Here is a 54,958-nt window from a genome sequence, read left to right on the forward strand (position 1 = left end):
AGAGTTTACTGTAGCTGGTGGTGTTGTTACATACGACAATGACAATACTACTGGACCAGCGGCAGTGGCAGCCTTTGTGGGTCAGGACGGTAAAATTACTACCACTGATAAAGAAATTGTGAACTACTTTGCTCATGCAAATGGCGCAGTAACAAATGGTACAGGTTCAACTATTTACCAGACTGCTGATGGGAAGATGACGACTGAAGCGAAAACCAAATCTGTAGCGACTGAGGATCCGCTGAAAGCGCTGGATAATGCTTTGGCTAAAGTTGACGCTCTGCGTTCAGACCTGGGTGCGGTACAGAACCGTTTCGATTCTACCATCACTAACCTGGGCAACACTGTTAACAACCTGACTTCTGCTCGTAGCCGGATCGAAGATGCTGATTACGCGACCGAAGTGTCTAACATGTCTCGTGCTCAGATCCTGCAACAGGCAGGTACTTCTGTTCTGGCACAGGCTAACCAGACCACGCAGAACGTTCTGTCTCTGCTGCGTTAATTTACGCTTATCGCGCAAACCCCGCTCCGGCGGGGTTTTTTATATTTAGCTTTACCCGTAACCCCCAAATAACCCCTCATTTCACTCACTATTCACCCGATTAAAACCCCTGCAGAAACGGATAATCATGCCGATAACTCATTTAACGCAGGGCTGTTTATCGTGAATTCACTGTATACCGCTGAAGGTGTAATGGATAAACACTCGCTGTGGCAGCGTTATGTACCGTTGGTGCGTCACGAAGCATTGCGCCTTCAGGTGCGTTTGCCGGCGAGCGTAGAACTGGATGACCTGCTACAAGCGGGCGGCATCGGGTTATTGAATGCCGTTGACCGATATGACGCTTTGCAAGGAACGGCATTTACCACTTACGCAGTGCAGCGTATTCGTGGAGCGATGCTGGACGAACTACGTAGCCGGGATTGGGTGCCGCGTAGCGTTCGGCGCAATGCTCGCGAAGTGGCACAGGCGATGGGACAACTGGAGCAGGAGTTAGGGCGTAACGCGACGGAAACCGAAGTGGCGGAGCGTCTGGCTATTCCTGTGCAAGAGTATCGTCAGATGTTGCTTGATACCAATAACAGCCAACTCTTCTCCTACGATGAGTGGCGGGAAGAGCATGGCGATAGTATTGAGCTGGTGACGGAAGAACATCAGCAGGAAAACCCGTTACAACAGCTACTGGAGGGTAACCTTCGCCAGCGCGTGATGGACGCGATAGAGGCGTTGCCGGAGCGCGAAAAGCTGGTGTTAACGCTGTACTACCAGGAAGAGCTGAATCTGAAAGAGATCGGCGCGGTACTGGAAGTCGGGGAATCACGGGTCAGCCAGTTGCACAGCCAGGCCATCAAACGTCTACGCACCAAGCTGGGTAAGCTATAGGGGTAATCATTACCCCTGAACAATGCCGCATTACGAATTGACTACCAGGAGTTCTCATGACGGTGCAGCAATCAAAAAGACGGCCTCTAAGCCGCTACCTCAAAGATTTCAAACACAGCCAGACGCATTGTGCCCATTGCCTGAAGTTGCTCGACAGGATCACGCTGGTTCGTCGCGGGCAAATTGTTAATAAAATCGCCATCGCCCGCCTGGACACGTTGCTGGATGAAGCTGAGTGGGAACAGGAGAAAAAAGAGTGGGTGGCGCTGTGTCGTTTTTGCGGTGATTTGCATTGCAAAGAGCAGAGCGACTTTTTTGACATCATCGGATTTAAACAATTTTTATTTGAGCAGACCGAAATGAGCCACGGCACGGTACGTGAATACGTTGTCCGCCTGCGTCGCCTCGGGAATCACCTGACCGAACAAAATATCTCTCATGACCTGCTGCAGGAAGGGTTCCTCGACGAAAACCTTGCCCCGTGGCTGCCGGAAACCAGCACCAACAATTACCGCATCGCCTTACGTAAGTATGAGCAGTTCAAAGCCCATACCCATATGGGACATATGCAGAAATCCTCCTGGACAGCCAGTTCTGATATATATTAAAAACGAATAAGGTGTAACAGAGTCGTGTTTGTGGAACACAGCAAACGCTTTACACTGTAGTCATAAATGATAGTCACTAATGACAATATTCGGGGTAACTATGAAATTAGCACTTCTGGGACGTCAGGCTCTGATGGGTGTAATGGCTGTTGCACTTGTCGCCGGAATGAGCGTAAAGACTTATGCAGATGAAGGTCTGTTAAATAAAGTTAAAGAGCGCGGCACGCTGCTGGTGGGCCTGGAAGGGACTTATCCCCCGTTTAGTTTTCAGGGCGATGACGGCAAGCTGACCGGTTTCGAAGTGGAGTTCGCCGAAGCACTGGCAAAGCACCTTGGGGTGAAAGCCACGTTGAAGCCGACCAAGTGGGACGGCATGCTGGCCTCGCTTGATTCCAAACGCATTGACGTGGTTATCAACCAGGTGACCATTTCTGACGAACGTAAGAAAAAATACGATTTCTCTACCCCGTACACAGTCTCTGGTATCCAGGCGCTGGTGAAGAAAGGCAATGAAGGTGTTATTAAGACAGCTGCCGATCTGAAAGGTAAAAAAGTCGGCGTTGGTCTGGGCACCAACTATGAAGAGTGGCTGCGCCAGAACGTGCAGGGCGTGGATATTCGTACCTATGATGATGACCCGACCAAATATCAGGATCTGCGCGTAGGCCGTATCGACGCTATTCTGGTTGACCGTCTGGCGGCGCTGGACCTGGTGAAAAAAACCAAAGATACGCTGGCCGTCACCGGTGAAGCATTCTCCCGCCAGGAGTCCGGCGTGGCGCTGCGCAAAGGCAATGAAGATCTGCTGAAAGCGGTTGATACTGCCATTGCCGAAATGCAAAAAGACGGTACGCTGAAAGCGCTGTCTGAAAAATGGTTTGGAGCGGATGTGACGAAATAATCGGCATCCGATGAAAAAAGGCGCCTTTAACAGCGCCTTTTTTTATTTCATTGCGCCTGAACGTGCATAATAAAAAGAACATCACAACAACGAATACCGGAGGCTGTATGCCGCTGCATAACTTAACGCGCTTTCCACGTCTGGAATTTATTGGCGCGCCAACACCGCTCGAATATCTTCCACGCTTCTCCGACTACCTTGGGCGCGATATTTTCATCAAACGCGATGACGTTACGCCGATGGCCATGGGCGGCAATAAACTGCGTAAGCTGGAGTTTCTGGCGGCGGATGCGCTGCGTGAAGGGGCCGATACGTTGATAACCGCGGGTGCTATCCAGTCTAACCATGTGCGCCAGACGGCGGCGGTAGCGGCTAAACTTGGCCTGCACTGCGTGGCGCTGCTGGAAAACCCGATTGGCACCACGGCGGAAAACTATCTCAGCAATGGCAACCGTCTGCTGCTGGATCTGTTTAATACCCAGATTGAAATGTGCGATGCGCTGAGCGATCCGAATGCGCAACTTCAGGAACTGGCGACGCGGATTGAAGCGCAAGGGTTCCGTCCGTATGTGATCCCGGTTGGGGGTTCTAATGCTCTGGGCGCGCTGGGCTACGTGGAAAGTGCGCTGGAAATTGCGCAACAATGTGAAGGGGCCGTAGAGCTGTCTTCCGTGGTCGTGGCGTCGGGCAGCGCGGGTACGCATGCCGGACTGGCCGTTGGGCTGGAACAGCTGATGCCACACGTTGAGCTGATTGGCGTGACCGTCTCGCGCAGCGTGGCCGATCAAAAGCCCAAAGTTGTTACGCTACAGCAGGACATTGCCCGTGAACTGGAACTGACGGCCTCAGCGGATATCCTGCTATGGGATGATTATTATGCGCCGGGCTACGGTACGCCAAACGAAGAGGGCATGGAAGCAGTAAAACTGCTGGCGCGGCTGGAAGGCATCTTGTTGGATCCGGTCTATACCGGCAAGGCGATGGCGGGTCTGATTGACGGCATCAGCCAGAAGCGCTTTAAAGATGAAGGGCCAATTCTCTTTATCCATACCGGTGGGGCGCCTGCATTGTTTGCCTACCATCCTCACGTGTAACAATCAGGTAGAAAAACGTAATGCAAGAAAGTATCCAACTGGTGATCGATTCCCTACCGTATCTGCTTAAAGGCGCGGTTTTTACGCTGCAACTGAGTATCGGCGGGATGTTCTTTGGCCTCGTGCTGGGGTTTATCCTAGCGCTAATGCGCCTGTCGCCGCTATTACCTGTACGTTGGCTGGCGCGCTTTTATATCTCTGTCTTTCGCGGAACGCCGTTGATCGCCCAATTGTTCATGATCTATTACGGTCTGCCGCAGTTTGGTATTGAGCTGGATCCCATCCCGGCGGCGATGATTGGTTTGTCGCTGAATACGGCGGCCTACGCGGCGGAAACGCTGCGGGCGGCAATCTCCTCCATCGACAAAGGTCAGTGGGAAGCGGGGGCCAGTATTGGCATGACGCGCTGGCAGACCATGCGCCGGGCGATCCTGCCGCAGGCGGCACGCGTTGCGCTGCCGCCGCTGAGCAACAGCTTTATCAGCCTGGTGAAGGACACTTCACTGGCCGCGACTATTCAGGTTCCTGAACTGTTCCGTCAGGCGCAGCTGATTACCTCGCGTACGCTGGAAGTGTTCACTATGTATCTGGCGGCCTCCTTGATTTATTGGGTAATGGCGACAGTGCTTTCTGCGCTGCAGAACTATTTTGAAGAACAACTGAACCGCCAGGAGAAAGAGCCGAAATGAGTGCTATTGAAGTCAGAAACCTGGTCAAAAAATTCCATGGGCAAACGGTGCTGCATGGGATCGATCTCGACGTCAAACCCGGTGAAGTTGTGGCGATTATCGGACCGAGCGGTTCGGGCAAAACCACGCTGCTGAGGAGCATTAATTTGCTGGAGCAACCGGAGGCGGGCACCATTAAAGTGGGTGAGATAACCATTGATACCGCGCGGTCGTTAACTCAGCAGAAAGGACTGATTCGCCAGTTGCGCCAGCACGTAGGCTTTGTGTTCCAGAACTTTAATTTGTTTCCCCATCGTACGGTGCTGGAAAACATTATTGAAGGTCCGGTGATTGTCAAAGGCGAACCTAAAGCCGAAGCGACAGCCCGTGCGCGCGAACTGCTGGCAAAAGTCGGGCTGGCGGGAAAAGAAACCAGCTATCCGCGCCGCCTGTCCGGTGGACAGCAGCAGCGCGTGGCGATTGCCCGGGCGCTGGCGATGCGACCAGAGGTTATTTTATTCGATGAACCCACCTCAGCGCTTGATCCTGAACTGGTTGGCGAGGTGCTGAATACCATTCGCCAGTTGGCGCAGGAAAAACGCACCATGGTGATTGTGACGCATGAAATGAGCTTTGCGCGTGATGTGGCTGACCGGGCGATATTTATGGATCAAGGACGGATAGTGGAGCAGGGACCCGCTAAATCTTTATTTACGCATCCGCAACAGCCGCGAACCCGTCAGTTTCTCGAAAAATTCCTCATGCAGTAAATAGTACAAGCAGCACTCACCGGCATTGTTTTATGGTGAGTGCTGTGCGCATAACTATTTATAAATATTGCTTTATTATTAATACTTGATTCTGTTGCTTACTCTGGCGATTGAGTCACGCTCAAGTAATTTTTCATTTGTCCGATAATTTGCATATATAAAATACATTTATGTGTTAGCTTGTTTCATATGTTTGGATGATTATCAATCGCAGGGGCATTACCACTTAGTATGCAGGATCATGATTTCTTTACCTGGCGACGGAGCATGCTGTTACGCTTTCAGGAAATGGCGACGGCAGAGGATGTCTATAATGAGTTACAACAACAGACGCAGCATTTAGAGTTCGATTTCTACGCACTCTGTGTTCGTCATCCCGTACCCTTTACCCGTCCTAAAACGTCACTTCATACGACCTATCCCAAAGCGTGGGTGGCACATTATCAGTCCGAGAATTATTTCGCCATTGATCCGGTGCTGAAGCCTGAAAACTTCAGCCAGGGGCATTTACCCTGGGACGATAGCTTGTTTCGTGATGCGCAACCCCTGTGGGACGCCGCACGCAATCACGGTTTACGCAAAGGGATGACGCAATGTTTAATGTTGCCGAATCGGGCGTTGGGATTTTTATCGGTATCGCGAGCGAGTGTCCAAAATAGTCGTTTTGCGAATGATGAAGTGGAGCTCAGAATGCAGCTTCTGGTGCGGGAAAGCCTGTCGGTGCTGACGCGACTGGAAGATGACATGGTCATGGTGCCAGAGATGCGTTTTAGCAAGCGGGAAAAAGAAATATTGAAGTGGACCGCAGAGGGGAAAACGTCTTCGGAGATAGCGATAATACTGTCGATTTCTGAAAATACCGTCAACTTTCACCAGAAGAATATGCAAAAGAAATTCAATGCGCCAAACAAAACGCAGATAGCGTGTTACGCCGCTGCGACCGGGCTTATCTGAATAAATTATCGTTCTGAGTGTCAGACGCAAAACCGGCTGATAGCAATGCTGTCAGCCGGTTTCTTGTTACTGGCGGTAGGCCTGTTTAATTTGCTTAACAGTGCTGGAAAATACCGCAGCCTGTGATTGATCTTCAATCAGCGCGATCTGTTTTTCCATTTTAAGAATCACGCGTCCAGCATCGGCTTGACCCATTGCCTGCAGCATCAGTGTTAACAGGGCTTTCAGACAGGTGACTTCATTGGCCAGTTCCTGGTTATTCTCAGCAGTGGAAAAGTCAGGCGTACTCATTTATTTTCCTCGTTATGTTTCAATGAAAAAGTGCGATGTCAAATCTTAAGGCGGCGGAGTATACCATAAGCGAGGCTAAAAATATCAGTGGTTGTTTTTTGTGCAAGCAAAGGGGGAGGGACATTAAAATAAACAACATGTTGCAGTGCATATATTTTCTCCACTTGTTGTTTATTTCGAGTATTTTCCTCGTTAATTATTGTTACAAGTTTGGCTGCCTGTTTTGCATTCAGCGCAGGAATATGAATTTTTTGTCACTATTCTGAAACAGCTACGCAGATATAAGCGTGGCAGCAGGCTATGTGGCCTGCAAGTTTCCACACGTCGTACAATCTAATTTCCAAAAACGAGAGCAAAATCGAAAGTCGGACGTTTTTTACATTTCAAAGTTGAGATAAAACCCGTTAACATAGGACCGATTAACTATCGGTAGCGTTATCCCTATTCTGGAGATATTCCTTTGATCAACGTTTTTCTTGTTGATGACCACGAACTGGTGCGCGCAGGGATACGACGCATTCTGGAAGATATAAAAGGCATAAAAGTTGTCGGCGAAGCGTGCTGCGGTGAAGATGCGGTGAAATGGTGCCGCTCAAATTCCGTGGACGTTGTGCTGATGGATATGAATATGCCCGGTATTGGCGGTCTCGAAGCAACCCGCAAAATTGCGCGTTCAACGGCAGATATTAAAGTGATTATGCTGACGGTACACACCGAGAACCCGTTACCCGCAAAGGTCATGCAGGCAGGTGCCGCGGGGTATCTCAGCAAGGGAGCCGCCCCCCAGGAAGTTGTGAGTGCGATTCGTTCGGTTTATTCCGGGCAACGTTATATTGCCTCCGATATCGCTCAGCAGATGGCGCTCAGCCAGATTGAACCTGAGAAAACGGAAACCCCGTTTGCCAGTTTGTCTGAACGCGAGTTGCAGATTATGCTGATGATCACCAAAGGCCAGAAGGTCAATGAGATTTCAGAACAACTGAATCTGAGTCCTAAAACGGTGAACAGCTATCGTTATCGAATGTTCAGTAAATTAAACATTCACGGCGATGTCGAGTTGACTCACCTGGCAATTCGCCATGGCCTGTGTAATGCGGAGACATTAACAAGCCAGTGACCGATCAGTTTGATGCCAAAGCGTTCCTGAAAACCGTAACCAGTCAGCCCGGCGTTTATCGTATGTATGATACCGCCGGGACGGTTATCTATGTCGGGAAAGCGAAAGACCTGAAAAAAAGGCTTTCCAGTTACTTCCGTAGCAATCTCGCATCGCGTAAGACCGAAGCGTTGGTCGCGCAAATTCAACAGATTGATGTCACGGTGACACACACCGAAACCGAAGCGTTATTGCTTGAGCACAACTACATCAAGCTGTATCAGCCGCGCTATAACGTATTGCTGCGCGATGATAAATCCTATCCTTTTATTTTCCTCAGCGGCGATACTCACCCACGCCTGGCGATGCATCGTGGGGCTAAGCATGCCAAAGGCGAGTACTTTGGACCGTTCCCCAACGGCTATGCCGTACGAGAAACGCTGGCGCTGCTGCAGAAAATTTTTCCCATCCGCCAGTGCGAAAACAGCGTGTATCGCAATCGCTCGCGACCCTGCCTGCAATATCAGATTGGCCGTTGCCTCGGTCCTTGTGTGGCGGGCCTGGTGAGTGAGGAAGAATATGCACAGCAGGTCGAGTACGTCCGTTTATTCTTGTCCGGGAAAGACGATCAGGTATTAACCCAACTGATTGCCCGGATGGAAAAGGCCAGCCAAAATCTCGAATTTGAAGAGGCTGCGCGTATTCGTGACCAAATTCAGGCGGTACGTCGCGTCACCGAAAAACAGTTTGTCTCGAATTCCGGAGACGATCTGGACGTTATCGGCGTGGCGTTTGACGCCGGCATGGCTTGTGTGCACGTACTGTTCATTCGTCAGGGTAAAGTGTTGGGCAGTCGCAGCTATTTCCCGAAAGTACCGGGTGGTACAGAACTCGGGGAGGTGGTGGAAACCTTTGTCGGGCAGTTTTATTTGCAGGGAAGTCAGATGCGTACCTTACCCGGTGAGATCCTGCTCGATTTTAATCTTAGCGATAAAACTCTGCTGGCGGATTCATTGTCTGAACTGGCCGGGCGGAAGATTAATGTCCAGACGAAACCGCGCGGGGATCGTGCGCGGTACCTGAAGCTGGCACGTACCAACGCAGCGGTGGCGTTAACCACCAGGCTTTCTCAGCAGTCGACCATTACTCAGCGTCTGACAGCGCTGGCATCGGTACTGAAGTTACCCGCTGTAAAACGTATGGAGTGTTTTGACATCAGCCATACGATGGGCGAGCAGACGGTCGCCTCCTGCGTGGTTTTTGATGCCAATGGCCCGCTGCGCGCAGAGTATCGTCGTTACAACATCACCGGCATTACGCCGGGCGACGATTATGCGGCGATGAATCAGGTTCTGCGTCGGCGTTACGGTAAGGCGATAGAAGAAAGTAAGGTTCCGGACGTTATATTGATCGATGGCGGTAAAGGTCAGTTGGGACAGGCGAAAGCCGTTTTTGCTGAGCTGGATGTTCCCTGGGATAAACAGCACCCACTTTTGCTGGGAGTGGCGAAAGGGGCCGACCGTAAAGCGGGTCTGGAAACGTTGTTCTTTGAGCCGGAAGGAGAGGGCTTTAGTTTGCCGCCGGATTCGCCCGCATTGCATGTGATACAGCATATCCGCGATGAATCTCACGATCATGCGATCAGCGGACACCGGAAAAAACGCGCGAAGGTGAAAAGTACCAGTACGCTTGAGACCATTGAAGGCGTTGGGCCTAAGCGTCGGCAGATGTTGTTGAAATATATGGGCGGTTTGCAAGGTCTTCGTAACGCAAGTATTGAAGAAATTGCAAAAGTGCCGGGTATTTCGCAAGCTCTGGCAGAAAAGATCTTCTACTCGTTGAAACATTAGGCCCTCTGTAGCAACATAGGGGTAATTTCACTGACAACAGATAGTTATCCGTCATATGCAATTTAATATCCCTACGTTGCTCACGCTGTTTCGCGTCATCCTGATCCCATTCTTTGTATTGGCGTTTTATCTGCCATTCACCTGGGCTCCCTTTGTTTGTGCGCTGATCTTCTGTATTGCGGCGGTTACCGACTGGTTTGATGGCTATCTGGCGCGTCGCTGGAACCAAAGCACGCGTTTTGGCGCCTTCCTCGACCCCGTTGCTGATAAAGTGCTGGTGGCTATCGCGATGGTGCTGGTGACGGAGCACTACCACAGCTGGTGGGTGACGCTTCCTGCCGCCACGATGATTGCGCGTGAAATTATCATCTCTGCGCTACGTGAATGGATGGCTGAGCTGGGCAAACGCAGCAGTGTTGCAGTGTCCTGGATCGGCAAAGTGAAAACCACTTCACAAATGGCTGCACTGGCGTGGCTGCTGTGGCGTCCAAATATCTGGGTAGAGTATGCCGGGATCGCACTTTTCTTCGTTGCCGCGGTACTGACTTTGTGGTCAATGTTCCAGTATTTGAGCGCTGCATGGGGAGATTTGCTTGAACAGTGATCGTTTCGGCGCAAATTTCAGCAAACGATCGTCGGTGGTGAAAAATATCGTTGACTCATTGCGTCAGGTAAGTAGAATGCAACGCATCGAACGGCAGCACTGATTGCCAGACGATAACAAAATCAAGTGATTAACAAAGTTACTTGATGATGCGGGAATAGCTCAGTTGGTAGAGCACGACCTTGCCAAGGTCGGGGTCGCGAGTTCGAGTCTCGTTTCCCGCTCCAAATTAAAGACATCGGCAATAGCGGGTGTCGGCTGAAAAGCCAGAAGATTTCGGCGCGTTAGCAAAGCGGTTATGTAGCGGATTGCAAATCCGTCTAGTCCGGTTCGACTCCGGAACGCGCCTCCAATTTCTTCCCGAGCCCGGATGGTGGAATCGGTAGACACAAGGGATTTAAAATCCCTCGGCGTTCGCGCTGTGTGGGTTCAAGTCCCACTCCGGGTACCATGGGAAAGAATCAATAAAATCAATGATTTTGTGCTTCATGTTCACCATTGTTTCGCCATTCAGCTTCGCCATAAAAAGAGGGCATTACTGCCCCCCAACGACCGGAACAACTGAAATTCTTCGATTATATCTCGCTGTTTGTGAGGCGTTTTTATGACCTGAAATTTCTTGTTTCTCACTCAGCGTACCTTCAAGATCCGAAATTCCTTTGGCTTTTAGATCATGGAAAGTGAACTGGAAATCTAGGTCTGGATATTTCTCAGCAGCAAGTTTTTTTGTCTTCATCCACTGTGCATTAAAAGCATCGCGTGTGTATCGCAGACCTGATGGCTGGTGGATGACAAAAATACTTACCATCCCGCTGTTGAGAGGAATGCTGTCAGCAAGATTAACGGCATCCTCCAGACGTTTTGTCCAGGCCTTAATCTGGCTAACTGCGGTTTTACTCTGCTGAATTAAAATTCCTTCGCTCAATAATTGACTCTTTTTGAGGTCAAGAATGTCTCCCTGGCGGGCGCAACATAGATATGCCAACTCCATTGCAACTTTTACGGGAATAGAAGCAACGCTATAAAGTGCATCATATTCCCTGTCGCTAATATAACGGGTACGAGCCTGCTCTTTAAATTGCTTAACGCCCTGGCAAGGATTCATATTCACCTTTCCTCGTTCGTATGCCCACCGAAACACCCTGGACATAAATGCTTTCTCGCGGTTTGCCTGAACTCTGCTCTTAACACCTCGTTTATCCATATATTTTCTGATGTGCTCGGGCTTGATGTTATCCGGCTTCATTTTCCCGAAGACAACATTTACCTTTGAACCGTATTTTCTGTAGTCTTTACGTGTTTCAGTTGCTAACTCGTGGAAATCGCCGGAATTAAAGAACTCTTCACAAAGTGCGTTGAAGTTAGTACCAACCCTTAAATCGTTTATGAAGTTTTCGTAAGCTGCCCATACCTGCGATTTTGTTAGATCAGGATTGCACAACCTGACGGTACGACCATCTGTTGTACGAAACTCATAAGCAGATTTTCCCCGACGAACGCGGGGAGGCATCCAGTTATCATCGGGGTTTTTGCGAGCTCTAGACATTACATATCCTTAAAGTTTGGTTCTTCTTCCTCTGGATTACTCACTATCAACTTAAGGCCAACCGGGTTTGATACATGATCCCATGTTGTTCCTGGTCTGCCGTCCTTACGTGGGATAAAAAATACCCCACTATCCCTCAGAGCTTTACACTGGAGGGAAGGGCGACGATAACCAGTTAATTGATAGAGGTCATCTGGAGTAAGAAAACGTTGGATTTGTCCGCTCATACATAGTTCTCCACTTAAACCGGCTGCACCCGGTTACTTCATTCTGTAAGCACACGATGAACAACCGTGACGGGTTCCATCGTTGCAATTGCGACATAATGGACTTTCTTTCGAACTTTTCCCATTTAGCTGACGAAGTATCTCTACTGGCACCATTACCGGCATTGGTACACGAATCACCATGCTTCTGAGTTCAGCAATTTCGTTTGCCTGTTCGAACACTCGCGCCTTACAGTATTCAGCTTCAGATTTCCACCATGCCACATCCGCTTTGAGGCGACGCACACGCCGCTGCTTGAGTTTACTGGGCATGAATATTCACCTTGATAGCGAACACTTTAACCGGTTCCGGCCCGAAGTGAGGATGCGTGATCACCTTGATTTCGTAGCCGTCATACGGGATATCAATACGCTTGCTCATGTCGTCGCGCTTCGGATAACCACGAGTGATGATCAGCCTGTCATAGTCCTTACCATGAATGCGTCGGCCCCAGTACGGATTCACCAGGCGATACTCTTCCGTTTTCTCGCCAGATTTCATCTGGTCGAAGTATTCGCCGTTCACTGTCAGTTGCAGGTTAGCCATTGCTCAACTCTCCCACCCGATCCTCGAAGCAAATATCGTCGTAACGCTTTTCCTTTTCCCACGCGTCGAAGTCTGCCTGAGCAACCTCCTCAGCCCGAAATACAACGCCAACGATACCAGTGCACTTGTTAACGTATTCTCCACCATCTTCCAGAGAGTGTTCGATCACCATGTCGACAGTCTCTTTCAGGCATAACAAAGCGCACTTGAGATCTTTAAAATATCGATGGTCGGTCATGCATGATGTAACACGGTAGGTGATGACTTTTGGCCCAGCCTCTCTGCGTTTTTGCTCTCTCTCGATGGCATTGCGCATATCTGCCAGTTCATGCTTGTTCAACGTCGAGTAGTCCATCACTTCACCTCCTGCTGCGGTGCTGCTGCAATCAGCCTGCTCCAAGCATCCTTTGAGTCTTCCGCTCCGTAATCAATAATTGAGTCGAACTCGTCCAACATCTCCATTGTCGGCTCAACCGGCACCATCACATAGCCTGGAGGCGCAAGGTAGCGAACATCGACCGAGCGATCAGGTTCAGATGCTAGGTCAATGCCGATTATCGGAGAGTTGCCAGCCTGAAGCATGGCGGCGCGGCAGGCGTTACCTCTGCGCTCATACTGAATTCCATGCACAGCTAACACAGCCATCAACTTTTCTATCTGAACAACGATACCCTCACTGCTGATGAATTCATTTGGTAGCTTCACTACCGGCGATGACTGAGGGCTGGGGTATGGCGGTATACGGCGGTGGCTTGGCACTCTGTCGCCATCTGAAATTTGATACCAATCGCCTGGTTTATCTGCATAGAAATAACCAACAGGCTCAGCGCCAAACGCTGCAATAGCCCCTTCAATCACCTTCACAGCATCAGCCATTGCGTAGCCTAGATTACCGCCGTCGCTTTGTGCTGCTGCTTTGCTGAGTATTTCGCTTATCTGGTGCAGGCGCTCCAGTGATATAGGACCGTGCGCCGGGTGGTTGTTAGTTGTCATGGGTTAGTCCTCCTTAATCCCATTGCAAAACTGATGCGAAATATGCACCGCGACACGGCGAGTCACGAGGATGATGCCAGCCTGAATAGCCATCCTGACCACCTATTGGGCTAACTTTGTACCAGCACTGGTAATAGCGGGCGCTACTTGCAAAATCAGCCGCACCATCCGAGTCGATTACATCTTGGGACACAGAAGCCTGAATTATTTCCGCTTCCGTATAATCGCCGCGCATAACGATGAATCGCGCATCATCCGAGCAAAGATAATCACATGAACCGTCATGTTTACCTTTGGTGGTAGGTTTGATTAATTTATCCATCTCACTCCCCCTTCACGCCAATGCCAGCGGCGGCCATCATATGCAGGTACTCATCCGCATCCTGAACCCATTGACCGCCTACCCCGTAGTAGCGGTGCGTAATGATGTCGATGGTTACTAGCGGGTCTTGTTCAATTAGGTTCCGCAGAAACTCTTCAGGGTCACCAGACCAGTGCTTGATGACTGGAGTTTTTCCAGGGTGACGAACAACAAGAAACTGGTTTCCGTCATCTCGAATTTCGTTGCTCTCCAGTTCTGCTATGCGCTTCTCTGCGGCTTCCAGCCCATCCAGCAGCGCCAGAACAACAGCGGGGTTAGCCGCGGAGATGAAGTCCATAGTCTTTTTATTGACTACCTGTTCAGCAACAGGTCGGCAAGTTGACCATCCTTGGTTCTTTTTCAGGCTTCCTTTGACAATGACTGTATATTCACTGCCAATGCCTGGTTCTTTCCGCGATTGCCATTCCTCACCTCCAGCTTTCTCTGCTAACTGGCGTAACGCACATTTGTTGAGTGCAGTCATTGGGCGGCTCCTTCAGTCTTCACGGAAATGAAGCGAGACGGCGACCAGTCGCAATAGGTATCCGTTTCGGTGTGGCCGAACATGGCTTTACAGCGCGGGATGTGATGGCAGTTACCGCAACTAACACCCTTTGGCAGACGCATCTTGTCCGGATCAGCCGGGTCATAGTTCAGTTTTTTGGTGTTGTTGCTCATGCCTCACCGCCTTCACTTAGCTTGGCGGCCCATTCTTCGATCGCCTTCTCTGCGTACTCACCGGACAAGCCATCAGCCGCTGGTAGTGAGTCATTGGCTAAATCCTCTTTCGCTGACAGAATCATGCGGGTCACGTCGAGGACCTCTGCTACAGGCTTGTCGAGGAATCCGTGATTGAAGGCGGCGGCGAGGCGACTGGCCGCATAGTTGATACCCTCATTACGCGCACTTGCTTGCACTTCTGCTAGGCATTTACCGAACTCAGATACGTACTGTTCTACGGTCATTCCCCAACGTAATGGACATTCTGTTGAGGTTTCGCCTTCGCATTCTTCATCCGGAACATCTTTAGTGAAGTACTCGTGCTCTATAGCGTGGAGTATGTCAGTGAAGCGGCGTAGATTATTCAACCCCTCGGTTATGGCGAATTCTGGAGCTTCACACCCCGCCCCCATTTGTGCATAAACTCGCGATTTAAACTCAGCCAGCTCCCTGCACTTGCTCTCGGAGTTAGCGAGCTGTACTGCCATGTCTGTGAGTTTCAGTTCAAGATTATGAATAGTCGCGTCTGCTGCCCGGAACTCGCGCTGGAATTCCGTTAAATTTGAGCAGGCATTTTGAATTGAGTAGGCCAAAATGGCAGTATCACGATCATCTGATTCTTCAGCTTTAACCTGCAACTGAACCGCCAGGCTGAAGAGATCAGCAATTTGAGTTTCTGTCATACGGTTATTGATCGTTTGCATTGGTATGTACCTGCTGAAGTTTGTGTTGTTTAACGAAGTGGGCCACTGCTTTTGACTGGCTGGCGATTATTTTTCTGTCACCTAGGTCGAGCGTGACGTTCTTACCGCGGTAAATTATTGCCGAGCCGATTTCCTTACCGTCCATCTTCACATACAGCACTTTCCCAATAATCTCTGTCGTAGGAATTGGCTGTGATAGGCGATAGGTTTCGCGAGCTTCAGCAATGGCTTTGTGTTCGTCGATTATCGCCAGAGCTTCAGCCAGTGCCGTGCCTTGCAAAGTGAATACGCCTTCATCGCTGATCGTCGCCATGGCCATTAACTCCACGAAACGTCGAGCACTTTTAATGTTGAGTTCCGGAGCGATAGAACTGCGCGTAACCTTTGCTTTCCCCTGGGCGGCGGCTACGGCTTTATCGTGCTGGAGAACTTCACCAGCCTGTTCGCCAAACTCGCGAACGCGGTCAACAGCAACATCAACAGATACGGCACCAGATTTAACTTCCTGCTGAACGTCATAATTAGCAGTACTCAGAGTGAGCAACTTTTCAACGGTCGCTACAGACTTATTGACCAGCTTTGCAATCTCGCTGGTGGTCTGGTTGAAAGCGTTATGAAGCTCCTGAATAACAGCAGCCTGTTCAATATCGGAAAGAGGGAGTTGGTTATTACTGGTCATGATGCGAGCCAGTCGCTGCACATCGTTACCGTTAAACGGCATGATATGAATGCGGTCTACTGGCTTCCCAGCTTCAGCACAACGTGCGTAGCATCGACGTCGGCGGTGGCCTTCAACAACCCACACCCCACCTTCATCACGTGCGATAACCTCCAGTGGAGGAACGGTGCCACCGTTCATCAGATAGTTAAACAGGTCATCATCTGCCTGGCGGGTGCGTTCGTCGTCTTCACGCTTGTTGAAACCTTCACGCACGTGGATATGTTCAAGGCTGATAAACATCCCGGTATCGGTGCGCTTGATGGTCCCGTCACGGGACATCTGTTTGAATGAGTTAGCGGCCATTACGCAGTACCTTCACGAAGTTGGTTAGCGAATAACAGAGCCTGATTACCAGCGTAAACAATGCTTTCTTCTTGCTCTTCTTTCCCTATGGCAATAGTGACGTTTGCGTACTTTTCCACGCCAGTGGCCTGGATATCGCGAATAACCTGATCGGTTACTGGAGTTAACTCGCGTAATTCTCTCTGCGCCTCCAGCATGTGCATATTGGTCGGCGATTTGGTATGACGTTCAACGATGCGGTCGCACTCTTTGGCCCAACAATTAACATCGTCGCGTAAAACGGTGTTCTCTATGGCCAGTGCTTTACGCTGTTCCATTGACTCGCACAGCGCGACACCCTGAACATCGTAGCGGTTCGCCAGTTCATTCATCAGCCACTGGGAAGCAGGTGGCAGGAGAGGGGCAGCTTTACGGGCTGCATCGATCAGTTGTTCTCTGGTCATACGTGGTTGTAACTCAGTGACGTTCTGTGTGGTCGTCATGGTTAGTTTCTCCGTGTTATATGCGCCCTGCACGGCGCTGAATTTTGGTTGCACGAATCCCTCGCCAAAAGGCGAATAAAAGTTTTGGTTTCGTTTCAGTAAATGCCCCATGAAGAGGCACTTAGTGAAACGGGCGACTGCAATCGCCGGTAAGTTTCTCCACTCAATTGAAAGCGCGTTCCGCTAACGAACTGGCACTTAATGACAAGGGACAGAGCGCGCTTTCAGTTGAGTAAAAAGGGCGGTACCAGGGACTTCAAAGGTTGGTACTGGTACCGCCAAGACTCCACACAGCTTTCTTACTTCCTGGTACCACGCTGGCTACGTGATTCTGGTGCAGCATGCAGGATTCGAACCTGCGACCCACGGCTTAGAAGGCCGTTGCTCTATCCAGCTGAGCTAATGCCACAACTGGGAGCGCACTCCACCTGTTTCACACCTGTCACCCATAACTGGTAAGTAAAGGAGTGCGCTTTCATGTTGTGTGCCTGTCTTTTCACCACATCAGGCTCGGTGGTATTCTTGGAGTTCTCACACAACCAAGAAAATTAAAAATTGTGGAAAATCCATTATCTAAACTTGCTCTTGATGCCTGGTACAAGGTTCTTATCGTTATTGGAACTTTCGTCATCCTTCTCAACGGAGCTAATTTGCTTCCCAATTACCCCTTGAGAGAAACCTTTATCATCGGTCTCGGATGTATAATCTTTGGCATCGCAGAGTGGATGAATCATCCAATGCACGAAATTATTAAGCCAGCCAGGTACGGAGTTCCTACTCATACGATCACCGATAAAGGCTGGAAACCTTCTCTTATCGGATTGCTCCTTGATGTTTTTGGTATTGGCCTGATTGTTTTCGGATTCGTAAAACTGTTCTAAATCACAACCACATTTCGGGCACTTGTCATAAAGTGGTTTAGCTGTCATCCCAGCGGGAAGTCTAATCATCTTAACGTCTGCGCTTGTGCTCATTGCTATTCCCTCGATGCCATAAACCGTACTACCTGAAAAGTTGTGAAGTCATTTACTGGGTAACAACTTTAAGGTGTAATCTAGTTGTGGATAGATGAGTTGTCAACAACTTTATGTGGTTTGATTGAAAGTGGTAGCAATGTAAGGATGTAAAAAAAAGGAGGCTTTATGGAAGACAAGCTCTACGTATTTAACTACACACAAAACCGAAACAAACTTTTTGCTAATTTAATCAGCATCATTGATGGGATTTTGGCAGACGGACATGTAAGAGATGAAGAGGTGTTGTATCTAGACACCTGGTTACTTGAAGCAAACCAATCAATTCGCAACGGTGTTATAAAAAGTCTTAGTGCAAGGGTTTCTAAGATTCTATCAGATGGGATTGTTACAGATGACGAACGCGACGACCTAAAAACGCATCTGAGTGATATACAGAGAGAAATTCTTGATATCCCAGATGTGGATTTTTTTTCGACCGAATCAGATTTGCATCTCCTAAATGGACTTTGTAAAGGATTGATATCAGATCGCAAGTTGAGTGAGGACGAAGTTAGATACCTTGACTGGTGGCTAACGCAGAACGGTGCTTTGAAAAGCAACTATCCTGGTAAAGAGCTATACACTTTGGTGAAAGATATATTAAGTGATGGTGTCATTACTGCGGAAGAAAGTGAAATCTTACATAAGGCATTAGTAGACTTTACTGGTTGTGATCTGGAAAGTGGAGTTGTTGAGGGGCTATCTACAAAGCTTCCTTTAAATCATTCAGCTTCAGTAGAAATTAAAGGAAAAGTTTTCTGTTTAACTGGCGTATTTTTAGCTGGTAAAAGGTCGCATGTGGAAGACCTAATAAAAAATAGTGATGGTCAGATATCAAATGGCATTACTAAGAAAATTGATTATTTGGTTATAGGTACACTTTCATCCCGTGATTGGAAGTTCTCAAGCCACGGGAGGAAAATTGAAAAAGCAGTCTCATACAGAGATGATGAAGGGGCGAAACTTCAAATCATTTCTGAAGAGATGCTCTTTGCGGCCTTACCATGATCTTGAAGACCAGAATACTCGGCCTATAACGTGAATTCTTGCTCTTCTTTCATCAAAGTTGAGTACTTCATCTGGGTACTCTTCTTTGTTGAAGCTTCGTAGTATCAAACCACCATCAGGTTGATTTATAAGTACTTTGACACGAAGTAAAACTCCATCTCGTATTGCGTATAAATCTCCGTCTCTTATTGGCTTTGATTGAGATAAATCTACAGCAACATGATCACCATTGTTTAAAACTGGTAGAAGACTATTACCCCAGATTTTTACAATTCTTGCATTTGAAGGGCTAACACCAGATTTTCTTAGGTCTAAACGCCTTAGTGGAAATGAATCAACTATAGATTCCACTATTTCAGCCTCACATCCATTGCCAGCCGAAAGCTCAATATCAAGCACAGGTATATTGGCAAATACTTCAGGATCTAATTTAGCTTCTTCCAACTCTTCAACTACGAAATCGGACAGAGAACCATTCTCTTCTATTCCCAGTTGGAGCCACTTTTGAGAGACATTCAAAGCTTTTGCAATCTCTTTGATCTTTCTTGGTTGGAGAGTCTCCCCGTTTTCAATCTTTGCTACAGATTGCTGAGACAAGCCAATTTTATCAGCTAGTTGGGATTGGCTCATTCCCTGCTTTTCTCTGGCAATTTTTAATCGATCAGCAAGTGTATTCACAACTTTCCCCCTTTTTAATCTGAGGTTACAACTTTATGTTTTAGCTTTCCAACACCAAAAAGTTGTGATAAAAGTTGTTGAAGTTGTATAATCGAGTTTGAATACAACTTTTATCTACACACCTAGGAGAAAACTATGACACCTGAGCAGTTAGCCCTAACGGAGGCCATTAATGCTGCTGGTGGCCAGTCTGAATTAGCTCGGAAACTCTCTTTAAGCTCTGGGAAAGAAGTAAAGCAGCAGCAAGTCTGGAACTGGTTACACCGCGAAAAACGACCGCCAATTAAACAGTCTCAACACATAGAGAAAGTGACTGGAGTACTTAAAGAAAAATTACGACCTGATGTTTTCGAAAAGTCTACAGGTCCAACTGCGTGAACAAAACTACCAAAGGAAAAACAAGATGGTAGAGCAAACACTGAAAGAAGTAGTGAAGGCAATGTGTAAGGCGTACCCAGGAGGCCGTCAGGCTATGGCTGGCGCGTTAGGCATGTCAGAAACCCAGTTCAACAACAACCTGTACGAGAAAAACGGATGCCGGTTCTTTGAAGTAACTGAGCTGGAAGCGATGGAGGACATTTCCAACACGTCATTTGTTGCCGACTACTTTGCCAAGCGTCGCGGTGCACTGCTGGTGGACGTACCAAGCCTGGATGATCTTGACCGTGTTGACTTGTTTAGCCGTGCAATGCGTACAGCAGCTGCAAGAGGGCAAGTGGATCAGATTATCCAGAAGGCGCTTGAGGATGGAGTGATTGAAAAGCATGAAGCCGAAGAGATTCTGGATCATCACCGCCGTCATCTGGCAGCGCGTGAAGAAGAAATCCGCGCGATTGTGGCCTTATTCAGCCGCCGTCAAAAGAAGTGACGCCAGCGAGTGTGCAGCTCCTGGCGTCGTGGCGTGTCGTATTCAGTGGAGAAACTAACGCATGAACAGTGTAACAACACAGTACCGCAGGTCGCAACTTATTGCTCGACCTATGCCGGGTGGAAAAGGTCCGGCGCAGTTCGTGTATGGGGTAATGGTATCCGGATACTTTGAGCCTGTCTGCTACCAGTTTGCTGATTGGGTTGTAGGTGATTTCAACGGCCAGGCGGAGAAGGTCGAATGCGAGCACTCAACAGACGGTTCAAAGACAGCTACGGCGTCCCAGTCAGGGTTATCCGGTGGGAGCCAGAAACTCAACGGGTTATATACCTGCGCGACGGATACGAGCATGAGTGCTTCAGTCCTCTCGAACAGTTTCAGCGTAAATTCAGGGAAATAGAGGATCAGAATGAGCCTGTTAATGACATCCCGGCCAATAGTAATAAATCCTGACCTTGCATACAGCATTGGCCTGAATGAGGCGATTGCTTTGCAGCAGATTAATTACTGGCTGCAAGAAACCAAATCAGGCATGGAAAGTGATGGTGTTCGCTGGATCTACAACACGACAGAACAGTGGCTGGAGCAGTTCCCGTTCTGGTCTGAGTCAACCCTGAAGCGTACCTTCACCCGCCTGAAGACACTCGGTGTGCTCAAAATTGAGCAACTGAACAAGTCCCAACGCGACATGACCAACTTCTACACGATCAACTATGAAAGCGAGCTTTTAGATGAAGTCAAAGTGACCGAATCGAAGAGGTCAAAATGCGCTGTTCCATCAGGTCAAAATGACACGATGGAAGAAGTCAAAGTGACACGCTCCATCAGGTCAAAACGAATCGATGTCATCAGGTCAAAATGCACTGATGATCCTACAGAGAATACAACAGAGAGTACTACAGAGAATAAAACCCCTTCTTGTCCGGAAGCTTCGCAACCGGACGCTTTGGTTAATCCAAATGATTTTCTGTCTCGTCATCCAACAGCGGTGGTTTTCAGTGCAGCAAAACGTCAATGGGGAACTCAGGAAGATTTAACCTGCGCGGAATGGATCTGGGGAAAGATTATCCGACTGTACGAACAAGCCGCTGAGTCTGATGGTGAACTGGTTCGCCCTAAAGAACCTAATTGGGTTTCCTGGGCTAACGAGGTTCGTCTGATGTGCACTCAGGATAATCGCAATCACCGCCAGATCTGCGAGCTGTACGGTCGTGTAAATCGTGATCCCTTCTGGTGCAAAAATATTCTCAGTCCTTCGAAGCTGCGTGAAAAATGGGATGAGTTGTCTCTGAAGTTATCAGCGTCAGCCAGCAAACATGAGGTTCGAGAGGACCCAATGTTTAAATCCAAATACGAGTGCGATACACGCATTCCTGAAGGATTCAGGGGGTAATGATGAGCATTCTGAAAACGGTACAGATGTTTATTGCCATGAACCCCGGCTCCACGACCAGAGACATCATCGAAGGTCTGACCCAATACAGCCAGGACCAACTTCAACTCACTGTTTGCCGACTTTATGGTTCAGAACTGGCAACACGTAAACGTGATGGCCGTCAATTCCGTTACTACGCGGAACCGCCAGCAGATTGCCACTTCGAGGTGTTTGAACCAACTCCTGAAGTCAGCGCCCTGATGGAAACGGCGAAAGGCCTGGAGTCGAAAGGTCTTTTTCACCGTGCCGCGACGATTTACATGGAGGCGTTCAGCGCATCAGCCATTGAATCAGAGAGAGCGGCAATACTGGCAGAACGTCAGCGCTGCCTTGGCCTGGCTAAACCAGCAGTTGTTACCGAAGACGGATGCTATCTGGCTGGTCGATTTTCGGGAGGCCGTTAATGAACTATTCACTGATTTACGCCGATCCACCGTGGGAATACGGGAACACCATCAGCAATGGCGCAGCGGAAAACCATTACGGCACGATGAAACTCATCGACATAAAACGCCTGCCTGTCTGGGAGCTGGCTGCGGAAGATTCCGTTCTGGCCATGTGGTTCACCGGTACACATACCCGTGAAGCGATCGAACTTGCTGAGGCATGGGGTTTTAAGGTTCGGACCATGAAGGGATTCACCTGGGTGAAGTTTAACTCACTGGCAGAACAGCATATCAACAAAGCGCTTCAGGCTGGTGGAGTAGAGGACTTTTACGACTTCCTCGACCTGTTGAACGCACAGACCCGAATGAATGGAGGTAATCATACCCGTGCCAATACCGAGGATCTGCTAATTGCCACCAGAGGGAAAGGTCTTGAGCGTCAGAACGCCAGTATAAAACAGGTTATCTACAGCCCACTCGGCGAACACAGCCAGAAGCCTGCAGAAGCGCGTTACCGTCTGGAGCAATTATACGGCGATGTGTCACGCATTGAGTTGTTCAGCCGCTGCGCTGTTCCCGGCTGGCATCACTGGGGAAATCAGGCAGAAAACCCTGATGTAATCATGTTCCCTGGTTACGTTGCTAAACCTGCTCCGTTGCTGGAGGTGGTTTATGCAGGACGTTGAAGCACGTAACGCTCTTCGTAACATCGCCAGAAGATGCAACGAGGAAATAACCGCTAAACGCAAGGCTAACCCTGGTATGAATTGTGACGAAATAGCCAGGCCGATTTTTAACGGTGCCATGGGGATGGTTAAGCAGCTTGGCTTTACGCCATCTCATTTGTATCTCGAAGTCGGGATTTTGAACAAGCGGATTAAGGAGCGCTGAAGTGAACAAACTTACCGTGAGACAAAGTGAAGTACTTGGTTCGATCGTGAACTATCAGCGCCGGTTTGGATTCCCTCCAACGATATGTGAACTGCATCACCAAACGCGGCAGCTGATCATGTGAAGGCCATAGCGAAGAAGGGATATATCTCAGTTGTGCCTGGAGTATCCAGGGGGATTACCGTTACTTCAGCAAACGATGAGGCAGACGCGATATCGATCATAAAGTCACTCATTAACGGTGATAGTGATTCAAAAGAACGCGCCTTGTCATGGCTGGAAGCGAGAGGTGTTCAGCAATGAAATTAACGTTGCCATTCCCGCCAACGGTTAACACCTATTAACCGTGTAACTGAAAATATGGTTACGTACTGAATTTTGTCGTGGGGATGTCTCAGCCTATAGCGCCAGGGGTTTCCAGGGGGATTACCGTGATTTCAGCAAACGATGAGGCAGACGCGATATCGATCATCAAGTCACTCATTAACGGTGATAGTGATTCAAGAGAACCCGCCTTGTCATGGCTGGAAGCGAGAGGTGTTCAGCAATGAAATTAACGTTGCCATTCCCGCCAACAGTTAACACCTATTACCGGTCCCCTGATCGTGGAGCGCTAAAGGGTAAGCATCTGATAAGTGAGATGGGGAGGAAGTTCAAGAAGAACGTTTATGCCTCTGTTGTGCAGCAGTACGGCGGTATACCGAAACCAGTTAACGTCAACGTTGAGGTAAACATAGTTCTTTTCCCGCCAGATAACAGACGGCGGGATCTGGACAACTACAACAAAGCGCTTTTCGACGCACTGACGAATGCCAGAGTCTGGGAAGACGATAGTCAGGTTAAACGGATGGCTATCGAGTGGGGTCCGGTAGCAAAGCCCGGAAGAGTAGAGATCAATATTAATCACTATAAATAACTGATCAAACATACAGCTCACAATGCAAGCGCATATATCAGGCAGTAAAATACAGAAACACGCGTAGTGGGGTGCAGCCCGCTTCGCATTTCAAAAGTGGAGACAGAACATGCAGCAGATGAGCATAACCGTAACGTGTCCTACCCACCATGCCGCAACAACGGGACAGCAGATCACCATGTCCAGCCGTGAGATAGCGAAACTGGTTGATTCCCGGCATAGCAATGTCTGCGTAACGATAGAGCGCCTTATGAATTCCGGTGTGATTGGAGGGTATGCTGCATTGCAGTACACCCATCCCCAGAACGGTCAGACCTACCATCACTATGAAGTGAACAAACGAGACAGCTATGTCATCGTTGCTCAATTATCGCCGGAGTTTACCGCCCGACTTGTTGACCGCTGGCAGGAGCTGGAGAGCAACGGTGGAATGGTTGTCCCCCGGTCACTTCCTGAGGCCCTGCGCCTTGCTGCTGATCTGGCAGAACAGAAACAGCGCCTGAGTGAAGAACTGGCAGTAGCTGCACCGAAGGCCGAGTTCGTTGATCGTTATGTTACGGCTACTGGGTCAATGACATTCCGACAGGTTGCCAAGCTGCTTAATGCTAAAGAGCCGGAGTTTGCGATGTTCCTGATTGAGAACGGCATCATGTACCGGCTTAACCGTGTTCTCACGCCAAAGAGCAAGCATATCGAAGCAGGGCGCTTCGAGGTGAAGACAGGAACGACAAACCAGACAAATTACGCGTTCAATCAGTCCCGCTTCACCGCCAAGGGTGTTCGCTGGATTGGTGGTCTGTGGGCAGAGCATGTTGCTAAGGGGCAGGTAGCGTGAGGGCATTACTGACACCTGAAGTGGCACCGATGACCGGGGTAGTGATATTTCGCCCAGGCAGTGAACTGATGCATCTGTTCATACGTGGGCGTGTTCTTATCGAGCCGCAGGCAGAGTCAATGGCTGAGTTACCGTCTGGCATGCTGCCGGAGACTTCTCAGGAGCTTCAGAGCGATCCGTTGATGCGTGATGTCTTCGAAAATCAGAAGGTCATACATCGTGCTGGTGGACTGAATTCACTGGATGCCTGGCTCGAAAGAAAACTGGAATGTCAGTACCCACACAGTGAGTGGCATGATCGCAACTACACCATCACCCGGCATGCGCCTGGCTCAATCCGCACGTGCTGGGGCTGTGACTTAAAAATTCGTGATCAGTTCACTGAAGGTCTGGCGGGTATAGCCCGTGAAAACCTGGTATCCTGGCTACTGAAGGTTGTAAACGGCCAATTAGGTTTCAGTGAGGACCACATTCTGACGCTGCCGGAGTTTTGCTGGTGGATGGTCAGGAACGACCTGGCTGAAGAGATACCTGAAGCCGTAGCCCATAAAGCCCTTCGTCTGAAGGAAGAGATTAACCAGTCGGTAACACGTGAAAGCGATATTGTTCCGACATTACCCGCTCAACAACTGGTACAGGAGAAAGCGAAAAAGTTAGTGGCGATGAAGGTAGACCCGGAAACGCCGGAATCCTTCATGCTTAAACCCAAGCGTCGTCGCTGGGTAAATGAGAAATACACGAGATGGGTTAAGGCCCAGCCGTGCGTCTGCTGTAACAAGCAAGCTGACGACCCCCACCATCTGATTGGCCATGGGCAGGGTGGAATGGGTACAAAGGCACACGACCTGTTTGTGATTCCTCTGTGCAGAGAGCATCACGACGAGTTGCATGCTGATCCTGTGGCATTTGAAGCGAAATACGGTGACCAACTGGTCTTGGTGTTTCGGATTATAGATCGTGCGCTGGCAATCGGCGTACTGGCGTAAGTGGAGACGCTCATGGATCTCGATAATGTTGTTAAATTTTTTGCCCCAAAAGGAATGCATATTTCCGATAGTGTTCGCGCTACCGCTAGTGAACAACTAACAGTAACTGATGTTATGGCAGCTCTTGGCATGACCCAGGCAGACGCTGGAATTGGCCTTGCCATGTATCTTGGTAAGGCTGGGGTAAGTAAGCAGGACAGAGAAGCATCAATAAACTGGCTTGCTGAATACGCCAAAGAATCCGCGCCTTTTGCAGTTCGCCGCCTAGCTGGTAAAAAATTCCCTCTATGTATGCTCATCTTGGCTAAGTTCGCCTATAACGACTATGCATCATCAGCTGCTGATGTATTCGATTGTCCTAAATGCAATGGCAAAGGGCTAATTGAAAAAGTTGTAACGGTAACTAAAAGCCATTACACAATGAGGCTTCCGCAATGGGCCAAAGACTTCGGGCAGTCACCATCTGATTTCGAAAAGAAGCGTGAGGTTAAGGATATTGAGCAATCACTCTGCACTAAATGTCACGGAACCGGAAAGCTAAGCAAGCGCTGCCAGTGTGGTGGGACAGGAAAGACGCTGGACCGAAAAGCAACAGATCTTCAGGGCGTACCGGTTTATAAGGAATGCAAACGCTGTGAAGGTCGCGGTTACAGCAGACCAAAATCCTCCGTTGCTTACCGGGGTATCTTTTCCGAACTCCCAAGCCTTCCAGATCGTACTTGGCGCTATAGCTGGAAACCATTCTATGAAATGCTCGTTTCTCGTTGTTTCCAGGAAGAGAACTATTCAAATACACAATTGAAAAAAGTTACCAGAAACGAAAGTTTGAGCGATATCGCGTAATTTAGCGTCAATTTACTTGCAATGTTGCCGTTTTTGAGTTAATTTGACACTAACGATGGGCATTGTATGTCTACGGTTAGGAATAAAATTTAATAACCTCGCTACGGCGGGGTTTTTTTATGGATGACCGCCGCCAATAAGACAAAGAGCGGGGAGTGATAAGGAGTCTACATGTTCCAGCCGACCTTAAAGCTCACATAGGCAGGACCACAATTAAACTCTGCGCAAACCAAGGTTGAGCGCCCTGTACCAGTAAGCAGGACCATTTTAAGGCTGCGCATTGCGTGGCCTTTTTTATTTCCCCTCAATTTGAGAGGACTCACAGCAATAAGAGGGGGCTTAATGTCCGATCCTGTTTCTGGCACTACGGTCGCGGCTGGTGGCCTGATGGGAGCCAGCGTATTTGGTCTTGCAACCGGTATTGATTATGGCGTGGTATTTGGCGCATTCGCTGGTGCAGTATTTTATGTAGCGACAGCGGCAAATATCACACGAGTACGACTGATTGCTTACTTCATGACGTCATTCATTGTTGGCGTTCTTGCTGCTGGCCTGGTTGGTTCAAAGTTGTCACAAGCTACCGGGTATAGTGACAGGCCATTAGACGCACTTGGTGCTGTTGTAGTGGCGGCGATGACAATCAAAGTGCTCACATTTTTCAACAGTCAGGATTTGGGAAGCCTGTTCAGTATTCTTTCGCGATTCCGTGGAGGAGGGGCCAGCAATGGTAACAAGTGATCCGTCAGCGATGGTGAATGCAGGTATTTGTGCGGTCATCGTCCTTGTCCTGATGTTCTACCAGCGTGAAGGGGCAAGGCATCGCCCCGCTATATCATTGCTGGCTTACTTCTTTGTGCTGGTTTATGCCAGCGTCCCTTTCCGTTACCTGTTCGGCCTCTACCAGGAGTCACACTGGATGGTGGTCATCGTAAACCTTCTTATTTGCGCTGCCGTCTTATGGGCTCGTGGGAACGTGGCGCGTCTCGTTGATACGCTGAGGCATTAATGAACCAATCACAATTTCAACAGGCGGCTGGTGTAAGCGCTGGGTTAGCTTCGCGCTGGTTTCCGCATATTGATGCTGCGATGAAAGAGTTCGGCATTGTTAAGCCCGAAGACCTGGCAATGTTTATCGCTCAGGCAGGACATGAATCAGCAGGATTTACCGCGCTGGTGGAGAGCTTCAACTACACCCCTGCTGCTCTGCTGACCACCTTTGGACGCCGCATTACGAACTATCAGGCATATATGCTTGGGCGTGACAAAGAAAAAGGGCAGGTAGCCAATCAGCCAGCCATTGCAAATCTGGTGTACAGCAATCGCCTCGGAAACAAAGCATCAGGTGATGGGTGGAAATATCGTGGCCGTGGACTGATTCAGATTACCGGTCTTGATAATTACCGCCGCTGCGGAACGGGATTAAAACTGGATTTAGTCAGTAATCCTGAGTTGCTGGAAAAGGATATCAACGCTTCACGATCAGCCGCATGGTTCTACGCCACCAGCGGATGCCTGAGCTACTCCGGCGATCTGGTTCGCATCACTCAGATCATCAATGGTGGGCAGAACGGCATTAACGACCGCCGTGCACGCTACGCCAAAGCAAAATCGGTGCTCTCATGATTAAGTGGCTGGTTCTTGTCATTCCACATTGGGAAACGGACACGGTTGTTTTGCAGGAGAAGGGTGACGAATTACATATCGTTTGCAGTTATAGCGATATTAAACCTGGCGAGGTGTTCGACGGGATGTGTGAACTTAAAACCTTCACATGGCTTAACTGGTCTTTCCCATACGGTCAGCCTATCAACGTCCGCTCATTTGAACCAAAGGTAATCGCATGAGCATTGTAGAAATTATTATCGGCGTTATTGGTGCAATTATGGTTGCAGCTGCCGGTGGTTTTGGTGTTGGTCATTTGCGAGGCACCAATAAAGCGGAAGCCAAAGTAGATCAGCAACGCACTGAAGAACGCGCAGCAGCTACTGAAGCCGTTGCAGAACGCCGGGTGGAGACAACAAAAGGAGCCAGGGATGTACAGCAGACTGTTAATCATCTTCCTGATGACGATGTTGACCGTGAGTTGCGCGAAAAATTTACCCGCAAAACCTGAAGTAACGGACACGGCCTGTGACTGGGTGAATATCATCTACATAACCGAGCACGACATTGAGGTAATGGATCGCCAGACTAAGAAAGATGTGTTGACGCATAACCGGTCTGTTCAGCGCAACTGTCAAAATAAAATTACTACGGCCTCGCAATAGCGGGGCTTTTTACTAACTGAGGGTAAAGAATGTCATCTCCAATCATGAAGTATTTCGCATATCAGCATCTCCCGGTGCACCTGCAGGAAGTGAGTAAGCCAATTGGCGATCTTGCGACACTGATGGATGAGTCACTGCCGGATGGCGCTGAAAAGTCTGCTGGCCTCCGTAAGCTTCTCGAAGCCAAAGATGCGCTGGTGCGCGCCAAGCTGGGTTAAGCCATTCCAAAGCTCACCTGCTGGTGGGCTTAACAGGTAGCATTACAGCAGGCATTCACTGAGTGTCTGCGATAATGATTTATCAACGCACTTGTAAACGGTATTCTAGACCTCCAATTATGATAAGGAGGTTTTTGTGGTTAAAAATTTAGAATACATGAAGGGTATGCTTGAGGTATTTTTGAAAGCGAAAACCCCTTTTATATCTACAAAAGACTTAGCTGAAGCTGGGTATGATATCTGCTCGAATGAAGGTATGTTTCATTATCTACTTCTTATTGAGCAAGGTTATATCAGTAATAAAGATCTGATAACGAATGATATAACTAAACTGGGCTACATGCGCCATCGTGGCTATATGCTAGATATGGGTACTGAAGTGCGGCTATCTGCGCAGGGACAAGAGTTCGCCCAGGCATTAAATGAGCCTACGGTTTTTGAGAAGTTAAAGTCAATGAGCGATGCCCCCTTGAGTACAATCAAAGATGTTGGGCTGGAGTTAACAAAGGCATATTTAAAGAAGAAATTTGGCCTCGAGTAAATTTTCTACCCTCACGGGCTAAGTAATTTTGTGATGGTTATTCGCAATGAGTATCTCTAGCCACTGGCATTTGCTGGTGGCTTTTTTATTGCGCTTCGCACGCGCACATCAAAGAGAGTCTTTCAGTAGTGAGCCTGGGTGATGCCGTTAGGTTGCGTTTACCTATCGGGCGGCATTGCCGTGCGACAGGCTCACGTCTAAAAGGAAACGCACATGAAGTATCAGCTTGCAAAATTGTATCGCGGTGATCGTTTCTTCGGGTATGGAATAGCCGTAGGTGGCTTGCTTATTGATGGTCAGGTTTCAACGGTGGTAGAAACTGCGCCAAATGAAATGCCGAAAGTAATTGCGACATTTAATCTCAGCAATGAACATTCAGAAAAACAACCACGAATTGATTTAGACAACCCAAGAGCTTCTAACGAATTCCAGATTGTAATCCATCCAGATAAGACATTAACCGTTGAGCAGTTAAAAGAGTTGGGAGAAACGGTGAAAGGATTTCTTACCAAGCATAATTTGTCTGATGGTGGTTTATGGAAGTATTAATAAACGGGGTGCGTTTTACACCAGAAGGCGATAACAAAGTACGTATTGGGATAGCAATCACAACCCATAATCGTCATGAAGTGCTTAAGCGTGCCATTGAGCAGCACATGAAGCATCTTCCATCTGGTGCGCTGGTGGTTGTGATAGACGATGGTTCAAATCCTGCCGCTGTTGTACCGGATAACGTGAATCTGGTTCGACATGACCAATCATGCGGTATTGTCGCTTCGAAGAACGCCAGCCTGACCGCGCTGGTGGACGCCGGGTGTGATCATCTCTTTCTGTGGGATGATGATGCATGGCCAATCGCTGATAACTGGCATCTCCCTTACATCGAATCTCCAGAGCCGCATCTGGCTTATCAATTTCTCGATCTGGCTGGCCCACGAAAAATAAACGATATGACCGTCCTATATCGGGATGATAAGCATATCGCTTACACCGGGCAGCGCGGCGTTATGCTTTATTACCACCGCAGCGCCATTGATAAGGTTGGCGGCTTCGATCCGGTATACGGGCGTGGCATGTACGAGCATCCTGATCTGGCGCTTCGCATTCACAACGCAGGGTTATCGACCTGGGCGTTTGCGGATGTTGCGGGCTCTGAAAAGCTCATTCATTCGATGGATGAGTACGAAGAGGGTGCGCGTTCAATTCCCCGACCTGAGCGTGAAGCGTTAGCAAAAGCTAATGCTGTTATTTATAGCGACAGACGCGATAACGGTTACACCGCATACGTTCCTTTCAGGAAACAGCGCAACGTGGTGATTACGGCATTGCTGACCAGCCAGAATGATCCACAACGTCAGGTAAGGATGAAAGCGTCTCCTGAGTTGGTTCAGGGATGGGCAACGTCTATTCGTGGCGCTGATGCAGTAGTACTGGCTGACGAATTGGATACAGCACCGAAAGGTGCGAACCTTTTCAAAGTGTCACCTTTGTCAATGAGTCCGTATTTCGCACGATGGCTGCATATTTATCAGTATCTGCGTGCTCATCCAGAGTATCGCCTTATCTGGTGTACTGATGGTACCGATGTCGAAATGCTTAGAGAGCCATGGGCAGAAATGCAGCCGGGTAAAATTTACGTGGGCTCAGAGCATAAGACGTATGCCGATGAATGGATGAAGTCCAATCACCACGGCAAAGCATATAGCGAGTTCATCGAGAAGCACATTGATGAACCGCTGCTCAACGCTGGACTACTTGGTGGTAGTCGTGACGATGTAATGGAGTTTGCTCACAGGATCATCAGACAGTATTACCTGATTGAAAGCCATCATTTCTGGAGGATGGAGACAGCTCGCCCCGCGCTGGTCGATATGGGTGCTTTCGGTATGGCTGCGAAGTCATTTGGCAATAGAGTCGTTACCGGCCCTAAGGTTCATACCATTTTTAAAACTGATGGTATCGGTAAGGAGTTCGCATGGTTTCGCCACAAGTAATGTTTGTGGTTATTGGTCATCATGTTCGCCGTAAACAGGCATTGATTTTGGCTGAATCTATTGGTGCAACCCTGATGATTGATACTGATGATCACGGTGCTAACTGGAATCATCGCCGCGCGCTGGAGTGGGCAGCCAATCAATCATGCCGTGTGGTAGTGCTTGAAGATGATTCTATGCCAGTTGCTGGTTTCTGCGAAAAGATTGCTGTATGGCTTGCACGTTATCCGGATGCACTGTGTTCATTTTATCTAGGCACTGGCCGTCCACCACAGTATCAACTGGAGATAGCATCAAAGCTAATAGCAGCTGATAAGGCCAGAGCTGACTTCATTACATTGCCGCGTCTTATTCATGGCGTCTGTTACAGCGTACCTCAGCAACATATCAAGAGAGTGCTGGATAAATGGAACCACAATAAAGCAGCAGACTATGCAGTCGGTGATGCTTACGGTGGCCCTGTTGTCTATCCATGCTACTCACTTGTTGACCACGCTGATGGACAGCCAGTAGAACCAGCCAGAGACAATCAGCCAAGAACAGAACGCCGCAGAGCATGGAGGTTACATGTCTAAGCTAAAGACACTACGGCCGCGCCTGAAAGCTATCGACACCCGAAGAATAAAGCCTGTCTATGGTGAGAATCGTCGAGTGAGTGGAAGCGCAAGGGTAAGCCTTAAGCGTCGTATCTATGTGCGCGACGGTGGTCACTGCTGTATGTGTAATCAAGTAGTAGACCTGCATGATAGCGAGCTTGATCACCGCATAGCACTACAGTTCGGTGGTGACAACGATGAGAGCAACCTCTGGACGCTGTGCATTGATTGCCACTCAGGTAAGTCATCGCGCGAAGCATCAATGAACCATCCTGACAGTGAGGCTCTGAAGCACTCTGTGCCGAAAGATAAATCGCAAGACGGCATCGTAATTATCTGACCAAACACCGGGGGGGTATCAGTGGGTGTCAACGCCGATCGCGCTGGACACCGCGCCCCCTCTCACGCGTAGAAAAAATTCCCTTTTGGAGGGTGTTAACGTGTTAACAGGACAGAAGCGCAAGTTCGCACAGGCGCGGATGTCCGGTTCATCCCAGGCTGAAGCAGCCCGTAAGGCCGGTTACTCCGAGAAAACCGCAAGGTCTCAGGGTTCACGGCTGGCAAAAGACCCGGATATCATCGCTTACATTGAAAAAAATGGAGCAGGTGATAAGCCTTCAAAATTTGTTGGGCTGCCAATTCCTCCATCAGAAACGGTGGGAAAAGATCTACCCATGGAGGTAGAGTCAGTACCGACCCTGAACAAATATGAAGATCCTCTTGAATTCCTGAAATCTGTCATGAATGACCCAACTCTTGAACTTGATGACAGAAAAGACGCAGCGAAGGCGATGCTTCCATACATTCATCAGAAAAAAGGTGAGGGTGGGAAAAAGGAAGCGAAAGGCGCAGCCGCAAAAAATGCAGCCAATAAGTTTGCCGTTCCTGCACCGCCGAAACTTGTAGTAAACAACCGGGGGTGATGAATGCCAGAATGGACTACAGCATGCCCTGACTGGAGTGAACGACTTAAGCGCGGTGATTCGATAATTCCACCACCGATTTATCCTGAACAGGCAGAGATAGCGCTTAATATTTTCAAGCAACTGAAAATTGTTGATGCGCCAGGCTCTCCAACGTTTGGTGAGTCGTGTGCCAATTGGGTGTTTGATCTGGTTGCGGCGCTTTTCGGTTCGTACGATGCCGAAACAGGAAGGCGGCATATCACGGAAGTTTTCGTACTAATACCGAAAAAAAACAGTAAATCTACACTTGCTGCCGGAATTATGATGACGGCACTGCTTCTCAACTGGCGACAAGCTGCCGGCTACACAATTATTGCCCCAACTGTAGAAGTAGCAACGAACGCATTTAACCCCGCGCGAGATATGGTTAAGCGTGATGATGACCTTGATGATCTTTGCCAGGTACAAACGCATATTAGGACCATTACTCACCTGGTGAGCGATACCACGCTGAAGGTTGTTGCAGCAGATGCAAACACTGTTTCTGGGATTAAATCAGTAGGAACGCTGATTGATGAACTTTGGCTATTCGGAAAGCAGGCAAATGCGGAGGATTTACTTCGTGAAGCGATAGGTGGTTTGGCATCTCGTCCTGAAGGATTCGTGATGTACACCACTACGCAATCAAACGAACCTCCAGCCGGTGTTTTTAAACAAAAACTTCAGTACGCTCGCGACGTTAGAGACGGGAAAATTATTGATCCAAACTTTCTTCCCGTTATTTTCGAACACCCGCCAGAAATGGTTGCCAACGGCGATCACCTTCTTCTTGAAAATATGCCGATGGTTAACCCTAACTTGGGGTATTCGGTCGATGAGCAGTTTCTTAATCGTGAGTTTAGGAAAGCCAAAGAAGCAGGACAAGAAGCATTTCGTGGATTCATGGCAAAGCACGCGAACATAGAGATTGGTTTGGCGTTACGTGCTGACCGATGGGCAGGTGCTGATTTCTGGGAGCAACAAGCAGAAAGGGTAAGTTTTGAAGATATTATACAACGCAGCGAGGTCATCACGGTTGGTATTGATGGTGGTGGTCTTGATGACCTACTTGGACTGTCAATAACCGGCAGAGATAAAGACACGCGAAAATGGCTATCCTGGAGCCATGCTTGGGCCCACGAAATTATGCTTGAACGCCGTAAAAGCGAGATATCGAAACTGCGTGATTTTGAAAAGGCCGGAGACTTCACCATTGTAAAGCGAGTTGGTCAGGACACAGAGCAAGTTGCAGAGTACGTCAGCAGAATTTATGAAGCTGATTTGCTGGATAAGATTGGTATTGACCCGGCAGGCGTTGGACAAATTCTGGATGCACTGGTTGAGGCAGGAATCCCTCCTGAACTGGTAGTCGGTATCAGTCAGGGCTGGCGACTTGGCGGCGCGATAATGACTACCGAGCGAAAACTTGCTGAAGGCGTACTGATTCACGGCGGACAGCCGATGATGGCCTGGTGCGTTGGTAACGCAAGGGTAGAACCAAAGGGTAACGCCATCCTGATTACCAAACAGGCCAGCGGGAAAGGGAAGATTGACCCCCTTATGGCGCTATTTAATGCCGTCTCGTTAATGGCACTGAATCCAGAGGCGAAGAAACAAGATTACCAAGTATTTTTCATATAACACACACGTCAGTTAATAACCCGCTACGGCGGGTTTTTTCGTTTCTGGAGGACAGAAAATGAAGCTTGACCGCGCATGTACCATCATGACGGTGAAAGCGGTGGATGAGGATAAACGGATTATCACCGGCATTGCCTCCACACCATCACCAGACCGTGACGGCGACATTATGGAGCCTGACGGCGCGAAGTTTGGCAGTGAAAACCCTTTTTTATGGCAGCACGACAGGTCTCAGCCTATCGGTAATTGCTCGGCGAAAAAGGTGAAAGAGGGGCTGCAAATTACAGCCCAACTTGTTAAGCCAACACCTGATATGCCATCGCAGCTGGTTGCCAGACTTGAAGAAGCGTGGGCATCAATTAAGTCAGGGCTCGTAAAAGGTCTGTCGATTGGTTTTAAGCCCATCAAATACGCTTATCTCGACTCTGGCGGCATTCAATTCCTCGAATGGGAATTACTCGAAGTCTCTGCCGTAACCATTCCCGCTAATTCTGAGTGTTCAATTCAGACAGTTAAATCTTTTGACCGCCAGTTACTCGCCGCGCTTGGCAATGAGAAACCCGTGGTTAAAGCAAATCAATCCGCTGGCGCTACAGCACAAAAACAAACTTCTCAAAAAGGAAAACCAACGATGAATATCGCTGAACAGATCAAAAGTTTTGAAAACAAGCGTGCAGCGCTGGCCGCTTCACTGAATGACATCATGAGTAAAGCCGCTGATGAAGGTCGTACTCTCGACGCAGAAGAGACGGAAAAGTACGACAATACATCTTCTGAAATTAAAGCAGTTGATGACCATCTTTGTCGTCTTCGCGATATGGAATCCAGTATCGCTGCATCGGCAAAACCGGTTATCAAGACAGCTAATGGTGATGTGACAGTTGTAAATCAGGCACCCGCAGTCATTCGAGTACCTCCAAAACTGGAAAAAGGTATTGCGATGGCACGCTTCACCAAAGCTCTGGCAGCCGCTAAAGGTGTCCGCTCTGAAGCGCTTTCAATTGCGAAGAGCAAATATCCTGAAGATGCCAAACTCCATCACGTTCTTAAGGCCGCTGTAGATGCAGGGACAACCACTGACCCAGCGTGGGCAGGTTCATTAGTTGAATACCAAGATTTCGCGAATGACTTCGTCGATTTCTTGCGTCCACAAACCATTATTGGCCAGTTTGGTGTGGGTAATATTCCTTCACTGCGCGATGTGCCTTTCAACGTTCGAATTCCCGTACAAACTTCAGGCGGTGCAGCGCAGTGGGTTGGTCAGGGTAAGGCCAAACCACTGACAAAATTTGATTTCTCAAACATCACATTTGGTTTCTCAAAAGTTGCCGCCATTTCTGTTCTTACAGAAGAGTTGATCCGCTTCTCTAATCCAAAAGCAGATGTTCTGGTTCGAAACTCTCTTGCTGAATCCGTTATTGCACGCCTGGATACTGACTTTGTAGATCCTACGAAAGCAGAAGTTTCAGGAATTTCCCCTGCATCTATCACTAATGGTGCGACAACCATCCCAAGCACCGGTGATCCTGATGCAGATAGCACTGCGGCATTTGAAGTGTTTATCAATGCAAATCTTCAGCCTACTGGCGCAGTATGGTTGATGTCCAGTTCAACGGCGCTGGCCATCTCCAAGCGTAAAAATGCCCTTGGGCAGAAAGAATATCCAGACATGACCATGTTTGGTGGCACGTTTGAAGGCCTACCGGCCATCGTTTCTCAGTATGTCGGAAATCAACTGATCCTGATGAACGCTCCAGATATCTATCTCGCTGATGAAGGCGGTGTTGCTGTTGATATGTCAACTGAAGCATCACTGGAAATGGAATCCGAGCCTACTGGTGATAGCGTCACGCCAACGCCTGTCGAATTGGTGTCCATGTGGCAGACAAATAGCGTAGCCATCCGCGCAGAGCGCTGGATCAACTGGAAACGTCGCCGTACTGCAGCTGTAGCAGTGATCAGTGGTGTTAATTACTCTTCCGGGCAGACCAGCTAAACAGGAGGGCGGGGGAAACCCCGCCATTTCAGATGGCAAAAATCAGATACCTTCAGCGTACACATGACTCATTGCCAGGTGATGAGAAAATTGTGAATGACCAGTGCGCAAAGGTGCTGGTTCTGCTGAAAAAGGCGGAATACGTAACCGGCAAAAAAGCAGGGGTGCGTAAAAGTAAAAAAGAAAACGCGGAGAATGGCTGATGTGGAATCCTTTTAGACGGAAAGAGAAAGCACTACAGCAACCATCATCTCGCGGCTGGACTCCGATATTTTCATTTGTCAGAGAACCCTTTGCAGGTGCATGGCAAAGAAACATGGAAATCCGGAATGAAACCGTACTTTCTTACTACGCGGTGTTTTCCTGTATTACCCTGATTGCCAGTGACATTTCAAAGATGTCGCCAGCCGTTCAGGCGAAAGATTCTAACGGTATCTGGAAAGAAATCTCAGATGCCAATTTCGAGACAATAATCAGCAAGCCAAACCAGTTTCAGAACACAATTCAGTTTTTTGAAACGTGGATGAACTCAAAGCTTTCTCGCGGTAACACCTACGTGATGAAGGTTAAAAACAGTGCCGGAAAGATTACAGAACTTCGCATTCTTGACCCTGATAAAGTCACGCCACTGGTAGCTGATGATGGTTCTGTTTTTTACCAAATCAGTCCTGACCAGATTAGCGGGTTGCCAACACAAGTAACCGTACCAGCGCGAGAAATCATTCACGATCGCTTCAACTGCCTCTTTCACCCTCTGATTGGTATTTCCCCCATCTATGCCTGTGGGCTCGCGGCAATGCAGGGTAAGCACATTCAGGAAAGCTCTGCTTTCTTCTTTAAGAATGGAGGTAAGCCAAGCGGTGTTATTACTATTCCAGGATCAGTTGATGCGGAAAAAGCCAAAGAAATAAAAGAAGCCTGGGATGCCGGTTATACAGGGGAAAATGCAGGAAAGACTGGCCTGTTGTCTGGTGGTGCAGAATACAAAGCGATAACAATGTCGGCAGTCGATGCGCAGACCGTTGAACAGCAGAAACTCTCTGCAGAAATGGTTTGTTCTGCTTTTCACGTCCCGGCATATAAAGCTGGCGTTGGCGAAATCCCAAGCTCTGATAACGTTGAAGCTCTTGAACAACAATATTACTCACAGTGCCTGCAGGTACTGATTGAGTCTATCGAGTCGCTTCTGAAAGAAGCTTTCGAACTGGATTCTAAAAAGCGAGTAGAGCTTGATATTGGTGCGCTTCTACGCATGGACAGCGAACGCAGAATGAAAGCGCTGGGTGATGGAGTTAAAAACACTATTCTTACACCAAACGAAGCGCGAAAAAGCGAAAACCTTCCTCCGGTTGAGGGTGGTGATTTGCTCTTCCTGCAACAACAGAACTATAGCCTACCGGCACTGGCCAGACGTGATGCATCAGATGATCCTTTTGGTAAAGGGCAGCCACAGGCGCAGACATCTACAGCACCGGAAGACGAAAGTGGCAAAGCATTAACCGAGACAGAACTTTTCGCGGCGAAATCAATGCTCAGAGGATTATTAACAAAATGAATGAACGTGAATTATCCCTGATAAAGGCGCTTGGTGAAGAGTTTGGTTCAGCCATTAATAAAATGGCTGATGACTTTAAAAAAGCGCTTGTTGAAATTGAGGCTGGACTACAGAAGCAAATGGATGAGATTCGTCTGTCAATTCCTGAATTCCAGCCAGTAGAAATTCCTGATGTATCCAAAATGGTTTCAGAAGCGGTGAGTGCCATTGAATTACCGAAAGCACCAGAACTACCCGACTTAAGCCAGAGCATCGCCGACGCGGCAGAAAGTGCGGTGAAGCAGGCTTTAGAATCACTTCCTAAGCCTAAGGATGGTAAAAGCGTCAGTGTAGAAGACCTTCGCTCCCTGGTTGAAGAGGTTGTATCAGCATCTCTTCCAGAGCCGGTAGATGTTGAAAAACTGGCTGAAGATGTGGCCGCGAATATTCCTGTTCCTAAACCTGGTTCCGATGGTCGTGACGCTCTTGCAATAGAGCTTGAACCATTCATCGATGAGAAAAAAAGCTATCCACGCGGTACCTATGCGACTCACAAAGGCGGACTTTGGCGCGCCCACGAAAAGACGCACGGCATGCGGGGCTGGGAATGTATTGTTGACGGTGTGTCGGGCATTGATATCAAACAAGATAACCAGCGAACCTTCTCAATTTCTCTCGAAAGAGCAAGCGGTACTGTTGAAGTTAAGTCCTTTGACATCCCGGTAACTATCTATCGCGATGTATTCAAATCTGGTACCGAATATCAACCTGGCGATACGGTCACATGGGGTGGTTGTATGTGGCATTGCAACGAGAAAACTTGCGACAAGCCTGGTGAGACAGGATCGAAAGGATGGACACTTGCTGTTAAGAAAGGGCGAGATCTGAGGGATAAGCCATGATTGAACTGGTTACGCTCGGAGAGGCTAAGTTGCATCTCCGTATTGACGACGATTACGGAGATTCAGACCTTACCTTAAAAATTCAGGGCGGCAGCGCAGCAATACTTTCCTACATTCAGGGAAGTCGCGCGCTTGTCGTGGATGAATCAGGAAATCTTATTGATGGTGAGCCGCTTACTCGCGTTCAGACTGCTCTGTTGGTTCTGCTTGGCTATCTGGACCGTAACCGCGGCGGTGAAGAAGAAGAAAAGTTGAAACAGGGAGAGCTTCCTTTTTCTGTATCAATGCTGATTTACGACCTCCGTAAGCCGACAATTATTTAAGGGGTTGGTATGGCATGCGCAGGATGCGCCAGACGGCGCGAGTGGATTAAAAAGTGGACGAGGATTGCCTATGAACGATCAGCAGGTAAACGAACTAACGGCGGCACTGAAAGCGCTGGCAACGTCTCAACTGAAACAGGCAGAAGCGATAAACCGTCTGGCTCAGGCAGATGAAACACTGATATCTCTGATTGCAAAAACGCTCGTTGATGAAATTGATGATGAGCTGCCACTGCAGACCTATCTTGATGGTAAGCCGAGGTAATCGTGGAGTTTGCTAAACTGCGTCACCGCATCACTATTCAGCGACGAACATCTGTCCAGTCACCAACCACAGGGGCAATGGAATATACCTGGAACAACGTGGCAGATGTTTATGCCAGCGTGGTTTCTTCATCAGTCCGTGACTTCATTGCAGCTCAAGCCGAAAACGTAAAAGTAACGGCAAGAATCACTATCCGATACCGGGAAGATATTCAGGAGAAAGACCGTATTCTTTTCCGTGGAAAAATTTACAGCATTGAGGGGATTCTTCCTGACCCTGATAGTGGACTCGAATATCTCACGCTTCCGTGCTCAGAGGGGGTAAAGGATGGCTGATAGCATTGAGTTTAAGCTTGAAGGTGTAGATTCACTGCTTGGTAAGTTAGAAGCCATTACCTCGGAAACTAAGCGCAAAACAGGGCGCTCCGCACTGAGGAAAGCTGGAAACGTTATCGTAACTCAGATAAAGAGAAACGCAGAGCGACTCGACGATCCTCACACCGCACGTAGCATTGCTGATAACGCCGCGCTGCGCTGGAATGGTCGTATGTTTAAACAAACCGGTGATCTTGCCTTCAGGATAGGCATTCTTCAGGGAGCCGTATTAAAAAAGCATCCAAGCACTGCGAAGGATGCACCCACTCCTCACTGGCGTCTTCTTGAGTTTGGCACTGAAAAGATGGCAGCAAAACCGCTCGTTCGTGCTGCTGCAAATTCCAGGCTGATAGAGGTTTTCAACACATTCTCTGTTAACTACGAAGCGGGGATTGACCGAGCTATCAAACGAGCACAGAAGAAAGGAGGGACCGCATGATTGCTCCCATTTTTCCTGTTTGTGCGGCGAGTCCGGCAGTGACTTCTCTGCTTGGAAGCAACCCTGTCAGAATTTACCCTTTCGGCATTCAGGATGATGACGTTGTTTATCCATACGCCGTCTGGCAGAACATTAGCGGCTCTCCTGAAAATTTCCTCAACCAACGACCAGATGCGGACATGTATTCGCTTCAGGTTGATATCTATGCCGATACTCCTGATGAGGCTATTGCTGTCGCTAAAGCCATGCGTAATGCGATAGAGGTAAAAGCCAACATTGTTCGATGGGGTAATCAGACGCGAGACCCTGAGACGCTCAGGTATCGATATTCTTTCGACGTTGACTGGATAGTCAACCGATAACAAACCTTCCACAACCGGCCTTGAGCCGGTTTTTTTATACCCGGAGATAATTATGTCAGTAGTGACTCAAGGCACTCAGATGTACGTTCTGAATAACGGTGTGGTCAGTGAAGTTGAATGTATTACTTCGTTCTCACCAGGTAGTAGCCCGGCAGACCAGATTGAAGATACCTGTCTGAGTGAAACCAGTACTCGCCATTACAAGAAAGGACTTCGAACACCAGGACAGGCAACTGTAGCTCTTAACGCAGACCCGGCAAACGACAGCCATGTAATGCTGAGCAACCTGGCTGAATCCAGTGACCAGACAAACCTGACCTTTGCTATTGGCTGGGCTGATGGAACGGATGAACCAACGGTAGCGACTTCTGGTGATCCAGATGCAGTTGATGGTCTTTCTCTGCCGGATACACGTACCTGGTATGTGTTCCAGGGCTATGTTTCAGATTTCCCGTTCGACTTCCAGGCGAATACGGTCGTGCAAACATCCGCAACTATTCAGCGATCAGGGCAGGGTGTTTGGGTTCCAAAGGCCCAGCCAACGAGCTAATAACCAGGCATTAATAAGCGGGGGAAACCCCGCAAATTGAGAGGAAAGAAATGAAACTGAATCTGGATTCGTTAAAACAGGCAGGGGCATTCACTGGTCGTCCTGTTGAGAAGGAAATCACCTGGAAACAGGGCGATAAAGAGATCACAGCTACCGTTTATATCCGACCAATGGGTTATCACGACGCGGTATCAAATGTTCTTTCAGCGGTGGGGAAAATTGATGGTGTTGCAGGGCGTATCGCTGCATCCATCTGTGATGAAAATGGCGCTCCAGTTTTCACTGTTGCCGATATCACTGGTGAAGCAGATCCTGACCGTGGGGCGCTTGATGGTGCTTTAACCGTTGCTCTGCTTGTCGCTATTCAGCAGGTAAACGACCTGGGAAAGGCGAACTCAGCGCAGACGACGAATTCTGGTGTGAATTAGTTCTCAACGGGATCGGCGGTCGCACCATTGCTGAAGCAAAAGAACGCGTTAGCGTTACAGAGTATCGCGACTGGGTTCTTTACCGTCAAAAGTACGGAAGCCTTAATGGAATGATGCGTACCGAGTGGGCCGCTGGCCTTATTTCTTCTGTGCTGGCAAACGTCAACCGTGGAAAAGATTCACCCTCCTTCAAAGTAACAGACTTCACACCACACATTAACGAGCCTTCCATTTCACTGGAACAGGCTATGCAGGAGTGGACATAGCATGGCTGGTAAATCCCTCGGCACGTTGACTATCGACCTGGTGGCAAAGGTTGGTGGTTTTGTCTCTGGCCTTAGCCAGTCTGAGCGAGCATCTCAAAAATGGCGTAAACAGGTACAATCTGACGCCAAGGCTGCGGCCACCGCGTTCACCGCTTTTGCGACAGCTGCAAGCGCTGCAGCAATTGGTGTAGGCGTTGCAGGTTATAACCTGCTGAAAACCACTTCCAAACAGATCACTGAAACAGACCGTTGGGCGAAATCGCTCAATATGTCTACGCAGTCTCTGCTGGCCTGGCAGTATGCCGCCGAAAAAGCGGGCGTATCTGGTGACCAGATGGCTGATATCTTTAAGGATATTGGCGATAAGATTGGTGATGCGGTCTTAAATAAATCTGGTGAAGCTGTCGGTGCGCTTGATGCGCTGGGATTATCCGCAAAAAAATTAGCCGGTGAGTCACCTGATAAACAACTTCTCGCTATCAGCGATGCTCTTGGCAAGATAAAAACAAACGCCGAGAAAACAACCATTCTCGAAAGCCTTGGTAATGACCTGTCAAAGCTTCTGCCCTTACTTGATCAGGGTGGTGAAAAGCTTCGCCAGTACATGGACGCGGCAAAACAGTTTGGTGTTGCCCCTGATGATGCAGACATCGAAAAACTGGTGAAAGTAAACTCCCTGTTTGAAGACATGGAGACGCAGGTTAACGGCGTAAAAATTGAGATTGCTACCGGTCTTGCAAATGTTGACCTGTCAGGATTACAGAATGCGATCACTGACATGGGCGATGTTTTCAAAGACCCTCTGGTGATTCAGGGACTAACTGACCTGGTTGGCGGCGTTGTTGACCTAGCTACCTGGCTTGTGAAAGTTGGCGCTGAAGCAGGTAAGTTGATTGACCTGTACAAAGGCGGTAAGGCTGTTGGTGACAATGCATCTGTAACTGATATAGAACGTCGACTCAATAACCTCAAAGCTGATGTAGAAGACCAGGGTTTCCTTGCCAGTTTTAACAGAATTGGGATGGACGTTGACGGGAAGAAAGCTGAAATAGCACAGCTTGAACGCCGACTTTCCATTATGAAAGCCGGTAATAATCTTCCTCTCAGTCCGGCCACCATAGGTGGGTCATCCTCATCCAGTAAAAACTATTCCTTAGGCTCAGGAGAAACAAACGGTAAAGCATCGCCTGACGCCGGGGCCAAGAAGCTGGAGTCAGCGTTTAAGTCTCTGGAAATGAGCTATCAGCGCCAGATTGCGTTAATAGACACAACTGGCAAAAAGAATCAGCAGGTCACCGAGCTTGAGAAGCTGCGTTTTGATTTCACTTCAGGAAAATTAACAGGGATTAATGCTGCACAGAAAGAGCGCCTTGAACAGCTTGCAACGGAAATAGACCGTCTCAACTCTCTGAAAAAAGCCAACGAAGAAAACCTGAAACTTGTCGAATTTACCGCTAATTTGCGCAAGCAAAATCAGAATGACCAGGCAGCAAATGATTCTGATTTTATTGGCGCAGGAATGGGCGACAAGACTCGCCAGCGCATGAAGGAGTTGCTGGATATCCAGCGTAGTTTTCTCGACAGACAGGCAGACCTTCAGAAGCAATACCAAAGCGGCGATATCAGTAAATCGCTTTATGACCAGGAGACGTCAGCGTTACAGCAGGCACTTGATGAGCGTCTAGATATTCAGCAGGACTATTACAAAAAGTCCGACGCACAGATGGGCGACTGGCAAAGCGGGATTATGGATGCGTTGAATGATTACGCTGATAACTCCGCTGATTACTACCAGACCGCCGCCGATGCGATGACCTCCATTCTTAATGGCGCAACGGAATCCATCTCTGACAACCTGAATAATCTTGTGCATGGGGCAGAGGATTTAGGTGATTTCTTCAGTAATATTTTCTCTGGCCTTGGTGAAACAATCATTAAAACCCTTTCTGATATGGCGGCGCAGTGGCTGGTATATCAGGCTGTGCAATTGCTGGTAGGTAAATCCACTCAGGCAAGTGCAGCGGCATCAATGCTGGCAAACGCACAGGCTTCATCTTTACAGGCTCAGATCGCCGCTTATGCATCTACAGCGGCAATCCCTATCGTTGGTCCAGCGCTTGCGCCTGCAGCAATGGCAACAGCGGCGGCGGTAACTGCACCGCTTGTAGCAGCCGTTGGTACTTCTGCCCTTGCAGGTATGGCGCACGATGGTATCGACAGCGTTCCAGAAACCGGGACCTGGCTTCTTCAGAAAGGAGAGCGAGTCGTTACTTCTCAGACCTCTGCCAAGCTTGATGAAACACTCGACAGGGTGAATCAGCAGTCCACGCAGGGGGCTAGTTTCTCACCCGTTATAAACATGAATGTGAACGGTGACCCTTCCGACACTCAGATTGCCATGATGAAACAAGCAACTACAGAAGGGGCAAAGCTTGGTTATCAACAGGCCGCCAGTGACCTCGCAAGCGGGAAGGGGAGAATTTCAAAAGCGATGATGCGCTGGAACACTAACAGGAGAACTGGTTAATGGCTAAAACAACCAGCATTAACTATCCGAATGATTACCTGCCGATTCCGTTACAGGAAGGGTTCGGGTTAAAGCCTGTTAGCCCATTGCTGAGAACAGAACTTACATCTGGCAGGGCAAGGCAACGCCGCCTGTACACTTCAACGCCAACTCAGGCATCAGTGGCATGGTTGTTTACAGATCCAGAGTCTCAACTGTTTGAGGCGTGGTTCAGAGACACCATCAAAGATGGGGCTGACTGGTTCAATATGCCTCTTCGCTCACCTCTTGGCATTATCGACATGTACGTTTGCCGGTTCGTCGATATTTATGAAGGGCCGACCATTGAGGGTGGTAATTACTGGCGATATACAGCCACCCTTGAATTATGGGAACGACCAATTCTTGCACCTGGTTGGGCTGATTTCCCGGATTACATTATCAACAGCAGCATTATTGATATTGCGCTCAACAGGGAGTGGCCCAGACCGTGACAATTCTGAATCGTCTTTATGCCTCATCTGGTGAAGAGGTGATTATCGAAACACTCCAGATAAACATCGGTAGTGAAGTTTATTATTTATGTAAGGGCTTCGATGATATTACCGCAACCACAGAAAATGGTGATGCTGTGACATTCAATGCAGCAGCGATTGATATTGCACTTCCTGCCAGGAATAGTGATGGAACTCAGGACTTGCAGTTTGCTATCGATAACATTGATGGAGTTACTTCAACAGCGATTCGTAACGCGCTGGATAATCTCTCAGAGGCATCTTTAACCTATCGTAACTACGTTTCTACTGACCTGAGCGCCCCAGCTTCAGTTCCATATACTCTGGCTATTAAAAGTGGTTCGTGGACGTCGACACAGGCGCAAATAACGGCTGGCTATATGAACGTACTCGATACTGCATGGCCACGTCACCGTTACACCCTTCCGTACTACCCAGGCCTCCGTTACATGAGTTAAGGAGAAACTATGTTCAATCCTGACAAATACCTTTCTGTTGTGTGGCAGAAGGGGGGGCGCGTTTACCCTGAGCTTGACTGTTTTGGCATCGTCAATGAGGTACGTAAAGACCTTGGATTACCTCTCTGGCCAGATTTTTCAGGGGTAACTAAAGATGAATGTGGCCTTGACCGAGAGGCTGTCAAACTGATGCGATCACTTGAGAAGTGCGAGCCTTGTGTTGGGGCAGGCGCTGCATGTTATTCCGGGTCAACCGTCACTCACGTTGGTGTCGTAGTTGAGATAAATGGTCAACTTCACGTAGCTGAATGTAATCCGGGAATGAATGTGACCTTTCTTCCTGTTTCGCGTTTCAAACGACGCTTCGTTAAAGTGGAGTTCTGGAAGTGACAATCAGAATTTATCCCTCTCGCTTGCCTGGTGAACCGCTTGAAACGCATGAACACGGCGCCATCACAATTCACCAGTGGCTGATTAAAAAAGTAGAAAGCTATAAGCCTGATATGAAGCAACCGATCACAATTGATGTTGATGGAAAAAATATTCCACATCAGGCGTGGTTTGAATTTGCTATCAAATCAGATAGTGATGTCAGAATTTATCCTGTACCTTATGGCGCGGTTGCTCTTGCCTGGATTGCTGTTGCTGTATCAGTTGCATCTGTCGCGTATGCTCTTTTCTTTGCTCCTGGTGTTGGTGACCTTGGCGGTTATTCATCAGGAACGGGAAACCCTCTTGATGTAAATCCTGCTAAAGCGAACAACGCAAAATTAGGTGACCCGATACGCGAGTTATTCGGTCGAAGCCGTATTTACCCTGACTACGCAGTGCAGCCTGTAACGAGATTCTCAGTTGATGATCCTACTGTAATGACAGTTGAAATGTTCGTTGTTATGGGGAGAGGGCGTTTTTCATTTGGGGATGGCGATATTCGTGTTGGGTCAACTCCAATTGCTTCTCTTGGCGATGGGTTTAAATACACAGTGTATCAACCAGGGCAAAACGTTAGTGGAGACCAACGATCAGAAAACTGGTTCAATTCCACAGAGGTTGGGGGAACTGCGTCTGGTTCAGGTCTTGATATGGCGCAAACTGCGCCGGACACGGAAGATGTTGTTGCTGATTCGCTAACCGTTTCCGGACCAACAATAACATTTAATGGGCTGAGCACTGATGATGGAGATGAGACAACAAATGACCTTCCGGATACATGGACTGTTGGTGCTATTGTTGAGTTAATTGTTCCTGATTCCTATGTGGTAACTAATGATGGCGCTTACAGTAGAATTACCAGTGACACGCTTGAAGAAATTTCTCCTTATGTTGGGATGGCTGTAACGCTCTGGTACAACAGCATTGATTACCAACTATTCATTGCTGACTTTATACCTCATTCAGAGCCAGTCGGCGAAGATGTGATTACCGCATCAATAACCCTCGCTTACGATAGCGCCACTGGAACTCCGTTCACCGGGATTCCTGAAGGTTATGTCAGGCTATCTGTTTCGCATTCCGGAAGCGAATATAAGATTCTTGATATAGATGGTAGCTCTGTAACTTTAGAGCGGGTTATTGACGGCAGCGTTGATCCGTCATGGCCTGGATTTTCACCGCGTACAGTTCTTGATTTTGAAGCCAACGGTTTAAATGAAAACGATAATTGGATGGGGCCTTTTCTGGCATGTCCCGAAAATGAAGTTGCTGATATGTTCGAAGTAAACTTCTTCTTCCCAAACGGTATCTGTGGGTACAACAAAAAAGGAAACAAGCAAAACCGTGAGGTGAAGTGGGAGATTCAGTATCGGCCATATGGTTCAGGCGCTGGCTGGATAAGCAAAACAGGATCGTACAATCTCCAGAACATCAATGGACTGGGATTCACCGAACGAATCGCGCTGGATGCGCCTGCGCTGGTAGAAGTAAGAGCTCGCCGCACGAACGAGCAGGGGCAGAATAACAGCCGAGATAACATGTACTGGCAGTCATTGCGTGGGCGTTTATTGTCTCGGCCGGTATCGTATTCTGGCGTCACCGCAATGGCGGTGACCGTGGAAACTGGTGGTAAACTGGCTGCTCAGTCAGATCGTCGAGTAAACGTCGTTGCTACGCGAGTTTATGATTCAGGTGTATCAAGGAGCATTTCTGGTGCTCTGTATCATATAGGTAATGAGTTGGGTCTGGCGATGGACCGTGAAGCTATTGACTCACTAGAAACTACTTACTGGACTCCTGGCAGCGAATTTTTTGACTTTGCCACCACGGATTCTGTTTCTGCGCTGGAAATGCTTCAGAAGGTGACAAATGCAGGAAAAAGTTACTTCCTACTTACCGATGGTCTGGCATCTGTAGCAAGGGAAGGTGTGAAAACGTGGACGGGAATAATCAGCCCACAGGAGATGACTGATCAGCTGCAGACAGCTTTCGTTGCTCCGTCAGCAGATGACTATGATGGTGTTGATGTTACATATATCAACGGTACTACATGGGCTGAAGAGACGGTGCAGTGCAGAACATCAGATAACCCAACTCCGGTAAAAATTGAGGACTATACGCTTGATGGTGTTCTTGATCAGGATCGAGCTTATCAGATTGGTATGCGAAGACTGATGAAGTATCGGCAGCAACGTCTTACTCACACGACTACAACGGAAATGGATGCTCTCTGCTATAACGTTGGTGACAGGATTATCTTTACTGATGACATTCCAGGTAGCAAAACAATAAGCACGTTGATTGAGGCTATGAACACTAGTAACGGTGTAACTACTGTAACCGTGTCAGAGTCACTTGACTGGACATTTAACAATCCACGCGCATTAATACGTTATCAGGATGGTTCCGCGTCAGGGTTGTTGCCTGTCACTAAGGTCAGTGATTATGAAGCATCGTTGCCTGAACAGGACGATTTCAATAGCATCATACTAAACGATCCATCCATCGAACCTCCGCGCCTGATTTTTTGCGAATCTTCGCGTGTTGGATACAGCGCATTAATATCAGAGATTGCACCCCAATCTGATGGCGCCTGTCAGGTTACTGCAAAAGAGTATAGAGACTCATTCTATCAGTACGACAACGCCACCTATCCCGGCAATGTTGCTTAAATAAACCCACTTCTCATGGACCCACCTCGGCGGGTTTTTCGTTTATGAGGCTAATATGACGACTTATAACACCGGCAATCCGCTGGGGTCTGCTGCTGCAAAAGATTTATACGATAATGCTCAAAATCTTGATCATCTTGCTAATGAGCAAGTTAATGAAACATGGGCTGATCGTTTTGGGAAAGAAAGGCTGACATGGTATGGTATCGAAAAGAAAACCATGCAAGCATTGATGAATTATGGCTACATCACGAAGAAATCTTTTGAAATTGGCGCTACCCTCGACACTCCTAACACTGTTTTGCAGTGGGAAAACAATGGCGAATTCTATCGCTGGGACGGAGACTGGTCGCAACCCAAAGTAGTTCCCGCTGGTTCTACACCTGATAGCACCGGCGGAATAGGGAGCGGGAAATGGATGGGGGTAGGCGATGCAAGTTTACGGCACGATCTATCCACACCTACCGGTAGTGAGTTGGTCAACACACCAACAGGAACCGTGGAAGAAAGACTCACGGCATTGTCTGAAAAAGACAAAGATATAGAATCGAATCTTGTTACAAACATCATACCATGCTCCACGCCAACAGTAGGCATGGGAGTGAAGGCTATTGTTAAAATAAGCTCCGATGATGATTTTTACGTCATTAGCAAAAAAGCAAATGGCAAGTCTGGATTCATCGCCAGCCGGGTTACAAATGAAGTTTCCCCATCTGATGCAGGAAATTATGGTGGGCAGTCTCCATTTAGACCTGGAAGCGTAGATAACATTAAAGACGCTGTTGTTGCGAAGCTTGCTCCTTATGCAAAGGGAGCTGGTGTTATCTTATCAACTTTTAATGCTTCACAGATCGCAACATTATTTGGGTTTTCGGCAACAGGGGCATCAATTAATGCAAATACTGCTGCCGGTGATTATACCCTGTTTAGCCCTCAGGTTTATCAGGTCCCAAATGGAAGTGATATTACATATCAGCTTTCTGTACAAAAAGCTAAAATACGACTTGCAGGTTCAAACAATTCGTCAGCAACAGTAAATGTTAGCATTAGCCGTGATGGAACAAACTGGTTACAAACAAAAACTGTGACAACACAACTCCCTCCTGCTGGTCAATCACCATTACCTATGGAAGTTGATGTTGATGGGTTGCCTGGTACATGGTATCTGAAAATAGCTAATGCTCACACGGCTCCATGCTATGTTGTTGGATTGAACATATTAAGCATAGGTGGGGATGTGGTCCTTGATTATGATAATATAATGGCAACATTGTTACCTGATTTTGCTAGCGGACCCGCATATTACTTTGGTGGAAGCGGTGCAACTGAGTTTGCAGCAAAAGAAAAGTCAACAGGGAAATTCTTCGGAACTTTTCATGGTGGGCATGGTGATTTCTTACAGAGATTAAGAACAGAAAATAGTTCATATAATCTAGATTCTGGATCGGCCCCAGTTTTGCTCTTAACACATAGTGCAGTATTGCATAGCTCGTCAGTACTAACCATCGGGTCATCATCTTATCGTTATGTTGCAAGTACTATCTTCGGTGATGGTACTCATACAACCAGATTTTCCCTTAAATTGAATGCTGGAACACCTATTATTTGTGAACGCATTTATACCCACATGGCAACCAGTTGTAGGAACTTTGACTGGATACACTTACCATTGCTGGTAAATAAAACTGATGACGGTGATGTTGCTCTTGGGCAGACTGGATTTATTCAACAGTTTAGAAGTGATGATACCGCCACAATTAATTGCTCATTTTCACAGGTTAATATCCAAGATAACTCTCTTGGTGCTTATGTTTCTTTCCAGCCAAATTACAATAAGCAGTATTACGGTACGGCTTTTTCATCAGGTGGACACCCACTTAATGATGGAATGTATACAACATGCAAGGAGTTTTTCTAAAGCTAAGGCGGCATACAGCCGCCTTTCAATTAATTTTTTACTAACCTAGTGTAAGCATAGTTTCCTGCTTTTATAAATGGTTTTTCAATTATTTTATATAGTATATGCGATCCGATTAAGCTTACTATTAAAACGACCGAGAACATTATCAACCCTTTTTCTTTTGCAAAAGACCCACCAATGTAATCAGATAGAATTATTAGAGCCACTACATGAAATAGGTAGAGTGAATATGATATATCGCCCAGCCAGTGAAAGTTTTTTTGATATCCAATTGGCTTTACCCATTCGTATGAAAGGCAAAGGAAGACTATAGCGGAGGCAATGATCCCAAAATTATCAATTCCGTGGTCGTTGAAATTACCAAAATATAGACACCACAAGCAAATGAAAATAGAAATCGATATTGTTTTATGGTTTATTGCTTTGTGTAATTTAACTCTGTTATCAACAATGTATCTATGCAATTCATAAATGGCCATGCCAACTACAAACTCAATCATTAGTGGCGAGGATAGAGTTGATATTATTTGGGCGTATGGACCACTATAATTTACTCCTCCAGAAACATTGACGGTTACATTGCCATTGAATGAAAGTTGAATAACTATCATAAAAATAATTAATAACAAAGAGCAAATTAAAGTTCTATATTTCCATGAGATCCACATGGATATCATAAAGATACCATAAAACACTATTTCATAAGTAAGAGTCCACGCAACATAGATTACAGAATATCCATACTTTGGTGCCGCATCATTATAATTAAGATGAGAGAAGTATAAAGATTTGTGAAAATCGTCAGCCTTTATCCCTGGCAATAAAAATACTAGCAATATTAAAAGGATAAAATAAACAGGGTAAATTCTGAAAATTCTTTTTGTTATAAATGAATGGTTAGATTTATTTTTTTGTGTTGATAATGATATTATGAAACCACTTATAACGAAAAAAATATCAACTCCAATGCTTCCTTTTGAGAATAGAATATTGCCTATATTACTAATATCATATGCTCCATTGAGAAACTTTCTCAAGTGGAATAAGACAACCATTAGGGCAGCAATACCCCTTAAATATTGTATAGAATTTATCATCAAACAATCTCACAAATTCCAATAAGTTTATAAGTTACATATAAAAATATGAATAGATGTATACTTTCATGCTATAAATAAATTTCATAATGTAAATTATGTGAATCTAAAACTACAATAACAATCAAAAACAGTCATTACTAGCATCTTGGTTCCTTCCTGTAATTATGTATTTTATAACATTTTAAAGATACAGCACAAGACATTGACACACAAAGCTTTGTATCGATTTTCGGAGATTTTTGCTGCTTTTCTATGTCACTTTCTCATCAAGGCAGTTAGCCAACCACTGCACCTTCTTAACAAGCTTGTAAGACAAAATGTGGAATTTGCATCGGTTTGTTAGAATTTATGCTGTTTAATTGGCGTGAATACGATTATTGCTAAATGCAAGCCATGAGAACGACTTACTGGCAAACGTTCGATAGTGCGAGTATGAATGATTGCCAGTTGCTGCGGATTCTACTTAAGCAATATGACGGCTCAGGGAGTTTAATCTGAAACCAGCCACATATCAGCCTCTTCAAACATTTCCTGAACAGTACGGCTGATCTGTTCCTTCTCATATTTGCTGGCGTCTGTATTGATTGCCGGCAGTGTCATCATCGGTTTAACCCGAACATCAGCATCGGGGAAAGTCCGGTGAACCCTCCTGGTCAATTCGCCCAGAATGATATCTTTTGCACCGGGCAGACCATCAAAATTCCTTGTGTCATAAACGAGTTCCACGAACATTGCTTATTGCCTCTTTACTGGATGGATATACAGTATTTATACTGTGTTTTTATCCGGTATTCAAGAGAGGGCGTGATGATGCCACGACGCAGCGATATTGAAACGGCCTGGTACGGGAAAATCCGGTGAACCCTCTTAGTCAATTCGCCCAGAATGATGTCTTTTGCACCGGACAGACCATCAAAATTCCTTTTGTCATAAACGAGTTCCACGAACATTGCTTATTGCCTCTTTACTGGATGGATATACAGTATTTATACTGTGTTTTTATCCGGTATTCAAGAGAGGACGTAATAATGCCACGACGCAGCGATATTGAAACGGCCTGGTATGCTTCGATACAGCAAGAGCCGAATGGCCGGAAGACCGTCACCACACAACGGTTTGTCCAGGAACTGAGCAAGGTTAACTGGAACTGGACGATGAAGCAGGCCAATGAATGGATCGAGTGGTATGTGACAACATTCCGCGATGTATCAACGCAGGAAGGCGAGAACCGTACCTTTCAGCTGTTCAATCCAAACGGAGGTCTATAGCCATGGGATTTCCTTCACCTGCGGCAGATTACGTTGAAACAAGGATTTCCCTTGATCAGCAGCTTATCAGTCAGCCCGCAGCGACTTACTTCATGCGTGCATCACGCTCACATTTCAGGGAAGGGATAATCCAGGGGGCGCTTCTTGTTGTTGATGCGTCACTTTCTCCCTGTGATGGCTCGCTGATGATATGCGCTATAGACGGGGAATTCAGGATCAAGCGATATCGGACTCATCCTCAGCCCCACCTGGTTAATCTGGAGAACGGGAGGAGGGAGGCGCTGCCAGCAGATGATGACGGTTACAGTTCTGCACCCGCTATATTTGGGGTGATCACGTACATCATTAATGATGCCAGGAACGCGGAGTTTGATGACTGCCCGGTGATGTGAATAGCTTAAATTGTGCGAGGATTTTAACCTCATTTACCCGACACGTTAGGACGATGTTGAGAGCAAAAAATGTTTCACCATTGTACCTTCTTGATGATTATAAGCTATTGATTAAGTTGATCTTAAAGTCATGTGTTATTGGCGAAAAAACGGCGTAACTTGTTGATAGTGCTTGATAACACGCGTGATTTAAAATCCCTCGGCGTTCGCGCTGTGTGGGTTCAAGTCCCACTCCGGGTACCATGGGAAAGAATCAATAAAATCAATGATAAGCAGTGTCGTGAAACCGCCCCTTCAGGCGGTTTTTTTATAACATTTGCTTCACTTCAGAATATGCCTTCAGAACATGCGCCGTATTATTTTTGAGCGCCCGCCACTGGAACAACCTTCACTTTGCGATCATATCGGGCTGTCTGCGTAACGTTTTTGTGTCCGGTGATGGCCTGTTTTTCGTAGACGCTACCTTCCAGGTCAGACACGCCTTTTGCCTTCAGGTCATGGAAAGTAAAATTAAAGTCGATGTTGGGGAAGGTGGCGATAGCTAACTCTCTCGCTTTTCTCCAGCGACTGTTAAAGCCATCCCTTGTATAACCACTGCCTGATTGCTGGTGGAGGACGTAAACTGAACTCATCCCCGGATTTAGCGGTAATGTTTTTGCTAACTGAATAGCGTCATCCAGGCGGGAAGACCAGCCTTTAATTTGAGTGACGTGCGTCTTGCTTTGTTTAATCATTATGCCGTCAGAGACGAATTGGCTTTTCTTCATCTCCAGAACGTCTTTCTGCCTGGCACAGCACAGGTAGGCTAATTCCATAGCAACCTGCACAATCACAGGGGAAACACTGTAAAGCGCCGCGTATTCTTCATCAGTTATGTACCGTTCGCGAGCGACTTCTTTGAACTGCCTTACACCCTTGGTCGGATTGCCTTTCACCATCCCACGCTCAAAGTCCCAGCGGTACACCCTGGATAAAAAAGCCTTCTCCCGGTTAGCCTGGGTCTTGCTGCGTAGGCCGCGCTTATCCAGATATTTCCTGATGTGCTCCGGTTTTATAGCATCCGGCAACATCTTGCCGAATACAGAGAGAACTTTGACCGAGTATTTTCGGTAATCATTGCGCGTATCAACCGCAAGGTCAGAGAAGTCAGGTGAACGGAAAAATGCTTCTACCAGCCCTGATAATGAATTGTCGTCTTTTCTGTCATTGAGCAACGCTTCATAGGCTGTCCATACCTGCGCCTGGGTAGCGGATGAATCACATAGTCAGATCGTACCACCACCTTTAGGCTTAAACTCAAATGCAGAACGGCCCCGATATACGCGG

At 47.8% G+C, this 54,958-nt stretch carries 68 protein-coding genes, 4 tRNA genes and 3 pseudogenes (1 of these 75 cut by a window edge); 57 read left to right on the plus strand and 18 right to left on the minus strand.

What is annotated here, in order from left to right; translation table 11 throughout:
* The 8 genes from FDX04_RS07770 to sdiA all read left to right on the plus strand — a co-directional run.
* Positions 1–505, plus strand: a 505-nt coding sequence (locus tag FDX04_RS07770) for a flagellin (RefSeq protein WP_256372418.1), incomplete at its 5' end; no start/stop codon positions are given.
* A 162-nt stretch (positions 506–667) separates the two neighbouring features.
* Positions 668–1,387 carry an RNA polymerase sigma factor FliA gene (fliA, locus tag FDX04_RS07775; protein ID WP_016153479.1) on the plus strand — a complete coding sequence of 240 codons (720 nt, stop codon included), beginning with the start codon at positions 668–670 and terminating at the stop codon, positions 1,385–1,387.
* A 56-nt stretch (positions 1,388–1,443) separates the two neighbouring features.
* A complete protein-coding gene (gene fliZ / locus FDX04_RS07780; RefSeq protein WP_006684071.1) occupies positions 1,444–1,995 on the plus strand; it encodes a flagella biosynthesis regulatory protein FliZ in 552 nt (183 codons plus the stop codon).
* A 100-nt stretch (positions 1,996–2,095) separates the two neighbouring features.
* Entirely contained in the window at positions 2,096–2,896 is an 801-nt protein-coding gene (gene tcyJ, locus FDX04_RS07785; protein ID WP_137370714.1) for a cystine ABC transporter substrate-binding protein, read from the plus strand.
* 107 nt (positions 2,897–3,003) lie between these two features.
* Positions 3,004–3,990, plus strand: a complete 987-nt coding sequence (dcyD, locus tag FDX04_RS07790; protein ID WP_042307711.1) for a D-cysteine desulfhydrase — start codon at positions 3,004–3,006, stop codon at positions 3,988–3,990.
* A 20-nt stretch (positions 3,991–4,010) separates the two neighbouring features.
* The gene (gene tcyL / locus FDX04_RS07795; RefSeq protein WP_006684074.1) at positions 4,011–4,679 is read left to right on the plus strand and encodes a cystine ABC transporter permease; all 669 of its coding nucleotides are present in this window, start codon (positions 4,011–4,013) and stop codon (positions 4,677–4,679) included.
* A complete protein-coding gene (gene tcyN, locus FDX04_RS07800; RefSeq protein ID WP_003030477.1) occupies positions 4,676–5,428 on the plus strand; it encodes an L-cystine ABC transporter ATP-binding protein TcyN in 753 nt (250 codons plus the stop codon). The genes tcyL and tcyN overlap by 4 nt, the downstream gene beginning before the upstream one ends.
* A 231-nt stretch (positions 5,429–5,659) precedes the next feature.
* The gene (gene sdiA, locus FDX04_RS07805; RefSeq protein ID WP_038641538.1) at positions 5,660–6,382 is read left to right on the plus strand and encodes a transcriptional regulator SdiA; all 723 of its coding nucleotides are present in this window, start codon (positions 5,660–5,662) and stop codon (positions 6,380–6,382) included.
* Positions 6,383–6,448: 66 nt separating this feature from the next.
* Here the strand turns inward: sdiA and FDX04_RS07810 are convergent, their stop codons facing one another.
* Positions 6,449–6,673, minus strand: coding sequence for a DUF2594 family protein (locus FDX04_RS07810; RefSeq protein ID WP_006684077.1), 225 nt, complete (start codon positions 6,671–6,673; stop codon positions 6,449–6,451).
* A gap of 460 nt (positions 6,674–7,133) precedes the next feature.
* Here FDX04_RS07810 and uvrY point away from each other — a divergent pair, with 460 nt between their 5' ends.
* From uvrY to FDX04_RS07840, 6 genes are all read left to right on the plus strand, one after another.
* Positions 7,134–7,790 carry a UvrY/SirA/GacA family response regulator transcription factor gene (gene uvrY / locus FDX04_RS07815; RefSeq protein ID WP_006684079.1) on the plus strand — a complete coding sequence of 219 codons (657 nt, stop codon included), beginning with the start codon at positions 7,134–7,136 and terminating at the stop codon, positions 7,788–7,790.
* Positions 7,787–9,619, plus strand: coding sequence for an excinuclease ABC subunit UvrC (gene uvrC / locus FDX04_RS07820; RefSeq protein WP_042307718.1), 1,833 nt, complete (start codon positions 7,787–7,789; stop codon positions 9,617–9,619). Before uvrY ends, uvrC begins: the two co-directional genes overlap by 4 nt.
* A gap of 55 nt (positions 9,620–9,674) precedes the next feature.
* Entirely contained in the window at positions 9,675–10,223 is a 549-nt protein-coding gene (gene pgsA, locus FDX04_RS07825; protein ID WP_038641531.1) for a CDP-diacylglycerol--glycerol-3-phosphate 3-phosphatidyltransferase, read from the plus strand.
* Between the two features lie 151 nt (positions 10,224–10,374).
* Positions 10,375–10,450 (plus strand) — tRNA-Gly (locus tag FDX04_RS07830).
* Positions 10,451–10,501: 51 nt separating this feature from the next.
* Positions 10,502–10,575: transfer RNA gene (locus tag FDX04_RS07835), tRNA-Cys, on the plus strand.
* 12 nt (positions 10,576–10,587) lie between these two features.
* A tRNA-Leu gene (locus FDX04_RS07840) sits at positions 10,588–10,674 on the plus strand.
* Between the two features lie 84 nt (positions 10,675–10,758).
* On the opposite strand, the gene FDX04_RS07845 is transcribed toward FDX04_RS07840, so the two are convergent.
* The 13 genes from FDX04_RS07845 to FDX04_RS07910 all read right to left on the minus strand — a co-directional run bounded on the left by FDX04_RS07845 (position 10,759) and on the right by FDX04_RS07910 (position 17,840).
* Positions 10,759–11,769 (minus strand): tyrosine-type recombinase/integrase, encoded by a 1,011-nt coding sequence (locus FDX04_RS07845; protein ID WP_137370715.1) that lies wholly within the window; start codon positions 11,767–11,769, stop codon positions 10,759–10,761.
* Positions 11,769–11,996, minus strand: coding sequence for a DUF4224 domain-containing protein (locus tag FDX04_RS07850; RefSeq protein ID WP_065944714.1), 228 nt, complete (start codon positions 11,994–11,996; stop codon positions 11,769–11,771). The genes FDX04_RS07845 and FDX04_RS07850 overlap by 1 nt, the downstream gene beginning before the upstream one ends.
* A 301-nt stretch (positions 11,997–12,297) precedes the next feature.
* Positions 12,298–12,582, minus strand: a complete 285-nt coding sequence (locus FDX04_RS07860; protein ID WP_137370716.1) for an ASCH domain-containing protein — start codon at positions 12,580–12,582, stop codon at positions 12,298–12,300.
* Positions 12,575–12,937: a DUF5448 family protein gene (locus tag FDX04_RS07865; RefSeq protein WP_069891445.1), complete on the minus strand. Its 363-nt coding sequence runs from the start codon at positions 12,935–12,937 to the stop codon at positions 12,575–12,577. Before FDX04_RS07865 ends, FDX04_RS07860 begins: the two co-directional genes overlap by 8 nt.
* The gene (locus tag FDX04_RS07870; RefSeq protein ID WP_137370717.1) at positions 12,937–13,575 is read right to left on the minus strand and encodes a hypothetical protein; all 639 of its coding nucleotides are present in this window, start codon (positions 13,573–13,575) and stop codon (positions 12,937–12,939) included. The genes FDX04_RS07865 and FDX04_RS07870 overlap by 1 nt, the downstream gene beginning before the upstream one ends.
* Before the next feature lie 13 nt (positions 13,576–13,588).
* Entirely contained in the window at positions 13,589–13,897 is a 309-nt protein-coding gene (locus FDX04_RS07875; RefSeq protein WP_057520408.1) for a hypothetical protein, read from the minus strand.
* A gap of 1 nt (position 13,898) precedes the next feature.
* Positions 13,899–14,420 (minus strand): ead/Ea22-like family protein, encoded by a 522-nt coding sequence (locus FDX04_RS07880; protein WP_137370718.1) that lies wholly within the window; start codon positions 14,418–14,420, stop codon positions 13,899–13,901.
* Complete coding sequence (locus FDX04_RS07885; RefSeq protein ID WP_071692368.1) at positions 14,417–14,614, minus strand: hypothetical protein; 198 nt, start codon at positions 14,612–14,614, stop codon at positions 14,417–14,419. The genes FDX04_RS07880 and FDX04_RS07885 overlap by 4 nt, the downstream gene beginning before the upstream one ends.
* Positions 14,611–15,360, minus strand: a complete 750-nt coding sequence (locus tag FDX04_RS24430; RefSeq protein WP_137370719.1) for a hypothetical protein — start codon at positions 15,358–15,360, stop codon at positions 14,611–14,613. The genes FDX04_RS07885 and FDX04_RS24430 overlap by 4 nt, the downstream gene beginning before the upstream one ends.
* Complete coding sequence (locus FDX04_RS07895; protein WP_137370720.1) at positions 15,344–16,384, minus strand: chromosome partitioning protein ParB; 1,041 nt, start codon at positions 16,382–16,384, stop codon at positions 15,344–15,346. Before FDX04_RS07895 ends, FDX04_RS24430 begins: the two co-directional genes overlap by 17 nt.
* On the minus strand, positions 16,384–16,866 hold the full coding sequence (locus FDX04_RS07900; protein ID WP_238696142.1) for a hypothetical protein: 483 nt from the start codon (positions 16,864–16,866) through the stop codon (positions 16,384–16,386). The genes FDX04_RS07895 and FDX04_RS07900 overlap by 1 nt, the downstream gene beginning before the upstream one ends.
* A gap of 332 nt (positions 16,867–17,198) precedes the next feature.
* Positions 17,199–17,275: transfer RNA gene (locus tag FDX04_RS07905), tRNA-Arg, on the minus strand.
* Between the two features lie 160 nt (positions 17,276–17,435).
* Positions 17,436–17,840, minus strand: coding sequence for a hypothetical protein (locus FDX04_RS07910; RefSeq protein ID WP_137370721.1), 405 nt, complete (start codon positions 17,838–17,840; stop codon positions 17,436–17,438).
* A gap of 168 nt (positions 17,841–18,008) precedes the next feature.
* Here FDX04_RS07910 and FDX04_RS07915 point away from each other — a divergent pair, with 168 nt between their 5' ends.
* On the plus strand, positions 18,009–18,890 hold the full coding sequence (locus FDX04_RS07915; protein WP_137370722.1) for a BRCT domain-containing protein: 882 nt from the start codon (positions 18,009–18,011) through the stop codon (positions 18,888–18,890).
* Here the strand turns inward: FDX04_RS07915 and FDX04_RS07920 are convergent.
* Positions 18,882–19,568 carry a helix-turn-helix transcriptional regulator gene (locus FDX04_RS07920; RefSeq protein WP_137370723.1) on the minus strand — a complete coding sequence of 229 codons (687 nt, stop codon included), beginning with the start codon at positions 19,566–19,568 and terminating at the stop codon, positions 18,882–18,884. The two genes, FDX04_RS07915 and FDX04_RS07920, sit on opposite strands and share 9 nt — an antisense overlap.
* Before the next feature lie 135 nt (positions 19,569–19,703).
* On the opposite strand from FDX04_RS07920, the gene FDX04_RS07925 reads away from it, so the two are divergent.
* The 41 genes and pseudogenes from FDX04_RS07925 (at position 19,704) to FDX04_RS08135 (ending at position 50,869) form a co-directional block, all read left to right on the plus strand.
* Positions 19,704–19,946, plus strand: coding sequence for a YdaS family helix-turn-helix protein (locus FDX04_RS07925; RefSeq protein WP_116359837.1), 243 nt, complete (start codon positions 19,704–19,706; stop codon positions 19,944–19,946).
* A 25-nt stretch (positions 19,947–19,971) separates the two neighbouring features.
* A complete protein-coding gene (locus tag FDX04_RS07930) occupies positions 19,972–20,436 on the plus strand; it encodes a YmfL family putative regulatory protein (RefSeq protein ID WP_137370724.1) in 465 nt (154 codons plus the stop codon).
* 240 nt (positions 20,437–20,676) lie between these two features.
* On the plus strand, positions 20,677–20,889 hold the full coding sequence (locus tag FDX04_RS07935) for a DUF4222 domain-containing protein (RefSeq protein ID WP_061549227.1): 213 nt from the start codon (positions 20,677–20,679) through the stop codon (positions 20,887–20,889).
* Positions 20,846–21,829 carry a hypothetical protein gene (locus FDX04_RS07940; protein WP_137370725.1) on the plus strand — a complete coding sequence of 328 codons (984 nt, stop codon included), beginning with the start codon at positions 20,846–20,848 and terminating at the stop codon, positions 21,827–21,829. The genes FDX04_RS07935 and FDX04_RS07940 overlap by 44 nt, the downstream gene beginning before the upstream one ends.
* Positions 21,829–22,275 carry a hypothetical protein gene (locus FDX04_RS07945; protein ID WP_249935514.1) on the plus strand — a complete coding sequence of 149 codons (447 nt, stop codon included), beginning with the start codon at positions 21,829–21,831 and terminating at the stop codon, positions 22,273–22,275. The genes FDX04_RS07940 and FDX04_RS07945 overlap by 1 nt, the downstream gene beginning before the upstream one ends.
* The gene (locus tag FDX04_RS07950; protein ID WP_137370726.1) at positions 22,275–22,943 is read left to right on the plus strand and encodes an MT-A70 family methyltransferase; all 669 of its coding nucleotides are present in this window, start codon (positions 22,275–22,277) and stop codon (positions 22,941–22,943) included. Before FDX04_RS07945 ends, FDX04_RS07950 begins: the two co-directional genes overlap by 1 nt.
* Positions 22,930–23,148, plus strand: coding sequence for a hypothetical protein (locus tag FDX04_RS07955; RefSeq protein ID WP_003833987.1), 219 nt, complete (start codon positions 22,930–22,932; stop codon positions 23,146–23,148). The genes FDX04_RS07950 and FDX04_RS07955 overlap by 14 nt, the downstream gene beginning before the upstream one ends.
* 16 nt (positions 23,149–23,164) lie before the next feature.
* Positions 23,165–23,451, plus strand: a pseudogene (locus FDX04_RS07960) (LexA family transcriptional regulator).
* Positions 23,452–23,695: 244 nt separating this feature from the next.
* A complete protein-coding gene (locus FDX04_RS07970; protein ID WP_048231595.1) occupies positions 23,696–24,064 on the plus strand; it encodes a RusA family crossover junction endodeoxyribonuclease in 369 nt (122 codons plus the stop codon).
* Between the two features lie 118 nt (positions 24,065–24,182).
* Positions 24,183–24,899, plus strand: a complete 717-nt coding sequence (locus FDX04_RS07975; RefSeq protein WP_137370761.1) for a phage antirepressor KilAC domain-containing protein — start codon at positions 24,183–24,185, stop codon at positions 24,897–24,899.
* Positions 24,896–25,885: a DUF968 domain-containing protein gene (locus FDX04_RS07980; protein WP_137370727.1), complete on the plus strand. Its 990-nt coding sequence runs from the start codon at positions 24,896–24,898 to the stop codon at positions 25,883–25,885. Before FDX04_RS07975 ends, FDX04_RS07980 begins: the two co-directional genes overlap by 4 nt.
* Positions 25,886–25,897: 12 nt before the next feature.
* A complete protein-coding gene (locus tag FDX04_RS07985) occupies positions 25,898–26,728 on the plus strand; it encodes an antitermination protein (RefSeq protein ID WP_137370728.1) in 831 nt (276 codons plus the stop codon).
* 342 nt (positions 26,729–27,070) lie between these two features.
* Entirely contained in the window at positions 27,071–27,466 is a 396-nt protein-coding gene (locus FDX04_RS07990) for a phage holin family protein (RefSeq protein WP_008323296.1), read from the plus strand.
* Positions 27,453–27,734 (plus strand): phage holin family protein, encoded by a 282-nt coding sequence (locus FDX04_RS07995; RefSeq protein ID WP_048217455.1) that lies wholly within the window; start codon positions 27,453–27,455, stop codon positions 27,732–27,734. The genes FDX04_RS07990 and FDX04_RS07995 overlap by 14 nt, the downstream gene beginning before the upstream one ends.
* Entirely contained in the window at positions 27,734–28,351 is a 618-nt protein-coding gene (locus FDX04_RS08000; protein ID WP_137370729.1) for a glycoside hydrolase family 19 protein, read from the plus strand. Before FDX04_RS07995 ends, FDX04_RS08000 begins: the two co-directional genes overlap by 1 nt.
* A 217-nt stretch (positions 28,352–28,568) precedes the next feature.
* Positions 28,569–28,841 carry a hypothetical protein gene (locus FDX04_RS08010; protein ID WP_137370731.1) on the plus strand — a complete coding sequence of 91 codons (273 nt, stop codon included), beginning with the start codon at positions 28,569–28,571 and terminating at the stop codon, positions 28,839–28,841.
* Complete coding sequence (locus FDX04_RS24435; RefSeq protein WP_137370732.1) at positions 28,798–28,995, plus strand: hypothetical protein; 198 nt, start codon at positions 28,798–28,800, stop codon at positions 28,993–28,995. The genes FDX04_RS08010 and FDX04_RS24435 overlap by 44 nt, the downstream gene beginning before the upstream one ends.
* 29 nt (positions 28,996–29,024) lie before the next feature.
* Entirely contained in the window at positions 29,025–29,213 is a 189-nt protein-coding gene (locus FDX04_RS08020; RefSeq protein ID WP_137370733.1) for a hypothetical protein, read from the plus strand.
* 136 nt (positions 29,214–29,349) lie between these two features.
* Positions 29,350–29,754 carry a hypothetical protein gene (locus FDX04_RS08025; protein ID WP_137370734.1) on the plus strand — a complete coding sequence of 135 codons (405 nt, stop codon included), beginning with the start codon at positions 29,350–29,352 and terminating at the stop codon, positions 29,752–29,754.
* A gap of 213 nt (positions 29,755–29,967) precedes the next feature.
* A complete protein-coding gene (locus FDX04_RS24305; RefSeq protein WP_212734321.1) occupies positions 29,968–30,303 on the plus strand; it encodes a hypothetical protein in 336 nt (111 codons plus the stop codon).
* Positions 30,291–31,748 (plus strand): glycosyltransferase family 2 protein, encoded by a 1,458-nt coding sequence (locus FDX04_RS08035; protein ID WP_137370735.1) that lies wholly within the window; start codon positions 30,291–30,293, stop codon positions 31,746–31,748. Before FDX04_RS24305 ends, FDX04_RS08035 begins: the two co-directional genes overlap by 13 nt.
* The gene (locus FDX04_RS08040; RefSeq protein WP_137370736.1) at positions 31,730–32,323 is read left to right on the plus strand and encodes a hypothetical protein; all 594 of its coding nucleotides are present in this window, start codon (positions 31,730–31,732) and stop codon (positions 32,321–32,323) included. Before FDX04_RS08035 ends, FDX04_RS08040 begins: the two co-directional genes overlap by 19 nt.
* Positions 32,316–32,684 (plus strand): HNH endonuclease, encoded by a 369-nt coding sequence (locus tag FDX04_RS08045; RefSeq protein WP_137370737.1) that lies wholly within the window; start codon positions 32,316–32,318, stop codon positions 32,682–32,684. The genes FDX04_RS08040 and FDX04_RS08045 overlap by 8 nt, the downstream gene beginning before the upstream one ends.
* Positions 32,685–32,784: 100 nt before the next feature.
* The gene (locus tag FDX04_RS08050; protein WP_137370738.1) at positions 32,785–33,267 is read left to right on the plus strand and encodes a terminase small subunit; all 483 of its coding nucleotides are present in this window, start codon (positions 32,785–32,787) and stop codon (positions 33,265–33,267) included.
* A 3-nt stretch (positions 33,268–33,270) separates the two neighbouring features.
* Positions 33,271–34,929: a terminase large subunit gene (locus FDX04_RS08055; RefSeq protein WP_137370739.1), complete on the plus strand. Its 1,659-nt coding sequence runs from the start codon at positions 33,271–33,273 to the stop codon at positions 34,927–34,929.
* A 58-nt stretch (positions 34,930–34,987) separates the two neighbouring features.
* Positions 34,988–36,925 carry a phage major capsid protein gene (locus FDX04_RS08060; protein WP_137370740.1) on the plus strand — a complete coding sequence of 646 codons (1,938 nt, stop codon included), beginning with the start codon at positions 34,988–34,990 and terminating at the stop codon, positions 36,923–36,925.
* A gap of 202 nt (positions 36,926–37,127) precedes the next feature.
* Positions 37,128–38,480, plus strand: a complete 1,353-nt coding sequence (locus tag FDX04_RS08065; RefSeq protein WP_137370741.1) for a phage portal protein — start codon at positions 37,128–37,130, stop codon at positions 38,478–38,480.
* Positions 38,477–39,361, plus strand: a complete 885-nt coding sequence (locus tag FDX04_RS08070; protein WP_137370742.1) for a phage gp6-like head-tail connector protein — start codon at positions 38,477–38,479, stop codon at positions 39,359–39,361. The genes FDX04_RS08065 and FDX04_RS08070 overlap by 4 nt, the downstream gene beginning before the upstream one ends.
* Positions 39,358–39,684, plus strand: coding sequence for a head-tail connector protein (locus FDX04_RS08075; RefSeq protein ID WP_137370743.1), 327 nt, complete (start codon positions 39,358–39,360; stop codon positions 39,682–39,684). The genes FDX04_RS08070 and FDX04_RS08075 overlap by 4 nt, the downstream gene beginning before the upstream one ends.
* Before the next feature lie 70 nt (positions 39,685–39,754).
* Complete coding sequence (locus FDX04_RS24145; RefSeq protein ID WP_170975149.1) at positions 39,755–39,949, plus strand: hypothetical protein; 195 nt, start codon at positions 39,755–39,757, stop codon at positions 39,947–39,949.
* A 2-nt stretch (positions 39,950–39,951) separates the two neighbouring features.
* A complete protein-coding gene (locus FDX04_RS08080) occupies positions 39,952–40,284 on the plus strand; it encodes a phage head closure protein (RefSeq protein WP_069891546.1) in 333 nt (110 codons plus the stop codon).
* Positions 40,277–40,762 (plus strand): HK97-gp10 family putative phage morphogenesis protein, encoded by a 486-nt coding sequence (locus tag FDX04_RS08085; protein WP_137370744.1) that lies wholly within the window; start codon positions 40,277–40,279, stop codon positions 40,760–40,762. The genes FDX04_RS08080 and FDX04_RS08085 overlap by 8 nt, the downstream gene beginning before the upstream one ends.
* Positions 40,759–41,124: a DUF3168 domain-containing protein gene (locus FDX04_RS08090; RefSeq protein WP_137370745.1), complete on the plus strand. Its 366-nt coding sequence runs from the start codon at positions 40,759–40,761 to the stop codon at positions 41,122–41,124. Before FDX04_RS08085 ends, FDX04_RS08090 begins: the two co-directional genes overlap by 4 nt.
* Positions 41,125–41,176: 52 nt before the next feature.
* Positions 41,177–41,674, plus strand: coding sequence for a phage tail tube protein (locus FDX04_RS08095; protein WP_137370746.1), 498 nt, complete (start codon positions 41,177–41,179; stop codon positions 41,672–41,674).
* Positions 41,675–41,724: 50 nt separating this feature from the next.
* Positions 41,725–42,102, plus strand: coding sequence for a phage tail assembly chaperone family protein, TAC (locus FDX04_RS08100; RefSeq protein ID WP_097570876.1), 378 nt, complete (start codon positions 41,725–41,727; stop codon positions 42,100–42,102).
* A gap of 267 nt (positions 42,103–42,369) precedes the next feature.
* Positions 42,370–44,895, plus strand: a complete 2,526-nt coding sequence (locus tag FDX04_RS08110) for a phage tail tape measure protein (RefSeq protein WP_137370747.1) — start codon at positions 42,370–42,372, stop codon at positions 44,893–44,895.
* The gene (locus tag FDX04_RS08115; protein WP_042063951.1) at positions 44,895–45,368 is read left to right on the plus strand and encodes a hypothetical protein; all 474 of its coding nucleotides are present in this window, start codon (positions 44,895–44,897) and stop codon (positions 45,366–45,368) included. Before FDX04_RS08110 ends, FDX04_RS08115 begins: the two co-directional genes overlap by 1 nt.
* Positions 45,365–45,847, plus strand: coding sequence for a DUF1833 family protein (locus FDX04_RS08120; RefSeq protein WP_042063950.1), 483 nt, complete (start codon positions 45,365–45,367; stop codon positions 45,845–45,847). Before FDX04_RS08115 ends, FDX04_RS08120 begins: the two co-directional genes overlap by 4 nt.
* Before the next feature lie 9 nt (positions 45,848–45,856).
* Positions 45,857–46,237: a nitrite transporter gene (locus tag FDX04_RS08125; protein WP_137370748.1), complete on the plus strand. Its 381-nt coding sequence runs from the start codon at positions 45,857–45,859 to the stop codon at positions 46,235–46,237.
* On the plus strand, positions 46,234–48,951 hold the full coding sequence (locus tag FDX04_RS08130; protein WP_137370749.1) for a host specificity factor TipJ family phage tail protein: 2,718 nt from the start codon (positions 46,234–46,236) through the stop codon (positions 48,949–48,951). Before FDX04_RS08125 ends, FDX04_RS08130 begins: the two co-directional genes overlap by 4 nt.
* Positions 48,952–49,006: 55 nt before the next feature.
* Entirely contained in the window at positions 49,007–50,869 is a 1,863-nt protein-coding gene (locus FDX04_RS08135; protein ID WP_137370750.1) for a head-binding protein, read from the plus strand.
* Positions 50,870–50,898: 29 nt separating this feature from the next.
* Here FDX04_RS08135 and FDX04_RS08140 read toward each other — a convergent pair whose 3' ends face one another.
* Positions 50,899–51,969: an acyltransferase gene (locus FDX04_RS08140; RefSeq protein WP_137370751.1), complete on the minus strand. Its 1,071-nt coding sequence runs from the start codon at positions 51,967–51,969 to the stop codon at positions 50,899–50,901.
* A 492-nt stretch (positions 51,970–52,461) separates the two neighbouring features.
* Entirely contained in the window at positions 52,462–52,704 is a 243-nt protein-coding gene (locus FDX04_RS08145; protein ID WP_137370752.1) for a DinI family protein, read from the minus strand.
* A gap of 422 nt (positions 52,705–53,126) precedes the next feature.
* Between FDX04_RS08145 and FDX04_RS08165 the strand changes: the two are divergent.
* Positions 53,127–53,632, plus strand: a pseudogene (locus FDX04_RS08165) (S24 family peptidase).
* 356 nt (positions 53,633–53,988) lie between these two features.
* On the opposite strand, the pseudogene FDX04_RS08170 reads toward FDX04_RS08165, so the two are convergent.
* Positions 53,989–54,958: pseudogene (locus FDX04_RS08170) on the minus strand (integrase); it runs 44 nt beyond the window's last position.

It is taken from the genome of Citrobacter sp. wls615 (assembly GCF_005281355.1).
Classification (GTDB): Bacteria; Pseudomonadota; Gammaproteobacteria; order Enterobacterales; family Enterobacteriaceae; genus Citrobacter; species Citrobacter werkmanii.

Bases quoted from the DNA above. Each gene is read 5' to 3' on its own strand.
- tcyN (WP_003030477.1), top strand. From the start codon at position 4,676: ATGAGTGCTATTGAAGTCAGAAACCTGGTCAAAAAATTCCATGGGCAA.
- FDX04_RS07850 (WP_065944714.1), bottom strand. From the start codon at position 11,996: ATGAGCGGACAAATCCAACGTTTTCTTACTCCAGATGACCTCTATCAA.
- FDX04_RS24435 (WP_137370732.1), top strand. From the start codon at position 28,798: ATGTTGACCGTGAGTTGCGCGAAAAATTTACCCGCAAAACCTGAAGTA.
- fliZ (WP_006684071.1), top strand. From the start codon at position 1,444: ATGACGGTGCAGCAATCAAAAAGACGGCCTCTAAGCCGCTACCTCAAA.
- FDX04_RS08145 (WP_137370752.1), bottom strand. From the start codon at position 52,704: ATGTTCGTGGAACTCGTTTATGACACAAGGAATTTTGATGGTCTGCCC.
- FDX04_RS08110 (WP_137370747.1), top strand. From the start codon at position 42,370: ATGGCTGGTAAATCCCTCGGCACGTTGACTATCGACCTGGTGGCAAAG.
- FDX04_RS24305 (WP_212734321.1), top strand. From the start codon at position 29,968: ATGAAGTATCAGCTTGCAAAATTGTATCGCGGTGATCGTTTCTTCGGG.
- FDX04_RS07975 (WP_137370761.1), top strand. From the start codon at position 24,183: ATGAGCATAACCGTAACGTGTCCTACCCACCATGCCGCAACAACGGGA.
- FDX04_RS08055 (WP_137370739.1), top strand. From the start codon at position 33,271: ATGCCAGAATGGACTACAGCATGCCCTGACTGGAGTGAACGACTTAAG.
- FDX04_RS07990 (WP_008323296.1), top strand. From the start codon at position 27,071: ATGTCCGATCCTGTTTCTGGCACTACGGTCGCGGCTGGTGGCCTGATG.
- tcyJ (WP_137370714.1), top strand. From the start codon at position 2,096: ATGAAATTAGCACTTCTGGGACGTCAGGCTCTGATGGGTGTAATGGCT.
- FDX04_RS07950 (WP_137370726.1), top strand. From the start codon at position 22,275: ATGAACTATTCACTGATTTACGCCGATCCACCGTGGGAATACGGGAAC.
- FDX04_RS07995 (WP_048217455.1), top strand. From the start codon at position 27,453: ATGGTAACAAGTGATCCGTCAGCGATGGTGAATGCAGGTATTTGTGCG.
- FDX04_RS07940 (WP_137370725.1), top strand. From the start codon at position 20,846: ATGAGCCTGTTAATGACATCCCGGCCAATAGTAATAAATCCTGACCTT.
- FDX04_RS07875 (WP_057520408.1), bottom strand. From the start codon at position 13,897: ATGGATAAATTAATCAAACCTACCACCAAAGGTAAACATGACGGTTCA.
- FDX04_RS07930 (WP_137370724.1), top strand. From the start codon at position 19,972: ATGGTAGAGCAAACACTGAAAGAAGTAGTGAAGGCAATGTGTAAGGCG.
- FDX04_RS08040 (WP_137370736.1), top strand. From the start codon at position 31,730: ATGGTTTCGCCACAAGTAATGTTTGTGGTTATTGGTCATCATGTTCGC.
- FDX04_RS07900 (WP_238696142.1), bottom strand. From the start codon at position 16,866: ATGACGACCACACAGAACGTCACTGAGTTACAACCACGTATGACCAGA.
- FDX04_RS08140 (WP_137370751.1), bottom strand. From the start codon at position 51,969: ATGATAAATTCTATACAATATTTAAGGGGTATTGCTGCCCTAATGGTT.
- FDX04_RS08075 (WP_137370743.1), top strand. From the start codon at position 39,358: ATGATTGAACTGGTTACGCTCGGAGAGGCTAAGTTGCATCTCCGTATT.
- FDX04_RS07985 (WP_137370728.1), top strand. From the start codon at position 25,898: ATGGATCTCGATAATGTTGTTAAATTTTTTGCCCCAAAAGGAATGCAT.
- tcyL (WP_006684074.1), top strand. From the start codon at position 4,011: ATGCAAGAAAGTATCCAACTGGTGATCGATTCCCTACCGTATCTGCTT.
- FDX04_RS08115 (WP_042063951.1), top strand. From the start codon at position 44,895: ATGGCTAAAACAACCAGCATTAACTATCCGAATGATTACCTGCCGATT.
- FDX04_RS07935 (WP_061549227.1), top strand. From the start codon at position 20,677: ATGCGAGCACTCAACAGACGGTTCAAAGACAGCTACGGCGTCCCAGTC.
- FDX04_RS08020 (WP_137370733.1), top strand. From the start codon at position 29,025: ATGTCATCTCCAATCATGAAGTATTTCGCATATCAGCATCTCCCGGTG.
- FDX04_RS07870 (WP_137370717.1), bottom strand. From the start codon at position 13,575: ATGACAACTAACAACCACCCGGCGCACGGTCCTATATCACTGGAGCGC.
- FDX04_RS08070 (WP_137370742.1), top strand. From the start codon at position 38,477: ATGAATGAACGTGAATTATCCCTGATAAAGGCGCTTGGTGAAGAGTTT.
- FDX04_RS08045 (WP_137370737.1), top strand. From the start codon at position 32,316: ATGTCTAAGCTAAAGACACTACGGCCGCGCCTGAAAGCTATCGACACC.
- FDX04_RS07970 (WP_048231595.1), top strand. From the start codon at position 23,696: ATGAAATTAACGTTGCCATTCCCGCCAACAGTTAACACCTATTACCGG.
- FDX04_RS07925 (WP_116359837.1), top strand. From the start codon at position 19,704: ATGACACCTGAGCAGTTAGCCCTAACGGAGGCCATTAATGCTGCTGGT.
- FDX04_RS07895 (WP_137370720.1), bottom strand. From the start codon at position 16,384: ATGGCCGCTAACTCATTCAAACAGATGTCCCGTGACGGGACCATCAAG.
- FDX04_RS07915 (WP_137370722.1), top strand. From the start codon at position 18,009: ATGGAAGACAAGCTCTACGTATTTAACTACACACAAAACCGAAACAAA.
- FDX04_RS07910 (WP_137370721.1), bottom strand. From the start codon at position 17,840: ATGAGCACAAGCGCAGACGTTAAGATGATTAGACTTCCCGCTGGGATG.
- pgsA (WP_038641531.1), top strand. From the start codon at position 9,675: ATGCAATTTAATATCCCTACGTTGCTCACGCTGTTTCGCGTCATCCTG.
- FDX04_RS08035 (WP_137370735.1), top strand. From the start codon at position 30,291: ATGGAAGTATTAATAAACGGGGTGCGTTTTACACCAGAAGGCGATAAC.
- FDX04_RS07955 (WP_003833987.1), top strand. From the start codon at position 22,930: ATGCAGGACGTTGAAGCACGTAACGCTCTTCGTAACATCGCCAGAAGA.
- FDX04_RS07845 (WP_137370715.1), bottom strand. From the start codon at position 11,769: ATGTCTAGAGCTCGCAAAAACCCCGATGATAACTGGATGCCTCCCCGC.
- FDX04_RS24145 (WP_170975149.1), top strand. From the start codon at position 39,755: ATGAACGATCAGCAGGTAAACGAACTAACGGCGGCACTGAAAGCGCTG.
- FDX04_RS08135 (WP_137370750.1), top strand. From the start codon at position 49,007: ATGACGACTTATAACACCGGCAATCCGCTGGGGTCTGCTGCTGCAAAA.
- FDX04_RS08100 (WP_097570876.1), top strand. From the start codon at position 41,725: ATGAAACTGAATCTGGATTCGTTAAAACAGGCAGGGGCATTCACTGGT.
- FDX04_RS07865 (WP_069891445.1), bottom strand. From the start codon at position 12,937: ATGGACTACTCGACGTTGAACAAGCATGAACTGGCAGATATGCGCAAT.
- FDX04_RS08095 (WP_137370746.1), top strand. From the start codon at position 41,177: ATGTCAGTAGTGACTCAAGGCACTCAGATGTACGTTCTGAATAACGGT.
- FDX04_RS08065 (WP_137370741.1), top strand. From the start codon at position 37,128: ATGTGGAATCCTTTTAGACGGAAAGAGAAAGCACTACAGCAACCATCA.
- FDX04_RS07885 (WP_071692368.1), bottom strand. From the start codon at position 14,614: ATGAGCAACAACACCAAAAAACTGAACTATGACCCGGCTGATCCGGAC.
- FDX04_RS08090 (WP_137370745.1), top strand. From the start codon at position 40,759: ATGATTGCTCCCATTTTTCCTGTTTGTGCGGCGAGTCCGGCAGTGACT.
- FDX04_RS24430 (WP_137370719.1), bottom strand. From the start codon at position 15,360: ATGCAAACGATCAATAACCGTATGACAGAAACTCAAATTGCTGATCTC.
- FDX04_RS08000 (WP_137370729.1), top strand. From the start codon at position 27,734: ATGAACCAATCACAATTTCAACAGGCGGCTGGTGTAAGCGCTGGGTTA.
- FDX04_RS08010 (WP_137370731.1), top strand. From the start codon at position 28,569: ATGAGCATTGTAGAAATTATTATCGGCGTTATTGGTGCAATTATGGTT.
- FDX04_RS07810 (WP_006684077.1), bottom strand. From the start codon at position 6,673: ATGAGTACGCCTGACTTTTCCACTGCTGAGAATAACCAGGAACTGGCC.
- FDX04_RS08060 (WP_137370740.1), top strand. From the start codon at position 34,988: ATGAAGCTTGACCGCGCATGTACCATCATGACGGTGAAAGCGGTGGAT.
- sdiA (WP_038641538.1), top strand. From the start codon at position 5,660: ATGCAGGATCATGATTTCTTTACCTGGCGACGGAGCATGCTGTTACGC.
- dcyD (WP_042307711.1), top strand. From the start codon at position 3,004: ATGCCGCTGCATAACTTAACGCGCTTTCCACGTCTGGAATTTATTGGC.
- FDX04_RS08085 (WP_137370744.1), top strand. From the start codon at position 40,277: ATGGCTGATAGCATTGAGTTTAAGCTTGAAGGTGTAGATTCACTGCTT.
- FDX04_RS08125 (WP_137370748.1), top strand. From the start codon at position 45,857: ATGTTCAATCCTGACAAATACCTTTCTGTTGTGTGGCAGAAGGGGGGG.
- FDX04_RS07880 (WP_137370718.1), bottom strand. From the start codon at position 14,420: ATGACTGCACTCAACAAATGTGCGTTACGCCAGTTAGCAGAGAAAGCT.
- FDX04_RS07945 (WP_249935514.1), top strand. From the start codon at position 21,829: ATGATGAGCATTCTGAAAACGGTACAGATGTTTATTGCCATGAACCCC.
- FDX04_RS07860 (WP_137370716.1), bottom strand. From the start codon at position 12,582: ATGGCTAACCTGCAACTGACAGTGAACGGCGAATACTTCGACCAGATG.